Here is a 56,915-nt window from a genome sequence, read left to right as displayed (position 1 = left end):
ACCTCTACCCGGTTCTTCCATCGCGCCGTGGAACGGCGCCTTGCCGCCGGCGTGCGACACGAGCGCGGCTGCCAGCGGGTGCCGGCTGGAAAGCGCGAGCCGTCCGGCGCGTTCGAGCGTCTCGCCGGACACCGCCCGCGGCGCGACGACTGACCGCTCGGGGCAGGTCAGCGTTCCGGTCTTGTCGAAGACGACCACGTCGGCGTCCGCAAACCGCTCGATCGCATCGCCCGCGTTGAGCAGCACGCCGGCGCGGAACAGCAGGCCCGAAGCGACCACCTGGACGGCGGGAATTGCAAGCCCCAGGGCGCAGGGGCAGGTGATGATCAGCACCGCGATCGCCGCCGTCAGGGCGGCGTGCCAGTCGGCACCGGCCGCAAGCCAGCCGATAAAAGTAAGGGCAGCTGCGGTGTGAACGAGCGGCGCGTAGAAGCGGGCGGTCCGGTCGGCCAGCGCCAGCCGGCTCGAGCGGGCGGTCTGGGCGACCTCCAGCAGCGTATTGACCTCGTCGAGCAGCGTCCCCTTCGCCGCCGCGGTGACCTGGACCGTCAGCGCCCCGGTCATGTTGAGCGTGCCGGCATAGACGCGGTCGCCCGGTCCGACCCGCTCGTAGGCGGTCTCCCCGGTCACCAGGCTCTGGTCGATCTCGGTGGAGCCGGTCTCGATGATCCCGTCGACCGACAGGCGCTCGCCGGCCGCGACGAGCACCCGGTCGCCGGGATCGATTGCGGACACCGGCACGGACCGTATCGCACCATCCGGCAGCAGCTTCGCCGCCGTCTCGCCTTTCAGCGCGGCGAGGTTCTCCGCCTGCGCCCGCGTGCGGCGGCGCATGTTCATGTCGAGGTACCGGCCGACCAGCAGGAAGAACAGCAGCATGACCGCCGCGTCGAAATAGGCGTGGCGGCCGCCGGTGAAGGTCTCCGCCAGCGACATGCCCATCGCCAAGAGCACGCCGAGCGTGATCGGCACGTCCATGTTGACGCTGCGGTTGCGCAGCGCCTGGAAGGCGGAGGAGAAGAACGGCCTGCCCGCATAGGCGACGGCGGGGATCGCGATCAGCGCCGAGATCCAGTGGAACAGGTCGCGGGTCTCCGGCGTAATGTCGGTGACGTTTCCCGACCACACCGACACCGACAGCAGCATGATGTTCATCGCCGCGAAGCCGGCGACGGCCATGCCCTTCAACAGCCGTCTGGAGTCCGCCGCCTCGGCGCCCGCGGCCGCACCGGGATCGAAGGGATGCGCCCGGTAGCCGAGTTCCGAGATCCTGTCGACGAGATCGCCGGGGGCGAGGCTTCCGGCGTGCCACTCGACCGCGAGCCGCCGGTCGGTGAAGTTCAGCCGGGCCCGTGTCACGCCGGGTACACCGCTGAGGCCCCTTTCGATCTTCGCCATGCAGCCGGCGCAACGGACCCCTTCGACCGCGAGGTCCATGTGCTCGATGCCGTCGCCGACGACGGTGACGAAGCTGCCGAGATCACGGTCGAGGAAGCCCATGTCGACTACCTCAGGGTGATCCTGCTTTCGGAATGATAGACCCGGTCGCCGCTCCGGTCGGCGTCGATGATCAGCATCCACCGCCCCGGAGCGATCCTTTCTGCAATGCCGCGATACCGCCCGACCTCGCCTTCGATCAGCGTCACGACCACGTCCGCCGTCTCGTCTGCCGGACTGGCCAGCCGCGCCGCCATCGACAGGCCGCTGACGGGGGCGCCGGCGGCGTCGCGGACCCGGACGTTGATGGTTGCGCCCGGACCGGACCGGACCAGATCGGCGCCGACCGTCCAATGCCTGGCGGCCTGCGCCCTGGCCGCGTCGATCTCGCCCTGATACTGGCCACCGGCCTTGTAGGAGGAGCCGACGACTGTGCCGGTGTGGCTCGACACCGCGAGCCAGATCAGTACCGCGTTCGCCGCGAAGATCAGGCCGAAGAAGCCGACCAGACCCAACAGGACGGTCCTGCCGGTGATACGGAAGCCGGTGTCGTTGTGCATGGGTGTTGCCGTGGGCATGCCGGAACCTGTCGCTCAGGGGGCTCTGAAGAAGTCGCTTGCCGTGTCCGTCTCGCCGGTCGCGGGATCGAGGATCGTGAACGTGATCGGCGTGGAGTCGTCGATATCGGCACCGGGCGGCGACTGCACCACGACGCGAACCTCGCGTGTCGTGTCGGGCCGCACGTTTACGACCGGAGCGCCGTTCCGGTACTCCCCGATCCCGATCGCCTCCACACTGGCGCCGGGAACGCCGCTGATCGACAGCACGTAGTCGGTCGGCTCGAGCCGCTTGTTGAGGATGCGCACCGTATAGCCGTTGCGGTAGCCGCCGTCGGTGAGCGGGACGAACAGCGGATTGCGGTCGTGGATGACGTTGACGCCGCTGTGGCCCCGCGTCACCAGGCTCCATGCCATGACGCCGGTGACGGCCAGGATGATGACGGCGTAGACGACCGTGCGCGGCCGGACGAAGCGATAGACCGGCGCGAGGCCTTCCTCGCGACGGTGGATGTTGATGTCGGTGTCGTAGCCGATCAGGCCGCGCGGCCGGCCGATCTTGTCCATCACCGTATCGCAGGCATCGATGCACAGGCCGCACTGGATGCATTCGAGCTGCAGGCCGTCGCGAATGTCAATGCCGGTGGGACAGACGGCGACGCACTGGAAGCAGTCGATGCAGTCGCCCGCGGGCAGGCTGGCTGCCTTGGCGCGCTCGGCATGCTTCACGGACATCCGCGGTTCGCCGCGGTCGTAGCGATAGGTGACGTTGAGCGCCCACTCGTCGGTGAGCGCGGCCTGGATGCGCGGCCAGGGACACATGTAGACGCACACCTGCTCGCGGGCGAAGCCGGCCAGCAGGTAGGTCGTGAAGGTGAGGATGCCGATCCACATGTAGACCATCGGCGAAGCCTGGAAGGTGGCCAGATCCTTCACCAGGGTCGGCGCATCGGCGAAGTAGAGAACCCAGGCGCCGCCGGTCCACCAGGCGATCAGCAGCCATAGGGTGTGCTTGGAAATCTTCTCCATGACGAGCGTCGGGGTCCAGCCGCGCCGGTCGGCCTGCATGCGCTCGCGACGGTCGCCCTCGATCAGCCGCTCGACTGCATAGAACAGATCGGTCCAGACCGTCTGCGGACACAGGTAGCCGCACCATAGCCGGCCCGCGACCGCGTTCATCAGGAACAGGATCATCGCCGCCAGGATCAGCAGGCCGGTGACGTAGTAGACTTCCTGCGGCCAGATCTCGATGAAGAAGAAATAGAAGCGGCGCGTCGGGAAATCGATCAGGACGGCCTGGTCCGGCGCGTACGCACCGCGGTCCCAGCGGATGAACGGGGTGAAGTAGTAGACCCCCAGCGTGGCGATCATCAGCGTCCACTTGATGGTCCGGAACCGGCCCTCGACCTTCTGCGGGTAGACCTTCTTGCGGGCTGCGTAGAGCGGCGCGGGGGCACCGCCACTCGTCGTATCGGCACGCATGTTCGCTTCTCCGATGCCGCTGTCGTGCGGCTGGCTCGCGACCCGCCCGCCTCCTCCCCCGGACGCGGGCGACCGCCGGTTTGCAGTCTTCGGATTCGGCCGCCTCAGCCGCCGCCGAGGCTGTGCACGTAGACCGCCAGCGACTTGATCGTTACCGGGTCGAGCCGGTCGACCCAGGGTGGCATGACGCCGCCGCCGCCGACCCGTATCCGGTGGACGACGGTGTCCAGGTCGCTGCCGTACAGCCAGATCCCGTCGGTCAGGTTCGGCGCCCCGACCTCCTGCATGCCCTTGCCGTCGTCGCCGTGGCAGACCGCGCAGTTGTCCAGGTAGACCGCCTCTCCCCCGGCAAGATCGGCGCCGGCCTCGGTGTCGAGGCCCGAGAGCGAGCGGACGTAGTTCGCGGCGGAGCGGATCTGGCCGCTGTCGAGCAGTTCGTCGCGGCCGAAGGCCGGCATGTCGCCGAACCTGGTCTCCTCGTGGGCGGAGCGGATGCCGTAGAGGATGGTCTGGTGAATGGCATCCGGATCGCCGCCCCACAGCCAGGAGTCGTCGACGAGATTGGGATAGCCGACCGCCCCGCCGCCGCCGGCGCCGTGGCACGGCGCGCAGTTGTCGCCGAAGGCGGCCCGACCGTTCGCCATTGCGAAGTCCAGCAGGCCGGGATCGGCCTGGATGTCCTGCAGCGAGGCATCCGCAAGGGCCGCGCCGGTCCGGGCGCGCATGTCCTTGAGTGCGGCGACCTGCTCCATGACGATGGCACGCTGGGACTGGCCGCGGATGCCGCGCGCGTAGTCGTTCACGAGCGGCCAGGAGGGCATCAGGATCCAGTAGAACACGGCCCAGACGATGGTGGCGTAGAACGTCCACAGCCACCACCGCGGCAGAGGCGTATTCAGCTCCTTCAGACCGTCCCACTCATGACCGGTGGTTTCGGTACCGGAAACCCGGTCGATTTCCTTGTCGGCCATGCTTTCAGTCCTCACGGAGGGGTATTTTCGACGCTTCCTCGAAGCGCTTCCTGTTGCTCGGCCAGAGCGCGTAGACGAGGACGACGAGGAAAAGGATGACGAAGTAGAGGAGACCCCAGGTCTGGGCGAACTGGGCGAGCCGTTCGTACATCACATCACCTCAGGTTCACGTCGGCCTGGTCGTCGTACATGGAGAAGTCGACCAGCGTTCCGAGCATCTGCAGGTAGGCGATGACCGCGTCCATTTCGGTCAGTTCGCGCGGGTTGCCGTCGAACGCGCTGACCTGCGCGCCGGGATACCGTTCCTCCAGTCCGGCGACGCCGTCGCTGTCGGGGTCGGACTGTGCCCTGAGGTCGGCGAGCGCGTTGTCGATCATGTCGTCGGAATAGGGCACGCCGACGAGGCGGTTGGTCTGCAGATCCGCCTTGATGTCGGTCGGCTCGAGGCGGGTGTCGGCCAGCCACGGGTAGCCCGGCATGACCGAGGCCGGCGAGACCGAGCGCGGATCGACCAGATGGTCGTGGTGCCACTGGTCGGAGTACTTGCCGCCGACGCGGGCGAGATCGGGCCCGGTCCGCTTGGAGCCCCACTGGAAGGGGTGGTCGTACATGGATTCCGCGGCCAGCGAGTAGTGGCCGTAGCGCTCCACCTCGTCGCGCAGGGTGCGGATCATCTGGCTGTGGCAGAGATAGCAGCCCTCGCGCACGTAAATGTTGCGTCCGGCCAGCTCCAGCGGCGTGTACGGCCGCATCCCCTCGACCTTCTCCACCGTCGATTTCAGGTAGAAGTTGGGGACGAGTTCGACGAGACCGCCGATCGCCACCACGATCAGCACGCCGACGGTGAGGACGATCGAGTTCTTCTCGAAGATCTCGTGTCTGTTCATCAATGACATTCTCGGATCTCGCTCACTCTGCCGGCTGGACGGCGGTGGGATGGCCGACGGGCTCGATTCCCCGCGCGCCGTAGCGAACCGTCATCCAGAGGTTGTAGGCCATGATCACCGCGCCGAGGACGAACAGCAGGCCGCCGAGCGCGCGGATGACGTAGAAGGGATGCATCGCCTCGACGGTCTCGATGAACGAGTATTCGAGGAAGCCGAGGCTGGTGTAGGCGCGCCACATCAGGCCCTGCATGATGCCCGACACCCACATCGCCGTGATGTAGAGGACGATGCCGATGGTGGCGATCCAGAAGTGCCAGTTGACGAGCTTCAGCGAGTACAGCTCGCGGCGGTTCCACAGCCACGGCACCAGGCAGTAGACGGCGCCGAAGGAGACGAAGCCGACCCAGCCAAGCGCGCCTGAGTGCACGTGCCCGATGGTCCAGTCGGTGTAGTGGCTGAGCGAGTTGACCGCGCGGACCGACATCAGCGGCCCCTCGAAGGTGGACATGCCGTAGAAGGCGACCGAGACGACCAGCATCCGCAGGACGGGATCGGTCCTCAGCTTGTCCCAGGCCCCAGACAGCGTCATGAGCCCGTTGATCATGCCGCCCCAGCTCGGCATCCACAGCATGATCGAGAATGTCATGCCCAGCGTCTGCGCCCACTGCGGCGCTGCCGTGTAGTGGAGGTGGTGGGGTCCCGCCCAGATGTAGAGGAAGATCAGCGACCAGAAGTGCACGATCGACAGCCGGTAGGAATAGACCGGCCGGTCGGCGCGCTTCGGCACGAAGTAGTACATGATGGCCAGGAAGCCGGCGGTCAGGAAGAAGCCGACGGCGTTGTGGCCGTACCACCACTGCGTCATCGCGTCCTGCACGCCCGACCAGACGATGTAGGACTTCGGCTCGACGAAGGAGACGGGCACCGTGGCGTTGTTGATCACGTGCAGCATCGCGATCGTGACGATGAAGGCCAGATAGAACCAGTTCGCAACGTAGATGTGCGGCTCCTTGCGCTTCCACAGCGTTCCGAGGAAGACAAGCAGGTAGATCACCCAGACCAGCGTCAGCCACAGGTCGGCGTACCACTCCGGCTCGGCGTATTCCTTCGACTGGGTGACCCCGAACAGGTAGCCGGTACCCGCGATCACGATGAAGAAGTTGTAGCCCCAGACGACGAACCAGGGCCAAAGACCCCCGGCCATGCGGGCGCGCGTGGTGCGCTGGACCACGTACATCGACGAGGCGAGCAGGACGTTGCCGCCGAATGCGAAGATCACCGCGGAGGTGTGCAGCGGCCGCAGCCGGCCGAAGGTGGTCCACGGCAGGTCGAGATTGAGCGCCGGCCAGGCGAGTTGCATGGCGATGTAGAGACCGACGGTAAACCCTGCCAGGCCCCAGAACACCGACAGGACCGTCGCCAGCTTCACCGGCCCCATCTGATAGTTCGGCCGGCCGTCGATCTCCTCGGGCGCATTGGCTTCGCGCTGAAAGTAGCCGTTGAAGACCGCAAAGGCTCCGATGCCCGCAGCGGCCAGTCCAAGCCAGGCATGAAACGCCATCGTGGAATCGTGCGTCTTGGCCGCGATCAGGACGCTCGCGATGGCGCAGACAAGGAGCAGGAAGAGGACGCCCCCTTCGTCCGCCGTCAGCGATTTTGCCGGAGTTGAGGCTGCCATCTCGGTTGGTCCCGGTTCCGTCTCAGGGTCACGTTCCGCACCCGCAATTCGAAACTCGCGGGCGCACCGGATACCAACGCCGCGGGAAGGTCAGCTGCATTGATATGTGTCAAGCGCCGCCGCTGACACGACCCGCTTCACGGCGGCACGGCCGGCGCGGCCGATGGACATCGCCGAGCGGGTCGGGGTAAACGGAACCGGGCGCCGCCATGCGGACCCTGTTCGCCGAACCGAAGGCAGGTGCCGATGCAGCGGATCGCCAAGACAAATCCGTCCAGTGATTCACCCGTCAGAAACGTCCTGAATTTTGTCGATGGCGCTTTCGTACCGGCCATGGGCGGCCGCGCCTTCGACAAGCGCTCGCCCGTCAACGGCGCTCTGATAGCAAGGGTGGCAGAGGCCGGCCGCGACGACGTCGACGCCGCCGTTGGCGCTGCCCGCGCCGCGCTGCGCGGACCGTGGGCGGATCTGGCGCTGCAGCAGCGCTGCGACCTGCTCTACGGCGTCGCCGACGAGATCAACCGGCGCTTCGACGATTTCCTGGAGGCCGAGGTTGCCGACACCGGAAAACCCGTCAGCCTGGCGCGTCAGATCGACATTCCGCGCGGCGCGGCGAACTTCAAGATATTCGCCGACGTGGTGAAGAACGTTCCCGGCGAGGTCTTCGAAACGCCGACGCCGGACGGCGCCGGCGCCCTCAACTTTGCCGTCCGCGCGCCGGTCGGGGTCGTTGCGGCCATCTGCCCCTGGAACCTGCCGCTGCTGCTGATGACTTGGAAGGTCGGCCCTGCTCTCGCCTGCGGCAACACCGTCGTGGTGAAGCCCTCCGAAGAGACCCCGCAGACCGCGACCCTGCTCGGCGAGGTGATGAATGCGGTGGGCGTGCCCGGCGGCGTCTACAACGTCGTCCACGGCTTCGGACCCGGTTCCGCCGGCGAGTACCTGACCACCCACCCCGGCGTCGACGCCATCACGTTCACCGGGGAGACCCGAACCGGGGCGGCCATCATGAAGGCCGCCGCGGACGGAGCCCGGCCGGTTTCGCTGGAGATGGGCGGCAAGAATCCCGCGCTGGTCTTCGCCGACTGCGATTTCGACGCGGCGATCGAGGGCACGATGCGCTCCTGCTTCGCCAATTGCGGCCAGGTCTGCCTCGGCACCGAGCGGGTCTACGTGGAGCGGCCGATCTTCGAGCGGTTCGTCGCGGCCCTGAAAGAGAAGGCCGAGGCGATGAGGCTGGGGTCACCCGCCGATCCCGGCACGGGGATGGGGCCGCTGATCAGCCAGGAGCACCGAGACAAGGTGCTGTCCTACTACCGCAAGGCCGTCGAGGAAGGCGCCACCGTCGTTACCGGCGGCGGCATTCCCGAGATGCCCGAAGACCTTGCCGGCGGATCCTGGATCCAGCCAACGATCTGGACGGGTCTCTCCGACGAGGCGGCGGTGACGACCGAGGAGATCTTCGGTCCCTGCTGTCACATAGCCCCCTTCGACAGCGAGGCCGAAGCGATAGACCGCGCCAATGCTACCAAATACGGTCTCGCCGCCAGCGTCTGGACGACGAACCTGGCCCGCGCCCACCGGGTCTCTGCCCGGCTCGAGACCGGCATCGTCTGGGTCAATTCATGGTTCCTGCGCGACCTGCGCACCCCGTTCGGCGGCGCCAAGCAGTCCGGCATCGGCCGCGAAGGCGGCGTCTACTCGCTGGAGTTCTATACAGAACTCAAGAACGTCTGCATCAAGCTCTGACGGGGACGGTCCCTGGCCGACCCGGCCGCCTGACCGGACACGGAAAAGATCATCAGAAAAGATCAGGGGTAAGGGAATGCTATCCGACGCCGACCGCATGAAGGCCGCCGACCAGCTCGAGGAGTCCGGCCGCACCCGCAAGCAGGGCACCCAGCTCTCCACCGCCTGGCCGGACATCACCGTCGAGGACGCCTACGCGATCCAGGCCGAGGTCGCCCGGCGGCGGATGGCGGCCGGCGCCACGCTGATCGGCCACAAGATCGGCCTCACTTCGAAGGCGATGCAGCGCTCCACGATGATCGACGAGCCGGACTACGGGCACCTGTTCGACGACATGATGATCGCCGACGGTGCGAAAGTGCCTCACGCCGACTATTGCGTGCCGCGGGTCGAGGTGGAACTCGCCTTCGTGCTGGCGAAGCCGCTGAAGGGACCGGGCATCGGCCTGCTCGACGTGCTTCGCGCGACGGAATACGTCGTGCCGTCGATCGAGATCATCGACGCGCGCATTCAGGACCCGCGCAAGATATACGACACGATTTCCGACAACGGCGCTGCGGCGGGCATCGTCATCGGCGGGCGCCCGGTCGGCCCCATGGACGTCGACCTGCGCTGGGTCGGCGGGATCCTGTATCGCAACTCCGAGATCGAGGAGACCGGGATCGCTGCCGGCGTGCTAGGTCACCCGGCGCTCGGGATCGCCTGGCTCGCCAACAAGGTCGGCCCGTTCGGCGTGACCCTCGAGCCAGGCCACATCATGCTGTCCGGCTCGTTCATCCGGCCGGTCTGGGCGGAGAAGGGCGATACGCTGCATGCCGATTTCGGCGAACTCGGGGACGTCTCCATCCAGTTCGTCTGAGCCGAAGGCAATCGTCGCGAACGCCGCCTTGACCACTTCCAAACAACACCACCAGCACAGGAAGCGCACCCCATGGACATCACCCGGAACGCCTTCAAGCACGCGATCGCGGCGGGCACGCGTCAGATCGGCCTGTGGAGCAGTCTGGCCAGCAACATTGCCGCCGAAGTCATCGCCGATTCCGGGTTCGACTGGATCCTGTTCGATACGGAACACGCGCCCAACGAGATCCCCGGGCTGATATCCCAGATGCAGGCTGCCGCCATCGGAACCGCGACCCCGGTCGTGCGGCCGGCCTGGAACGACGCCGTCCTTATCAAGCGAATCCTCGACGCAGGCGCGCAGTCGATTCTGGTACCGTTCGTCCAGACGGCTGACGAGGCGAGACAGGCGGTATCGGCTGCGAAATATCCGCCTGCAGGAATCCGCGGGGCGGCGGGGACGTCACGCGCCAGCCGCTACGGGCGGGTGTCCGGCTACCTCAATACGGCAAACGACCAGATCTGCGTGCTGGTACAGATCGAGACCGAGGAGGCGCTCGGCCGCATCGACGAGATCGCCGCCGTGGACGGGGTCGACGGCGTGTTCATAGGACCCAACGACCTGTCCGCCTCGATGGGCTATCTGGGCCAGATGCGTCATGCAGACGTGCAGGCGGCCATCAAGAGGGCGATCGACGCGCTGAAGGCGGCCGGCAAGCCCGGCGGCATCCTCACCAGCAACCAGGAAGACGCCCGCCAGTACGTGGAGTGGGGCTTCACCTTCGTGGCCGTTGGATCCGACCTCGGCCTGCTGGCGAAGTCGGCGGATGCGCTCGCCTCGCGGTTCAGGGACCTCTGAGCGGGTCCTGCGTCTCGTCCTGCTTGCCCGGGCGGCGGCGCAAGATGAGCGGCGCGAGCAGCACCAGCACCAGGAATCGCACCGTGTGGTGGGCGCCGACATAGGCGGCGTCCAGACCTAGCAGGAAGGCCATCACCACCATTACCTCGAGCGCTCCCGGCGCGAAGGCCAGTATGGTCTGGCCGAACGGAAAGCCGAGCCAGGCGGTGGCGACGATCGCCGTCAGTACCGAGACGACGAACCCGATCGCGAATGTCATCGCCGCGTCGAACAGGCCGGCCCGGAAATTGTGCCAGCCGAGACCGGCGAACCGCGCGCCGATGCCGGCGCCGAGCACGACGAACGACACCATCAGCACCTCGGAGGGCAGCGTCGCCGAAACGACGTCGGTGCCGTGCAGGGCGGCGCTGGCGATGAGCGCACCCATCAGCCCGGCGGCGGGGAACCGCGCCAGCCGCATCAGCAGCACCCCGATGAAGCCGAGACCGATCAGCAGAACCAGGTCGTAGAGCCCCGGCAGCTCGCTTTGGGGCATCGCCATCGTCAGGTCGAGGCCGGATGTCATGCTGATCAGCGGCGGCAGCAGCGCAACGAGGATGGCCACGCGCACCGCCTGCACCAGGGCGATACGCGGAACGTCGGCGTCGGTCGCGTCGGCAAGCGCCATGATCAGCGACAGCGCTCCGGGTATGCTGGCCAGCATGGCGTCGTCCCGGCTCCAACCGCGGAAATAGACCAGCGGGACCGCGCAACTCACCGACAGGATCGGCAGGGCGACGATCAGGATGACGATCGACGCGGGCCAGCTGCCGATCCCTGCGATCGTCTCCGGCGTCACCGCGGACCCGATGTTGAGGCCGAGCACGAAGAAGACGATCTCGCGCACCCAGCGCGGCACGATCGTCGGCGCACCCATCAGCGCGGCGGCCGCCACCACGATCATCGAGCCGGAAATCCACGGAACCGGCAGCCCGAGCATGGCAAATGCAAGGCCGCCTGCTGCGGCCAGCGCCATCGTCATACCCAAGCCGGGAAGTTCGCGCAGCACGTCCTTGCGCGCGGGCAACCGAATCAAACCGTAGCTCCGAATCGAGATGAAAATCGGCAGGCCGTCGGGGACAGCCCAGTCTAGCGCAGTTCCGCACCGAATGACCAAAATCAAGGATCGGCCCGATCAGATAGGACTAATTTGCGGAATGGACCAGCGCCTGATCGGCCACGCGACGCGAAATGCGCCGCGATACACCTCATATCCAACGGCTCCGCACTTCACCGACCCCGTGGGGAGCGGGACCTACGCGGGCTGGCTCGAGGCGCTCGAGCCGGATGCCCGACTGTCGCTCTATCTCCATGTCCCCTTCTGCAGGGCCATGTGCGCCTACTGCGGCTGCCACACCAGGGCCGTCCGCCGGCGGGAACCGATCGCCGGCTATGCTCGCACCCTGCGGGAGGAAATCCGGCTCGCGGCAGATCACCTGGACGCGACGCGGCCCGGCCGCGACCGCCCGCTCGTCCACCTGCACTGGGGCGGGGGCACGCCAAGCCTGCTCGACCCGGCCGATTTCGCCGAGATCGTCGCCCTCGTCGAATCGCGCTTCGACCTGCGGCCGGACGCCGAGCATGCCATCGAGCTCGATCCGCGCACGGTGACACCGGAGCTCGTCGCGACCCTCGCCGCCGCCGGAGTGAACCGGGCCAGCCTCGGCGTTCAGGACCTGAACAGGCAGGTCCAGGAGGCGATCGGACGCGTCCAGGACGAATCGATCGTCCGGCGCGTGGTCTCCAGCCTGCGCGGGGCCGGCATAGGCGCCATCAACATGGACCTGATGTACGGGCTTCCCCGCCAGGGAACCCGCGAGATCGAACGGACCGCGGACGAGGCCGCGGCGATGCGGCCGCAGCGGATCGCGCTGTTCGGGTATGCCCATGTGCCCTGGCTGAAGACCCACCAGAGGCTGATCGACGCTGCCGGGCTGCCGGGTGCGATGGCGCGCATCGAGCAGTCCGAGGCCGCGGCCGGGCGGCTGCTGCTCCATGGGTATGTCCCCGTCGGGATCGACCATTTCGCCCTGCCCGAAGATCCGCTTGCGGTCGCCGCGATGACCGGCACCCTGCGGCGCAACTTCCAGGGCTACACGACAGATCCCGCCGACGCGCTCATCGGTTTCGGGGCCTCCTCGATCGGCAGGCTGCCGCAGGGCTACGTCCAGAACGCACCGGATGTCGGCGGCTGGCGCCGCGCGATCGAGGCCGGCGAGCTGCCCGCCGTCCGGGGCAAGATGGTGGATGCGCACGACATCGCGCGCGCGGAGATAATCGAGCGGCTGATGTGCGACTTCCGGGTGGATCCCGATGCGGTCTTCGCGAAGCACCACCTTGCGGCGGACGGTCTGGATTCGTCCTACGATGCCCTCGAACCACTGATCGCCGACGGCATTGCGGTCCGCGAGGGCCCTTTGGTATCAGTGCCATCCTCCAGGCGCCCGTTCGCCCGCCTCGTCGCTGCGGCCTTCGACACCTACCTGCGGCGCGGCGCGGCCCGCCATTCGGCTGCGGTCTGAACCTTGGATACCTCGATTACGGCGGTACCCAAAAAGAAAGCGCCGTCTCCGGGGAAACGGCGCAGTTGGCAAGAGGACGTTGACCCGCGCAATTCAGGGCGCGGAGAATTCCGTCAGCAGGCGGTCGCGAGATCCTCGATCGCGTTGAACCTGGTGATCCGGACCCGGTCCTGCTTCTCGAGCACGATCAGGCCGCGGCGCTTGAGCTCGGAGAAGGATCGCGAAACCGTCTCGATCGTCAGGCCCAGGTAGTCGGCGATCTCCTGGCGCGTCATCGGCAGGCTGATGACCGGCTGGTCCGTGTCGGGGGCCAGCCGCAGCAGGAAGCTCGCCACCCGTTCCATGGCCGACTTGCGGCCGAGCAGAACCGCGTGCTCGTGCATGGCCTCGAACTGGATCAGCATCCGGCGGGCGAGGATGCGCTGAAACGAGCACGACCGCTCCGCACTGCGCCTGTCGATGAACCGGACACGCACGTCCGTCAGCGTCTCGGCGGAGCAATCGCGCTCCTCGCCCCGGGCGAACCCGAAGACGTCGCCCTGGCCGAGCAGTTCCACAACCTGGCGTCGTCCGTCGGGCAGGAGCTTGTAGAGCATCACGCACCCCTCGACGACCTGGCAGATGGCGTCGGCGCTGTCGCCCTCGAAATAGATGGTCTGGTGCTGGCGATAGCGCGCCACCGTGGTGCAGCGCTCCAGATCGGCGGGAACCTCCGGCAATAGCGCACCCGCCGCATTGCAGCCCGGAAAGGGGAAAGCGCTCTTGAGCAGGGACCTGTCGACTGCTGTGTTCATCGCTCTATCCTCCGGCCGGCTCGTTGCGCCGATGAGGAACGCTAGCGGATCGCTGCGAGCGCGAATATTCGGAGGGCTACGTAAGTGATTACACGTAAGCCGCCCGGCAACCGGTACCTTCAGATGAGGTCCCGAAGGGCATCGGCCTCGACCGGCTTGCGGATCAGATGCCGCACCCCCAATCCGGAGATCTGCTGCTCGAGCCGGGTCTGCGCCTGCCCGGTGATGATGATGATCCTCGCGGTGGACCCGCCGTTGTGCAGTTCGCGAACGAGGTCGGCGCCGCTCATGCCGGGCAGCAAGAGATCGACGACCACCGTGTCGGCGGACAGAGGCATCCCGGTCGCCAGGAAGGATTCCGCATCCGGGTAGGCGGCAGCCTCGTGGCCGAATTCGCGCAGCATGACGACAAGCGCGTCTGCCACTGCCGGGTCGTCCTCGATGACGTGGAAGACCACCGCCGTTCTCCATTGACGAAGACAGGACTTTCGTCGGAGGCGGGCCGAGGCGCCTTGATTGGCGTCAAATGGCGGACGCCGGGGAAACAGCCCTGTCACCTAACCGCCAAGCACGATGCGCATCAGGTCGGCGGTATTGCGCGCGCCGAGCTTCTCCATGATGCGCGCGCGGTGCACCTCGATGGTGCGCGGGCTGATGCCGAGACGGCGACCCGCCTCCTTGTTGGTGGCACCAAGGGCGATCTCCCTCAGGACGTCCCGTTCTCGCGGCGTCAAAGCCTCCGAGAATTCCGGCAGCGACGGCTCCGCGGACGGCCGCCTGCGTTCGGCCGAGATCGCCTGCTCGACCCGTCGCACGACCGTATCGGCGTCGAATGGCTTCTCGATGAAATCGAAGGCGCCGTCCTTGATCGCCCGCACGGCCATCGGAATGTCGCCCTGGCCGCTGATGATGAAGACCGGAGCCGAAAAGTTCGCCGCGCCGAGTTCCTTGAGGACGTCGAGTCCCGATTTTCCGGGCATGTGCACGTCGAGAAGAACGCAGTCTGGCGCCGAATTGCCGGCGGATGACAGGAAATCCGTGGCGTTCGAATAGACGCACACAGTGTAGCCCTCAAGGGTGAACACGACGGAGAGCGCGTCGCGCACGGCAGGATCGTCATCGACGATATGGATGGATTTCAGCGCTGTTGTCATGGATGCGCGCTCAATCCTTCACCGACTTTCCCGGGGGACCGAGAGCCGGCAGTTCGAGCGTGAACCGCGCGCCTTTCCCGGAGCCGCCGGGATCCGCATACAGGTCCCCTCCGTGACTTTGGGCGATCGATCTCGAAATCGCCAGACCCAAACCGACCCCGCCCTTGGCGCCGGTCGCGAAGGCTCGAAACAGCTCCGGGAAGATCTGCGGATCGATTCCGGGACCCGAATCCTCCACCGACAGCGCCACGTTTCCTTTGCGCAACGCGATCTCCACGACGATGATCTTGGGATCGGAGCCACCCACCGCATCGATCGCATTGCGAAGCAGGTTGACGACGATTTGCTGGATCTGCACCGGATCGACATCGACCGACGGGAGACCCTCGGCGATCCGGCGCTCGATGGTCACCTCCCGCGCCTTGCTGCCGATCGCCGTGAACTCGATCGCCTCCTCGACGAGCATGGCGAGGTCGGCAGGCTGATGCTCGACCTCCCTCTTCTCCACGAACCGGCGCATGCGATGGATGATCTTGCCTGCGCGGTCGGCCTCGGCCAGGGCCTTGTCCAGGATATCCGATACCCCCTTCGGCAGGGCCTCCGTTTCGGTGAGCCTGGTAGCAGCGCGCGATACCGCCTGCAGGTAGAGCATCAGCGCGGTCAACGGCTGGTTCAGTTCGTGCGCGAGGGTCGCCCCCATCTCGTCGACGGCATTTATGCGGGCAATGCGCACGAGCTGCGACTGCAGCTCCGCCAGCCGCTCGGCGGCCTCGAACTCGGGCCGCAGGTCGCGCAGTATGCCGATGAACTGGCGGCCGTCCTGTGTCTCCGCTTCACCGACTGCCAGCTGGACCGGAAAGACCTCGCCATCCTTGTGCTGGGCCCGGACTTCACGGCCGATGCCGATGATCTTCGGAACGTGCGTCTCCAGGTAGTTGCGAAGGTAGGTGTCGTGCTCGCGCGCATAGTCCGGCGGCATGATGAGCTTGACGTTCCGGCCGGCGGCCTCCGCCGCCGTCCATCCGAACAGCTGCTCGCAGGCCCGGTTGTAGACCAGGATGCGGCCGGTCTCGTCGATCACGATGATGCCGAACACCGCCGTGTTGAGGACGCTGGCAAGTCGTGCGTCGGATACGGTCGGTGGGAGCTCGTCTGACGATTCCATGCCTGCAGTCTACAGCGCTGGGGCCTGCCATCCAGTCGCGCCTGTCTCGGCAGCTTCCGCCACACGCCCCGGGTCTGGTGCCTCACCCGGGCCCAATAGCACAGCTCATGGAGACGACGAAGCGCGGCGACGTCGCACTCTAGGACTGCTTCTTTGCGAGCAGATCGCGGATTTCCTCGAGGAGCACCTCCTGGCGCGGCGGCGCGGCCACGCCCTCCTCCTTCTTCTCCTCGAACTGGGCCTTCAGGCGATTGATCACCTTGATGACCATGAACAGGGCCCAGGCGACGATGAGGAAGCTGATCAGTGAATTGATGAACAGCCCCCAGTTGATCGTCACGGCGCCCGCCTCCTGTGCGGCGGCCGGACTCGGGTAGGGCCCCTCGCCCTTCAGCACCGTCATGATGCTCGAGAAGTCCACCCCGCCGAGGGCCAGGCCGACCGGCGGCATGATGATGTCGTTGACCAGCGAGTTGACGATGGTGCCGAAGGCCCCTCCGATGACGATGCCCACAGCCATGTCGACGACGTTGCCCTTGACTGCGAACTCCCGGAATTCTCCCAAGATTGACATGCTTCCATCCCTTGCAATGCCGCTCCGCCCGGAGGCGCCGTCCCAGGGCCGAATCGGCGGCGGTGTCGTCCCGGCGCGCTTCGATTGTAGGCCCTTCGCCGCGCACGTGTTCAAGGGTGAACCGTAGAGCGGCGGCCAGACCCGCTCACGAGAACAGCAGGTCGCGCGCGGTATGGTCGAGCGTGCCAAGCGCTGCCAGCGCACGCTTCAGGTCATCTGAACGCCGGCGCGACAGGCGGCTCGCCTCGATCGTGTTGGATGGCGGCAGGCCGTGCTCGATATCGATCAGCTGCTGTTCCAGCACCAGGTCAACCAGCATGCCGTGCACCTCGACAAGCCTCTCCAGGTCGTTGTCGGCGCCGAGTCCAAGCGCCCGTACGCCTTCCAACCTGGCCACGGTGGAGCGTTCGAGGACGCGATGGCGGATCGACAGGACGCGGGCATTGGCTACGATCGGAAATATGCCGCCCTTCTTCAGGTCGACGCGGCCGCTTTCGGTCTTGAAGCCGCCGAAGAACGTCAACGGAGCCGAGAAGCCCGCGGCCGATTCCGCCATCAGCTTGGCGAAGCCGACACTGGCGCGTCCCTGCTCGTAGGCGAAGGTCCAGATGTCCCGGGCCATTGCCGCATTGCCGTGCACGGCGCGCAGATCGAAGAAGATGTCGACGTTGAGAAGATCCTGCGGACGCGATCGGCGGACCCACTCCGCAACGCGGCTGCGCCAAGTCGACAGTGAGGCGCGCCACTCTGCGTTGACGGCCATTACCCCGCCCCTGCAATAGGGGATCCCGGCCTCATGGAGGATGTCGGAAACGTGCCGCCCGAAGGTCGCGAACCAGGCGTCGACGACGTCGGCCGCACCTTCCTTAGGGTCGGCATGGATCACCGCGTTGTCCTGGTCTGCGGCGAGCATGCTCTCCCCGCGCCCCCCCGATCCCAGCACCAGCAGGGCATAGTCGACCGGCGCCGCGCCAAGCCCGTCCGCGATCATCCGCGTTTCGGCGAGTTGGCCCGCCCGCCGCGTCATGGCGCACAGTTCGCGGCTGATGACGCCGGCGATGTCGCGTCCGTCGATCCCCTCGCCGGCGAGGCCGCGAGCGATCGCCGGCAGTTTCGCCCAGGCGATCGCCAGTTCCCGGGCGCCTGCGGCCGTGTCGATCTCGTCGCCGAGCGACACCGCATCGCCGGCGCGCAGACGCAGCAGGTCGCGCTGGCTCAGCGCTCCGACGACCCTTCCCGTGTCGTCTGCCACGCCGAGGTGGCGGACGCCGAGGCGCGCCATTCGGCCGATCGCCCGGTAGATGTAGGCGTCCTCCAGTACGCACTCCAGCGGCACCGTGGCGTAGGCGGATACCGGATGATCGAGCACGGCCTCGCCGCCTGCCGCGACGGCGCGCAGGACGTCACGTTCGGTCAGTATCCCGCATGTACTGGCGCGGAGATCGCCGGCATCGCCGACGTAGACCGAACTGACCCGCCTGTCGACGAGGACCGACAGCGCCTCGCGCAGCGCGAGGTCGGGTGCCACCACGATTGCCGGCGCGCTCATCACATCGCCGATGCGGTGGCGATAGGGATAGGCATCGAGTCGCGACAGCGCCTTCTCCGAAAGTACCGCCGCCTCGCGGTACACGGGTTCCACCCAGCCGGCTCGATGGTACTCGTCGAGTACATCCGTGAGGCGCGAGCAGGCTGCCTCCGCCTCCGCGACGGTACGGATGCCGCATTCGCGCAGGCGCGGAACCAGGGCGGCCAGGATATCGGCGGTCGCTATCGCATCGCCGAGGGCGGTGTGGCGTTGGCGGATCGAGATGCCGAGCCAGGCCGCCAGCGAGTCGAGCGAAAAGTCGGGCAGATTCGGTGCCACCAGTCGGGCGAGCAGCCGCGTGTCGAGGGCTCGCGGCTGGTTCCACGGCAGGCTCGCGCGTTCGCACTCCCGCTTCATGACCGCCAGGTCGTAGCCGATGTTGTGGCCGACCACGATACGGCCGGCGATGAACTCCTTCAGGTCCGGCGCCAGGTCGGCAAAGGACGGCTTCCCCGCCACATCGGCGTCGCGAATGCCGTGGATCGCGCTCGTCTTCTCCGGGATCGCGATCCCCGGGTCGACCAGTGCGTCATAGATGTCGTCACCATTGCGCATTCCCGCGCGCAGGCCGACCGCCCCGATCTGTACGATCCGTGCGTCCCGCGGGTCGAGCCCGGTGGTCTCCGTATCCAGCACGACGGCATCGATAGACAGAAGGGGTACGGCGCTGGAAAGGGCGGAGCGGCTGCCTGGCATGTGCGACGTCCGCTGCCTCGCGCCTACTCTGCCCCCACTGCGGGTAGGCGAACGGTATTGGGCGGCGCGAGAACATCGTCGAGCAGGGAATCGACCTTCAGCCGTCCGGCGAACTCCTCGTAGAGGCGGCACAGGTTCGCCCGGAGATGATTGCGGACCACGACGAAGTCCTCCCCGCGCAGACTCTTGTGGATCGGCATCAGGTCGAACATCTGTCGTGCCGTGCCGAGCGGAATGTCCTTCACGGCCTTGCGCGGCGCGAGCTGGATCTCGGAGAGGCGATCGCGCAGCCAGTCGGACTTCACCACCCAGAAATCGGCCGGCTCGCCGGCGGGAACCGGATAGCGGTGGACGACCGCAAGGGCGATGTCGATCATCCTGTCCAGCAGTTCGGCTTCGCGGCCGGACGCGGCGGGACGCAGCACGCCTTCCGCCATTTCGGTGAGGTCCGCCAGGGCGATCGGATAGCCGTTCCAGCGAGCGACGTCGACGGCTGCCTGAAACTCCTTCTCGAGGAACAGCTTGTCCCAGAACACGCCGGCCCGTGCCCGGGAATACTCGAAGACGCATTTCTGGACGAGAAAGGCAGCACGGCTGTCGAGAAAGTCCTCGAGCGCCCCGACATCGGCGATCGGCGGCGGCCGGCGGAACATGTCGAGAAGCCCCATGACGTACTCCCACGCAACCGGGATCTTCTACCCGCCGTGTCCGGCAGAACAGTTTTCGGTGTGGCCCGGTTTTCGGTGTAGAATGACTCAAGTGCGGTAAGGGCGCCAGCAGAATGCGGCCGTCGCGACGGCGGGAAGCGTCGCGGCACGACTAGACGAGCTCGGAGGAACCGCGTGCAGGGCTGGGTCGTCGTCGCCACGGCCGTCGTCTACATTGCCTTCCTGTTCGCCGTGGCAAGCTACGGCGACCGACTTGCACTGCGCGGCCGCTGGCGGGGTGCCCGGCCGTTCATCTACTCAATGTCGCTGTGCGTCTACTGCACGTCCTGGACGTTCTTCGGATCGGTCGGCCTGTCGGCCCGCACCGGCCTCGACTTCCTGCCGGTCTATCTCGGCGCCGGCATCATGATCGGGCTCGGCTATCCGATCGTGCTGCGGATCGTCCGCCTCGCCAAGGACCAGAACATAACGTCGATCGCCGACTTCATCGCCTCGCGCTACGGCAAGAGCCAGGCGGTCGCCGCGGTCGTCACACTGATCGCGGTGATCGGCGCGCTTCCCTACATCGCCCTGCAGCTCAAGGCGATCTCGGCCTCCGTCGGGACGATGGTCGGCTATCTGCAGCAGAACGGCGCGCTCGCCACGGCACCGGTCTTCGCCGACACCGCTTTGCTTGTGGCGCTGGCACTCGCGCTGTTTGCGATCCTGTTCGGCACGCGCCACATCGACGCGACCGAGCACCAGGACGGCATGATGCTGGCGATCGCCACGGAGTCCATCGTCAAGCTGTTTGCCTTCCTCGTGGTTGGCGCGTTCGTGACCTACGTCATGTTCGACGGCCCGACCGCCCTGTGGTCGCGGGCGGAGTCGGTCGACACGATCCTGGAGCGCTTCGGCCGCGAAATGCATGGCGGCACCTGGATGACGATCACCGGCCTCAGCCTGTTCGCCATCATCCTGCTGCCCCGTCAGTTCCACGTCACGGTCGTGGAGAACCATAGCGAAAGCGAGATCAGGCGCGCGGCCTGGCTGTTCCCGCTCTATCTGGTGCTGATCAACCTGTTCGTCGTGCCCATCGCCATCGCAGGGCTGCTGACCTTCGGCGACGGCGGGGTCGACGCGGACATGTTCGTTCTCGCCCTGCCGATGGCGGCGGGATCGAACGTCGTCACGATGATCGCCTTCATCGGCGGGCTTTCCGCTGCGACCGCCATGGTGATCGTCTCGTCGGTGGCCCTGTCGATCATGGTCTGCAACGACATCGTCGTGCCGCTGCTGCTGCGTCACCGCGGCGCCGAGATGGAGCGCCGCGACATCGGCCGGCGGCTGCTGATGGTCCGGCGCGTCGCCATCCTGACGATCCTCCTGCTCGCCTACGCGTACTACAGGACCGCCGGAAACACCGCGGCGCTGGCATCGATCGGGCTGCTTTCGTTTGCCGCGATCGCACAACTCGCCCCGGCCTTCTTCGGCGGAATGATCTGGCGCCGCGCCACGGCCCGCGGGGCGATCGCGGGGATACTCGCCGGCTTTGCCGTGTGGGTCTACACGCTGTTGCTGCCGACCTTCGCCGAGTCCGGAATGCTCGGATCGGGTTTCGTCGAGAACGGACCGTTCGGACTGGGCTTCCTGAGGCCGCAGCGGCTGTTCCACCTCGAGTTCACCGCACTGACCCATGGCGTGTTCTGGAGCATCGCCGTCAACGTCGCGACATATGCGATCGTATCGCTGTTGCGTCGGCCGGAGCCGATCGAACGTCTGCAGGCGGACGTGTTCGTCCAGGCCGACCTCGCGCCGATCGCGCCGGCGCGCCGGCTCTGGCGGAGCTCCGTCTCGCTCGGCGAGCTGATGGACACCGTGGCGCGATACCTGGGAGAAGAACGCGCCCGCCGCTCCTTCAGGAACTTCGCGGAGGAGCGCGGTCTGGTCCTCGACCGGAACGGCGAGATCGACATGCATGTGCTGCGGTTTGCCGAGCACCTGCTGGCGAGTGCCGTCGGCGCGCCGTCCTCCCGGCTGGTGCTGGCGCTGCTGCTGCGCCGCCGCGACGTCAGTTCCAAGCAGGCGCTGAAACTGCTCGACGATGCGTCGGAGGCGATCGTCTACAATCGCGACCTGCTGCAGACGGCAATCGACCACGTCAGTCAGGGAATCGTCGTCCTCGATGCGGATCTCCGCCTGACCACCTGGAACCGGCGCTTTAGGGAACTGCTCGATCTGCCGCCGGAGCTCGGTCGTATCGGCGTGCCGATCTCCGAGGTGCTGCGGTTCTGCGCCAGACGCGGCGACTTCGGTCCCGGCACGGAGAGCGATCTCGTCGAGGAGAGGCTGCGGCGGATGGCGGCGCGCACCCAGACGTTCCAGGAGCACCTGCGCCCCAGCGGCACGATCCTGGAAATGCGTACCGACGAGATGCCGGACGGCGGCCTCGTGATGACGCTGACCGACATCACCGACAGGATGCGGACGGCGGAGGAGCTTGCGCGTGCCAACGAGACCCTGGAGAGGCGTGTGCGCGAGCGGACCGAAGAGCTGGTCCGCCTGAATACCGAGCTGGAGCGCGCCAGGCAGACCGCCGAGGAGGCCAATTTCGGCAAGACCCGCTTCCTCGCGGCCGCCAGCCACGACATCCTGCAGCCCTTGAATGCGGCCCGCCTCTACGCGGCAAGCCTGTCGGAGCGGCGGCTCAAGACGGAAGACCGGCAGCTCGCCGCCAATGTCGATGCCTCCCTGGATGCAGTTGAGGAGATCCTCGGCACCATCCTCGACATATCCCGGCTCGACACCGGCGCCCTGAAGCCCGAGATCGCCACCTTCCCCGTCGCCGATCTTCTCGCCCAGATCAGGGTCGAGTTCGAGCCGATCGCGCGGGACCACGGGCTGGAACTGAAGATCCTGCCATGCTCGCTCGCGGTCAGATCGGACCGCAGCCTGCTGCGGCGGCTGCTGAGGAACCTCGTCTCCAATGCGATCAAGTACACCGACAGCGGCCGCGTGGTCGTCGGCTGCCGTCGTCGTACCGGCCGCATCCGGATCGAGGTCCACGACACCGGCCCCGGAATTCCCGCAACGGAGCAGAAGCTCATATTCGAGGAGTTCCAGCGCCTCGAGGACGGCGTCCGGCGGGCGCGCGGGCTCGGCCTGGGGCTGTCCATCGTCGAGCGCATCGGCCGCGTTCTCGACCTGCCGGTCGACCTGGCGTCCACACCTGGGCGCGGTTCTGTTTTCGCCGTGGAGGTCCCCGTCACCGTCGAAGTCCCCCAGCGACGCGGCGCCGGCCGCGGCCCCCGCCGGCCCGGTGCCCGCATCGAAGGCATGACCGTCCTGTGTATCGACAACGACAGGAAGATCGTCGACGGGATGGCGGCCCTGCTCACCGGGTGGAACTGCCGGGCGCTCTGCGCGACGTCGACCAGACAGGCGATACGGACGCTGACGGAGCATGCCGCTGTACCCGATGTGGTGCTGGTCGACTATCACCTCGACGAGGGGAACGGCATCGACGCGGTCGTCGAACTGCGCTGGAAATTCGGCAGCACGTTGCCGGCTGTCCTGATCACCGCCGACCGGTCGCCGCAGGTACGCGACGAGGCCCGCGCCCGGGAGATTGCGGTTCTCTACAAGCCCCTCAAGGCAGCGGCGCTGCGGGCGCTGCTGGCGCAGCACGCCGTGAAGCGCGAAGCCGCCGAGTAGCGATCAGTCGGCCGGCCACTGCACGGAGTCCATGCGGCTTGCGGCGATGACGGCCTGGGTCCGGCTTTCGACGTTCAGTTTCTGCAGCACGGCCGACACGTGCGCCTTGACGGTCGCCTCCGAGACGCCGAGTTCGTAGGCGATCTGCTTGTTGAGCAGGCCCTCGCTGAGCATCATGAGCACCCGCACCTGCTGCGGGGTGAGCGTGGTGAGTCGTGCCGAAAGGTCGGCGTCGCCTTCGTCCATGACGTCGAGATCGAGACCCGGCGGTGCCCAGACTCCGCCACCCAGAACCTCCCTCACCGCCAGTCTGATCGAATCGACGTTGATCGACTTCGGAATGAACCCCGATGCACCGAACTCGAGGCAGCGGCGCACCACTGACGGATCCTCGTGCGCCGACACCACAACGACGGGCACGCCGGGATGCTGCGCGCGCAGGAACAGAAGCCCGGAGTAGCCGCGCACGCCCGGCATTGCCAGGTCGAGCAGCACCAGGTCGATTTCGTGGTCCGCCTCGATGCGCGCCGTCATTTCCTCGATCGATCCGGCCTCGACGATCGCCATCGCGTCGAACGCCCCCGTAAGCGCGTGCTTCAGGGCGTCGCGGAACAACGGATGATCATCCGCAATAAGGATCTTGTAACGGTTCGCGGCGTCCAAATCGTTTCCCCCTCCTGCCGTTCCCGGACGACCGGAATACGATTGAGCCGGAATGCTACCCTTAATGTTTCGCGGCGTCGCGCCCGGCGCAAGTCGCGCCGTGTTCGCCCGCGCTGTCCGGCACTGCGGCGAATCGGTCGACCCGGGCGCGAACACTGTGGACTCTGCTTGGGCAATGGGCGACTTGCGTTGTGGACAACCTCAAGTCCAAGTAATTCCACGGATTTTTACCCGTAGCCGAAAGTCGAATGGGGAGTCGACTTCGGCAATGTTAATATTGGCTCGACGCGGCGGCCGGATCGACGGCCCAAGCGGGGGGTACGGAAGGCGACCCTCGCCGTTTCCGTATCACGACAAAGGGGAGGCCTGTGCGGCCGGTTCGTCCGGTTGCAATCGGCCCGGGACGTAGAGGAAACGTGACCCATGGCAAACGGCACTGATGAAGCCTGGTGGTCGAAGACCAAGGGACTGATGGTCACCTGCCTGATCATCTGGGCGATCTTCGGCTTCGTGATCCACTTCTTCGTGAATGCACTCGACAGGATTGTCATACTCGGATTTCCCCTCGGCTACTACATGGCCGCGCAGGGCTCGCTGATCGTGTTCGTCGTGCTCGTCTTCTGGTTTTCCGGACGACAGGACTCGATCGATCGCGAGTTCGGCGTTGCCGAAGACGACTACTGAGGGGGGCGGACGATGGCGACCCAAACGAGTGGCGGATCGGATTTCGTCAACAATCTCGGCAAGATATACGGGATCTATACGGGCGGCTTCGCCGCATTCGTCATCCTGCTTGCCATTCTCGAACAGGTCGGTGTGCCCGACCGGGTGATCGGCTACCTGTTCGTGTTCTTCACGCTGGCTGTCTATGCCGGCATCGGCGTCCTGTCGCGAACCATGCAGGTCAGCGAATACTACGTCGCGGGCCGGCGCGTGCCGGCGTTCTACAACGGCATGGCGACGGCGGCCGACTGGATGTCGGGCGCATCGTTCGTCGGCATGGCCGGAACGCTATATGCGCTTGGCTATGACGGCCTTGCCTTCGTGCTTGGCTGGACCGGCGGCTACGTGCTGGTGGCGGTGCTTGTTGCGCCCTATCTGCGCAAGTTCGGCGCCTACACCGTGCCCGACTTCCTGGCGGCCCGCTTCGGAGGGCATTTCGCCCGGTTCCTCGGCATCCTCGTCCTGTTCGCCTGCTCGTTCACCTACGTGACGGCACAGATCTATGCGACCGGCATCATCGCCTCGCGGTTCCTGGGCATCAGCTTCGAGGTTGCGGTCTTCGTCGGCCTGCTCGGCATCCTGCTCTGCTCGATGCTCGGCGGCATGCGGGCGGTGACCTGGACCCAGGTGGCCCAGTACATCGTGCTGATCGTCGCCTACCTGATCCCGGTGATCATCCTGTCGGCGCAGCGCTACGGCGTCCCCATCCCCCAGATCATGTACGGCCAAGCCCTGCAGGAGATCGCCGGGCTCGAAAGGCAACTGGTGGCGGATGGGCTGGCCAACGCCGAGACCCTGAAGCCCTATCTGCAACCGTTCACCAACTACAATCCGCTGAACTACTTCGGGCTGATCCTCTGTCTGATGATCGGCACGGCATCGTTGCCGCACATCCTGATGCGGTACTTCACGACGCCCAGCGTGCGCGACGCGCGCAAGTCGGTGGGATGGTCGCTGCTGTTCATCTTCCTCCTGTACTTCACGGCGCCGGCCTATGCCGCCTTCGCCAAGCTGGAGGTCTACCAGAACGTCATCGGCACATCGATCGACGCGCTTCCGAACTGGATCTACACCTACGGAAATCTGGGTCTGGTGAAGATCTGCGGCGCCGACGCCACGACCATGGACGCCATCCGCGCGGCCTGTGCCTCCGCGGGCAATCCCGACGGCATCCTCGGCCTGAGCGAGCTGGCGATCAACAACGACGTGATCGTCATCTCCATGCCGGAGATTGCCGGCCTGCCTTACGTGATTGCAGGCCTCGTCGCGGCCGGCGGACTTGCCGCGGCGCTGTCCACCGCCGACGGGCTGCTGCTTGCCATCGCCAACGCGCTCAGCCACGACATCTACTACAAGATGGTCGATCCGCACGCCTCGACGGCGCGGCGGCTGACCATCGCCCGCATCCTGCTGGTTCTTGTGGCGGTCGGTGCGGCGTGGCTGGCATCGACCAGGCCTGCGGACATCCTCTCCATGGTGGCGTGGGCGTTCTCGCTGGCGGCGGCCGGGAACTTCCCCGCCCTCGTCCTCGGGGTCTGGTGGAAGCGCTGCACGACCGCGGGTGCGATCACCGGCATCATCGCCGGCTTCGGCATCACCCTGTTCTACCTCGTCATGACCCGCTACGGCGGCATGAGCGAGTGGTTCGGGGTGAGGAACATCTCGGCTGCCCTGTTCGGCCTGCCGATCGGCGTGGCCGTGATGGTGGTGGTCAGCCTGTTCACGCCGGAACCCTCGAAGGAGGTCCAGGACCTCGTCGAGGAAATGCGCAAGCCGCGCGGCAGCACGATGATGGAGGGCGGCGACGTCGTCGCCAAGCCCGTCTGAGGCCGCGCTCTGACTGACGGAGGGCGGAGCGCAAGTCTCCGCCCTTCCCTTTCGCCTGCCATTCTCTCACGCAGGCAGGGTGCCTCTGGGCCGATATCTGCTAGATTCCCCGAATCTGTTCACGGAAACTCGAGATGGCCCAAGGCGTCCCGCTCTTCATCCTGCTGCCCAACTATCTGCTGGCGGCGCTGATGTACACGCTGCTCGGACGCTTCATCCTGACGTTTGTGTTCGCCCCAGAGTCCCGCAACTACATCTTTCGCGCCTTCGTGCGGCTGACCGATCCGGTACTGGCGCTGGTGCGTCTCGTCACGCCCGCTGCCGTGCCGCACCTGGTGCTTCTGGTCTTCGCCGCAATCTGGATGCTGGTGCTCCGCATCCTCTTCATCGTCGCGACCGTCGATGCGGTCAGGACGGCGTGAGGCTCGCAGCATGTCGCACCAGGGCTATCTGATCGGCATTCTCGGCTTTGCGTTGCTGAACGGCATGTTCTCGCCGATCCTGCTGCCGCAGACCACGGCGGCGGTTCTGCTGCTTTCGCCGGGCCTGCTGATCTCCAGTCCCCATATCGTCGCGTTCCTGGCCTATATCATTGGTTCGACCTTCACGATCATGCTGGCCGGAATTCCCGCGGCCCTCTACGAGCGGGTGACCGGGGCCCGGGAGTCCGGCCCGGTCTCCCTGTGGATCTGGCTCGCCTGTACCGCGCTGCTTTCCCTGCCCGCCGTCATTTCCTTCCTCAGTGTGGGCGGCTTCTGAGGCCCGCCCGATCCTGTTCCGCGCGAAAATCGAGTCGTCGCCTTGCAACCAATCGGCGCGGCGCCGGTTCATCACGTGAACGTGCGCAACCGCCGCTTGCGCCTGTGCAACCCTTCAGCGGAAACTGTCCCTCGCAGCGGCCGGGACGCTGTATTGCCGGGCCTTACAGCCATGGAAGACCTCCGTCGCATGGCGTTCCTGTCGATCGGGCGGGGATGCGGGTTCGCGGGCCTCGCGATCCTCTGCGTGATGATCGGCCTCACCTTCGATCCGCTGATCGCCGTCAGGTCGGGCGCCGTACTGATGACGCTTTCGACGATGGTTCTGTTGTTGAAGGCCCGCCAGGCGCTGACCCAGGACGTCCGCCGCACCGAGATGTGGATTCTGCTGGAGGAAGGGCGGCGTCCGGCCCCGGAGCACGCCCAGTGGGCCGGCGCCACGGTCCTGCGCGATGCCTACCTGTGGTTTGCCCAGTACGCCGCGGGTCTGTCCGTCCTGTTGTGGACGGCGGCACTGGCGATCTCGCTTTCCCAGCGCTTGTAGCGCCGGTCAGCCGTCCACTTCGCCCACGAAATGCAGGGCGATCTCGCGGCGGTGCGGCCGGTCGCGATGTTCGATCAGGTAGATCCCCTGCCATGTGCCGAGCCGCATCCGCCCCGCCGACACCGGAATCCCGAGCGACACCGAGGTGAGCATGGTCCGGATATGAGCGGGCATGTCGTCCGGCCCCTCCGATCCGTGCCGGTATGGATGGTGGCGCGGCGCCATCGCGTCGAGGCTGTCGGCGAGGTCGCGCTGCACGTCGGGGTCGGCATTCTCCTGTATCGTCAGCGACGCCGAGGTGTGGCGTACGAACACGGTCACCAGCCCGTCGACGGCCCCGATCGCAGCGAGCCACCCGGCGACATCTCCGGTGATGTCGTGGAACCCCTGCCCGCGCGTCTCGAATGTCAGGCTGTCCTGTCGGTGATCGAGCACGCCGTTTCCTCCTCTGCGTCGGCCGCACGGCCGGCGAGCCATCGGCCGGTCTGGACGCGGCCGCCGATCTGCGGTGAGATGCGGCCCCGCAGCCCATTCCGGCAATCACGTTTCCATCCACCGGACAGACCAATGGCCAAGACCGTCTTCCCGCCCGCGGACGTCTTTCGCGAAGACGCGATATCCGCTGAGACCGCCGCGATCAACGCCGATGTCGTCAGGACGCTCGACGCGGCGCCGGACCAGTGGTCCTTTCCGCCGGCCGAGCGCCGGGAGCGTCGCCGGGCCGGGCTGGGCCCGTTTCCGCTCGCGCCGCGGTCGGACCGCGCCGAGACGATCGAGATCGAGGGCGCCTACGGCCCGATCCCGCTGCGCATTATCGCGCCCGACAGCCCGGCGGGGGTCTACTTGCACATCCATGGCGGCGGCTGGACGATCGGTGCCGCCGACGAACAGGATCCCCGGCTGGAACGGATCGCAGCCAACTGCAACCTGGCGGTCGTCAGCGTCGAGTACCGGCTGGCGCCGGAGTATCCCTACCCGCACGCGCCGGACGAATGCGAGGCGGCCGCGCTGTGGCTGGTCAGGACCGCCGGTGAGCGTTTCGGCAGCGAGCGTTTCGCCATCGGCGGCGAATCGGCGGGCGCCCACCTGGCGCTGGTGACGATGCTGCGGCTGCGGGACCGCCACAACCTGCGGCCGTTCTCGGCCGCCAATCTCGTCGCGGGATGTTTCGACCTGCGGCTGACGCCGAGCGCCGCCAACTGGGGCGACGAGCGGCTGGTGCTCAACACCCGCGACATGCAGAAGTTCATAGAGTGCTTCCTGCAGAACGGCGAGCCGCTGGAGGATCCCGACATCTCGCCGATCTTCGCCGATCTCGCCGGACTGCCGCCGGCACTGATCACGGTGGGCACGCGCGATCCGCTGCTCGACGATTCGCTTTTCCTCGCGGCCCGCTGGGCTGCCGCCGGCAACGACACCGAACTTGCCGTCTATCCCGGCGGCGCACATGTCTTCATGGCCTATTCCGGCGCCCTTGCCGAGGAGAGCCTGGCACGGATGGACGGGTTCCTGTCGGAAACGGGCGGGTCGTGAGCGGCATGGAGACGCTGAAGGGATACGTCAACGCCTGGGACTGCGACGAGAACGACCATCTCAACGTCCAGTTCTACTATCGCTTCTTCGAGGATGCCTGTTGTCATTTCCAGGCGCTCGCCGGCGTCTCCAGGGACGACTTCCGCCGCCCGCTGGTGCGCCACGTCCGCTACCACGGCGAGCTGCGCAAGAACGAGGCCGTTCAGGTCGACAGCGTGCGGGCCGGCGAGGCGCAGATCGTCCATGTCCTGAGCGAGCCGGTCAGCGGCCGGCTGTCGGCCACCTGTCTTGAAACCTTTGCCGGGCCGCTTCCCGACGCACTCCCATCCGGCTCCGGCGCCATCCCGGAAAACGCACTGCCGCGCAGCCTCGACTCCGCGCCGGCCGCCGCCACGGCGGCAACCGCGTCCGACCGGCTCGTGCTGCGTACCCGGATCCGCGCCCAGCACTGCGATCCCTCGGGTGCGGTCTTCGACTCGGCGATCGTCGGCTTCAACTCCGACTCGGCTGCGTTCTTCTGGGAGGCTGTCGGGATCACCGAACCCTGGCTGCGAGAGCGCAACCGGGGGCGCGTCGCGGTTGAGATGAAACTGACGCGGCTCGGCGACGCAGCGTTCGGTGACCTGATCCACGTGATCAGCCGCCCGATCGCGGTCGCCCGGTCCACCGTGACCTTCGAGAACCGCTTCGTGCGCAGCGAGACCGGCGAAACGGTGGCAGTCGTCCAGGTGACCGGCCTGACGATGGACCTCACCGCCCGGCGCGCTCAGCCGCTGCCAGAGGACCTGAGAGCTGACCTCGAGGCCCGGATCGCGCGGTCGCGATGATCGCCTCCATCACGTCTTGTCGGGGTCGTATTCCTCGCGCAGGTCGCGCATCATGTCGAGGAAGCGGTGCATCATGGACTCGAAGGACTTCATGACCTGGTCCATTTCCTCGTCGGAGGGAAAGTCGAACGCCGACTGATCGTCGCCGGCTTTCGGGTCGCCGGCTTTCGGGTCGCCTGCCTCGGGCCCGGCCTGCGGCGTTTCCTCCAGGCGCGCCTCGAGCATGTCGATGCGGTCCTTGAGCCGCCCGATCTCGATCGCAAGCTTGGAATTGTCGCTGGACAGCCGCTCGATCTCTTCCTCGAGCGCAACCCGGTCGTCGGCGACGACCTCGCATACCCAGGCCGCATCGCGCTTGCGGCAGAAGGACGTCATCCCGGTTTCCCGGTCGACCCGCATCAGCCCGCCGTCGACGCGGCGAAGGATGTACTGGCCACCCTCCGTGTCAGGCACCGTTTCCTGCGCGAGCGCCGGAGCGGTCGCGACACATACCGTGAGCACCATCAGAATCCGGCGCATTGATCGGCTCCGTTTCACCGCCCCCGTGAGGTTAACCTAGTGGCGCGATGGCGGCGCGACAAACCCGCGCCCCCTCGCGCCGCGGGACCCTCAGTCCGTATAAGGGTCCCGGCCGCTCGCAAGCGCGTCGGCAAGCAGGTCGATGCGATCCTGTCCCCAGAACGGTTCTCCGTTCAGGATATAGGTGGGCGCGCCGAAGACGGATCTTTCGACCGCCTCTCTGGCGTTCGCCTCGTAGACGGTACCGATCTCGTCGCTCTTTGCTGCGTCGAGGATCGCCTGTGCGTCATGACCGGCATCTGCCAGCAGCGCCGTCACGACGGACTCATCGGCAATTTCGCGATCTTCAGCCCAGACCGCCCGATAGGCGCCGGCCAGAAAGCCGGCCGGATCCTTCCCTGCCGCGGCGATGGCGAGCACCGAGCAATCGGCAAGCGTCGGGTCGGTTGGAAAGTGGGCGGGCTGGATGTTGATCGGCAATCCCCGCTTCTCCCTCCAGCGCTTCAGCTCGAATATCCGGTACTTCTGCCGGGCCGGCGCCCGCTTGGCGAGCGGCAGGCCCCCCGTTTCGGGAAACACCTTTCCGAGATTGACCGGCTTGTAGACGATTTCCGCGCCATGTTTCCCGGCAATCGACACGAACGCGTCGTGGCCGAGATAGGACCACGGCGAAACGGACGTGAAGAAGTATTCGATCCTGGGCGTCATGCTCTCCCCTCGCGTTGCCGCCTTCCGCCGAAGGCGCGTCTGCCTGCCGCGGCGATCATAGTAGCGCAGCCGCGCGATTGGCACACCGATTCGGACAAGGGAAACACGGTTTCGTCAACGCGAGGCGAGGGCCGGCACACCCCTGCCCAAGCGTCGCGTCCGTCGCCGCTAGCGCGGCGTACCCCCCTCTCCATCTCTCCCCCGCAAGGGGGGAGAGGGTCCCTTTTGGCCACCGCTTGTCGTCAGCGGACATGTTGGCACTTGCTGCGCGACCAGGCGTCTCCGTGTCTTCGTGGGAGGCGCCTTGCGCCCCTCTCCCCCCTTGCGGGGGAGAGATGGAGAGGGGGGTACCCGCAATCGGGCGGCTCGATGCCGCCCGATTGCGGAAACCGGCTGCTACCGGTACCGCCTGCCCGTCACGCGGCCTTGTTGCGCGCGGCGCCGCCCGGCGGGAAGCGGCCGTAGAAGGTCTCGCCGTTCGCCGCCACCTCCCTGAGCAGCTTGTTCGGCCGGAAGCGCGGGCCGTGCCTGCGGGCGAGCCTGTTGCAGAGTTCCACGAAGGCCGCGACGCCCATGTTGTCGATGTAGCTCAGCGTGCCGCCGGAAAACGGCGCGTAGCCGAAGCCGAGGATCGAGCCGACATCCGCCTCGCGCACATCGGTCAGCACCCCCTCGGCGAAGCAGCGCGCCGTCTCCAGCGCCTGGATCACCAGCAGCCGGTGCTTGATCTCCTCGACGTCGACTGAGTCCGGGTCGAGATGCTCCGGCTGGAGCTCGGCAAGATCCGGCCACAGGTGCTTCTTGCCCTTGTCGGGATAGTCGTAGAAGCCCTTGCCGTTCTTGCGGCCGAGGCGGCCGCGCTTGACGACCATCTCTTCCAGCAGTTCCTCCTGGCGCGGGTCGACGCCCTTTTCGCCGAGATCCTGCTTTGTCGCCTGCAGGATCTTCCAGGCCAGATCGACGGCAACCTCGTCGTTGAGCGACAGCGGACCGACCGGCATCCCGGCCATGCGGCCGACATTCTCGATCATCGCGGCGGGCACGCCCTCCATCAGCATCAGGTGCCCCTCGCGGATGTATGTCCCGACCACGCGCGAGGTGTAGAAGCCGCGCGAATCGTTGACCACGATCGGCGTCTTGCGGATCGCCCGGCAGTAGTCGAGCGCCAGCGCGAGCGCCTCGTCGCCGGTCTTCCTGCCCATGATGATTTCGACGAGCATCATCTTGTCGACGGGCGAGAAGAAATGGATGCCGATGAAGTTCGCCGGCCGGGCGCTCGCCTTTGCGAGATCGCTGATCGGCAGCGTCGAGGTGTTGGTGCCGAACACCGCCGTCTTGCCGATCACGGCCTCGGTCTTCTGGGTGACGTCGGCCTTGATCGACTTGTCCTCGAACACCGCCTCGATGACGAGGTCGCAGCCCTCCAGGTCTGCGTAGTCGGCGGAGGTCTGAATGCGCGACAGCAGCGCCTCCTTCGCCTCCGGCGTCGAGCGGCCGCGGCTGACGGCCTTCGACACCAGCGTGTCGGAATAGGCCTTGCCGCGCTCGGCAGACTCCACGTCCCTGTCGATCAGCACCACCTCGATGCCGGCGCGCGCCGTGACGTAGGCGATGCCGGCGCCCATGAAGCCGGCGCCGAGGATGCCGACCTTCCTGATCTTCGACGGCGGCACGTCGGCGGGGCGGCGGGCGCCCTTGTTGAGCTCCTGCATCGAGACGAACAGCGAGCGGATCATCGAGGCCGCTTCCTTCGTCTGCAGGACATGGGCGAAGTAGCGGGACTCGACGGTGAGCGCCTGGTCCAGCGGCAGCATCAGGCCTTCGTAGACGCAGGACATGATGGCGCGGGCGGCGGGGTAGTTGTCGTATGTCTCGCGCCGGTAGATGGCGTTGGCGGGCGGGAAGGTCTGGAAGCCTGCGGGCGAATAGACCTGGCCGCCGGGCAGCCTGAAGCCGTCCTTGTCCCAGGGCTGCACGCCCTTGCCACCGTCGCGGATCCAGGCCCTTGCGGTCTCGATCAGCCGGTCGGCGGACACCACCTCGTCGATCAGCTTCATGGCCTTCGCCTGGCCGACCTTCAGTTCGCTTCCCTTCAGCAGGAACTGCAGCGCATCGGCGGTCGGAACCATGCGCGGCACGCGCTGGGTGCCGCCGGCGCCGGGGAAGATGCCGACCTTGACCTCCGGCAGCGCCAGCCTGGTCTTGTCGTTCTCCGAGGCGACCCGGTGATGGCAGGCCAGCGCCAGCTCGAATGCCCCGCCCATCGCGGTGCCGTTGATGGCGGCGACCCAGGGCTTGCCCGAAGTCTCAAGCCGGCGCCAGAGCTGCGACATGCGGCGGCTTTCGTCGAACATCCGCTGCATCGCGGCGGTCTCGTCCGACGCGCGCATCTCGTGGAAGGCGCCGAGCAGGCCCTGAAGCATCGCCAGGTCGGCGCCGCCCGAGAACGTTTCCTTGCCGGAGGTGACGACGGCCCCCTTGATGGAGTCGTCCGACGCGACGGTCTCGATGATCCGCCCGATCTCGTCCATGACCGAAGCTTCGAACACGTTCATCGACCTGTCTGGCATGTCCCAGGTAACGAGCGCTATGCCGTCGGCGTCGACATCGACAGTGAAGTTCTTGTAGGTCATGGCGTTTCCCCGTGGAATGGGTTCAGGCGTATGGCTCGCCGGACTTGCTGCTGAAGTGGAAGCCGGCCTCGTCCTTCACACCGGCCAGATCCACGTCGGGATAGTGCGCGATTTCCGATGCCGCCCGCGTGCCGACCTCGAGGATCAGGGCATCGCGATCCGAGCGGTTGACCAGGTGATGGCCGTTGGCGACTCCCGCCTTGAAGGCGGCCGCGTCGCCGGGCTTCAGCACGGTTTCGCCGTCGTCCTCGACCAGCACCAGCTCGCCCTCGAGCACATAGACGAACTCGTCCTCGTTCTCGTGCCAGTGGCGCTCGGAGGAGGCCGATCCCGGTGCGATCCGCGTGAGGTTGACGCCGAACTGGCTCAGCGCGACGGCGTCACCGAGCGCCGTCTTGAAGCGGCCGGCGACGGTCCGGCGGAACGGCTCGGGATAGGCGGTGGTGTTGCGCTCGGGCAGCGAGGCGATGTCGATCCTGGGCATGAGGCTCTCACACCCGCTCAATGATGGTCGCGGTCCCCATGCCGGCGCCTATGCACAGCGTGACCAGCGCGGTCTGCTTGCCGGTGCGCTCCAGTTCGTCGATGACCGTGCCCATGATCATCGCGCCGGTTGCGCCGAGCGGATGGCCCATGGCGATGGCGCCGCCATTGACGTTCACCTTGGAGCCGTCGACGTCGAAATACTGCATGAAGCGCAGCACGACCGAGGCGAAGGCCTCGTTGATCTCGATGAGATCGATGTCGTCGAGCGTCATCTTCGCCTTCTTCAGGACCTTCTCTGTGACCGCCAGGGGGCCGGTCAGCATGATCGCCGGTTCCGAGCCGATATTGGCGAACGCCCTGATGCGGGCGCGGGGTTCGAGTCCGGCCTTCCTGCCGGCGGCCTTCGAGCCGAGCAGCACCGCGGCCGCCCCGTCGACGATGCCGGACGAGTTGCCGGCGTGGTGGACGTGGTTGATCTCCTCGATTTCGGGATAGCGCTGGATCGCCACCGCGTCAAAACCGCCGAGTTCGCCCATCTGGACGAAGGAGGGATTGAGCGCGGCCAGCGACTGCATGGTCGTGTCGGGGCGCATGTGCTCGTCACGGTCGAGGACCGTCAGGCCGTTGATGTCCTTCACCGGCACGACCGAGTTCCTGAAGTAGCCCTTCTCCCAGGCGTTCGCCGCCCGCTTCTGGCTTTCGACCGCGTAGGCGTCGACGTCGTCGCGCGAGAAGCCGTGCTTCGTGGCGATCAAGTCCGCCGAGATGCCTTGCGGCAGGAAGTAGGCGGGCACCGCCAGCGAGGGGTCCATCGGCCAGGCGCCGCCGGATGCGCCGATGCCCACTCGGCTCATCGACTCGACGCCGCCGCCGATCGTCATCTGGTGCTGCCCCGACATCACCTCGCCGGCTGCGAAGTTGACGGCATCGAGGCCGGATGCGCAGAACCGGTTGATCTGGATGCCCGGCACTTCCTGGTCGTAGCCGGCCTTGAGCACGGCGGCCCGGGCGATGTCCCCGCCGGCCTCGCCGACCGGATCGACGCAACCGAGCACGACGTCGTCCAGCCGGCCGGTGTCGAGCTCGTGACGGTCGCGGATCGCGCGCAGCGTCTGTGCGGCCAGCTCCAGCGCGGTCACCTCGTGCAGGCTCCCGTCCTTCTTGCCGCGGCCGCGCGGCGTGCGCACGTGGTCGTAGATGAAGCAGTCCGGCATCGAAGCCTCCCTAGTGTGTCAAGCGTCCGTGCGCCCGCATCCGATGAACTGGACCGGCGTATGGGCCGATCAATGTCGGTGCCATTGCGAGCGACGCGGGCCAGTCATGCATGTCACGCAGCTACAGGCTCCTCGCGATCAGCACCTTCATGATCTCGTTGGTGCCGGCGTAGATGCGCTGGACGCGCGCATCCTGGAACATCCGCGAAATGGGGTACTCCGCCATGTAGCCGTAGCCACCGAACAGCTGCAGGCACTGATCGACGATCTTGCACTGCAGGTCGGTCAGCCAGTACTTCGCCATCGAGGCGGTGACGGTATCGAGCCTGCCGGCGACGTGCTGCTCGATGCAGTGGTTCATGAACACCTTCGCCACGGTCGCCTCGGTCTTCGCCTCGGCGAGTTCGAACTGGGTGTTCTGGAAGTCGAGGATCGCCTTGCCGAACGCCTTGCGTTCCTTGACATAGCGGATCGTCTCTTCGAGCGCGCGCTCGATCATCGCCATCGCCTGGACGCCGACCAGCAGGCGCTCCTGCGGCAGGTCGGTCATCATCTGGACGAAACCCTGGCCTTCCTCGTGGCCGAGCAGGGCATCGGCGGGGACGCGCACCGCGTCGAAGAACAGTTCGGATGTGTCCTGCGCCTTCAGGCCGAGCTTCTTGAGGTTCCGGCCGCGCCGGAAGCCCTCCACCTCGTCGGTCTCGACCACGAACAGCGACGTGCCCCTGGCGCCGGCGCTCGGGTCGGTCTTGGTGGCGACGATGATCAGGTTGGCGTTCTGGCCGTTGGTGATGAAGGTCTTGGAGCCGGAGATCGAATAGTGGTTGCCGTCGCGCACCGCGGTGGTGCGGATGCCCTGCAGGTCCGAGCCGGCGCCGGGCTCGGTCATCGCGATCGCCCCGATCAGCTCGCCGGTGGCGAGCCTCGGCAGCCAGCGCTTCTTCTGGTCTTCCGACCCGTGGTGCAGGATGTAGGGGGCGACGATGGCGTTGTGCAGCGCGATCCCGAAGGAATCGAGGCCGGCCATGCCGAGCTGGTAGGTGATCACCGCCTCGTGCGCGAAGGTCCCGCCCGAGCCGCCGTATTCCTCGGGCATGGACGCGCCCAGCAGCCCCGCCTCGCCCGTCTTCTCCCATGCCCAGCGCGGCACGATGCCCTCGTCGAGCCACTCGTCGAGATGCGGCACGATCTCGTTGTCGAAGAAGCGGCGCGACTGTTCCTCGAGGAGGACGACGTCCTCGCTCATCCAGTCGGGGCGGGGGGTGTCGAGTGCAGTCATCTTTTGTTCGGCTCCCTCAGAACGATTCGGCGTCGAGCGCCATCAGCGAATCCGCGCCGGACGTTATCCGCGCCAGATGCGCCTGCGCCTCCGGCATGACGCGTTCCATGTAGTAGCGGCCTGTCTTGAGCTTTGTCTCGTGGAACGAGGCGTTCTCCGCGCCGCCGTCGAGCGCCGCAAGCGAGGCCCTGGCCATCTGCGCCCACATGTAGCCCAGCGCGACGAGGCCCATCAGATGCATGTAGTCCGTCGATCCGGCCCCGGCATTGTCCGGCTTGGCCATGGCGTTCTGCATGAACCACATGGTCGCCTGCTGCAGCGCATCGAGACCGGACTTGAGCGGGCCGACATAGGGCGCCATCGCCTCGTCGTCCTTGTGCTCCGAGACGAACTCGCCGACCTCCTTGAACCACGCCATGACGGCACGGCCGCCGTTGGCCGCGAGCTTGCGGCCGACGAGGTCGAGCGCCTGGATCCCGTTGGCGCCCTCGTAGATCATCGCGATCCGTGCATCGCGGACGAACTGTTCCATGCCCCATTCGGCGATGTAGCCGTGCCCGCCGTAGACCTGCTGGGCGGCGACCGTGTTCTGGAAGCCGGTATCGGTCAGAACGCCCTTGATGACCGGCGTCATCAGGCCCATCAGGTCCTCTGCCGCCTGCCGCTCGGCCTGGTCCGAGCCGCGGTGCGAGACGTCGCCCTTGATCGCCGTCCACAGGACGAGCGCGCGGGCCGCCTCGTTGAACGCCTTCATGTTCATCAGCATCCGGCGCACGTCGGGATGGACGATGATCGGGTCGGCCGGCTTGTCGGGAGCCTTGGGCCCGGTGAGAGAACGCCCCTGCAGCCGGTCCCTGGCGTAGGTGACGGCGTTCTGGTAGGCGACTTCCGACTGCGACAGGCCCTGGATGCCGACGCCGAGCCGGGCCTCGTTCATCATCGTGAACATCGCCCGGAGCCCCTTGTCGGCCTCGCCGACCAGCCACCCCTGGGCGCCGTCGTAGTTCATGACGCAGGTGGCATTGCCGTGGATGCCCATCTTTTCTTCCAGCGCACCGCAGCCCAGCGCATTGCGCTCGCCCAGGCCGCCGTCCGGAGTGGGCAGCACCTTCGGCACCACGAACAGCGAAATTCCCTTGGTGCCCTCCGGCGCGCCCTCGATCCGGGCCAGCACCAGGTGGATGATGTTGTCGGAGAGGTCGTGTTCGCCGGCCGAGATGAAGATCTTGGTGCCGGTGATCGCGTAGGACCCGTCGCCGTTCGGCACGGCCCTGGTCTTCAGCAGGCCGAGGTCCGTGCCGCAGTGCGGCTCGGTCAGGTTCATCGTGCCGAGCCATTCGCCGGAGACGAGTTTGGGCAGGTAGAGCGCCTTCTGCTCGTCGCTGCCGTGGATGGTCAGCGCGGCGATCGCGCCCTGGGTCAGGCCGGGATACATGCCGAAGGCGATGTTGGCGGAGGCGACGAACTCGTTCATCGCCGCCGACAGAGTGTGCGGCAGGCCCTGGCCGCCATATTTGGGATCGGCCGAAAGCCCGACCCAGCCGCCGTCGGCGAACTGCCGGTAGGCGTCCTTGAAGCCGGGCGGCGTGGTGACGCTTCCGTCGTCGTGGCGGGTGCAGCCCTCGGTGTCGCCGACGCGGTTCAGCGGCTGCAGCACCTCCTCGCAGAGGCGTCCGCCCTCCTCGAGAATCGCCTTGACCACGTCCGGTGTCGCATCGGCGAAGCCGGGAATGTTGTTGTAGCGCTCGATGCCCAGGACATCGTTGAGCAGGAAAAGCACGTCCTCGACGGGCGCCTTGTAGGTCGGCATGGCCTCACTCCCGAATAGGTTCTCGCCGCATTACGCGCCGCGGCGTTCGCGCTCCTTCAGCATTCCCGACACCACCTCGCGCGCCCGCTTCAGGTCGGCGAGTGCCTGGTCGATGTCGTCTCGCTGGGCCGTCAGAAAGCCAATCTGCTGGTCGAACTTGCCCAGCGCGACGCGCAGCTGGGTGACCTGTCCGTCCTTCAGGTCGTACAGGTCGAGCATCTCGGAGATCTCGGCGAGCGAGAAACCGACCTTCTTGCCGAGTAGGATCAGCTTCAGCCGGGCGCGGTCGCGGCGCGAATACAGGCGCTTCGTGCCGATGCGGCGCGGATTGAGAAGGCCCTTGTCTTCGTAGAAGCGGATGGTGCGCAGCGTGACGTCGAATTCGCGCGACAGATCGCCGATCGTGAACGCCGACTGCCGTGGCGAACCGGCGCCCGAATCGCCGCCGTCATCTACGGTGGAATGACCCCCGTCACCGGACTTCGATCGCCGTGGGGCGATGCCCTCTGCTGTCATCGAAACGACTCCTGTTCGTCCCGATCTAGTTAGATGACGCTTACGTAAACGTCAAGCCAGCCGGCCCGCTCGGGCCTGCATCCACGGCGATGCACCTGCGACGCCCCCCTCAAGCCCCGAAGGCGACGACGCCGACATGCCTTTAACCCCCTGTTTACCGTAATGCGAAAAATATCGTTCGGGGCACGGTGCCCGGACGGTGCTTCGGCCGGACGGTTTGCAACGCCTGACCCCGAACCTGCACCCGCCCCTCCCGGGCGACTGACGGAGCGGACCGGTATAGTAGCATGGCAACTCGCGGCACCCGAACACCTGCAGCCGACCAGGATCTTGCGGCGGATGCCCGAGAGGCCGCCCGACGCGCCGGGACGTCGCTGAGCGAATGGCTGGACGCAGTCCTCGAGCGCCGGGCCGACATAACCCCCTCGCCCGAATATTCCGCCTCGCGGGCTCGGCCGGCGCTGGCCGACGATCACCGCGCCCGGACTGGGCCGCCGGCCCGCGACCAGCGTCTGGAGGCGCCCCACGACGATCGCTTCCCGGGTGCGCAGGATCGCGGCGCCACGGCCGAATCCATCGAGCGACGCCTCGGTCGGCTGGTAGGGTCGCTTGGCTCGAATACTCCGGTACGGCGTGAAGACGCGCCCGAGGCGATGCGCGATATCGCCAGCCGCCTGGCGGAACTTCGCGAACCGGTTGCCGATGCGGTTGCCGATCGGCGATCGACCCGCGACACCGTCCGCCAGCTCGAGGAACGACTTCAGGCAATTGCGCGCCGCATGGATGCAAGCCGGATGGAGTCCGGCACCGGGCGCCCCGACCTTGCCGTCGACCGCCAGGGTATCGGCCTGAGGCCGGGTTCGGGCGACGCCGACCGAAGTGCGCCCGGACCCTCGTTTGCTTCGGCCCGGCCGTCGCAGGCGGCCTTCGCAGCGGACGAGGGCCTGACGCGCGCTCGCCGCTCGCCCGCGCCGATGAGCGGACTGAAGGAAGCCATCGCCGAGGTCGCCGCGCGACAGAGGACGCTGGAAGGCGAGTTCGAGCGCGCCGTAGGTACCTATGCCGACCGGATCGATCATCGCGTGGACGCCATGACGGAGCGGCTGGAACAGCGCCTGGACGAGACCTTTCCCCGGTCTGCTCCGCGCGACCTCGCCGACGAGATCCGCCGCGCCAGTGCGCCCGTCGAATCGGCTGCCCCTACCCCCACCATCGGCGACCTGCTGGCGGTCGTCGGCGAACTGGCCAGCCGTATCGAAGCGATCCCGGGCCGTCTCGGCGACGATTTCGCCGAAAGGCTGGAAGACACCGTTCGCCGGCTCGATACGGCGACGCGATCGGAGATCGATTCGATCCGCGCGGAACTGCGCGAGATGGCGCAGGATATCGATCGCAACATGCGGGCTGACCTGGATGCGATGCGCCAGGAGATCGCCCGGCTGGCCGATCACGTCGCCGGCGCCCCGTCCCTGTCGATCGAGGTCGAGGCGAAGATCGAGGACATCGCCGCCCGCCTCGATACGGCCGCGCGCAGCGAGTTCGGCGCGCTGCGTGACGAGATCCGCCTCCTGGCCGAACAGCTGGAGCGCTCCGAGCGCGACGAATTCGACGCGCTTCGCGGCGACCTGCGCGAACTCGGCGAGCGCCTGTCGCAGGAGTTCGCCGAAACGGTGACGCGTGGCCTGGACGATCTCGATCTGGTCGACATCGAGGCGATCCGCACCGAGATGCGCTGGCTGGCGGGCCAGCTCGAAAGCGCCCGCCGCGACGACTTTGAATCGCTTCGCCAGGAAATGCATCTGCTGGGCGAACGGATGTCCGATGCGCCCTCCACGAGAATCGGCGAGCTCGAAAGTCGCCTGGTGATCCTGACCGAGCAGCTCGCCGCGGCGGCCCGGGACGGCGACGCCGAAACCCTGGCCCAGCTCGACCGCAAGATCTCGGAACTGGCCGAGAACGTCGACGCATCGTCGCGGAGCATGGCCGGCATCGGCGGTCTTGAGAAGACCGTCGGCGACCTATTCGAACGGATCGAGGAGAGCCGTCTCGATGCGCTCGAAGCCGCCCGCGAAGCGGCAAGGGAAGCCGTGGAACGAGCGGCCGCGTCGCTGTCCTCCGGCGGCGCCTCCGACATCCACGCCGTGCACGAAACGCTGAAGACGATCGTCGATCGACTGGAAGACCTCGAGCACGAGGTGGACGATGCCGCGGACCACGACAGGCGCGACGGCGCGCGCGGCACGGGTGCGCAGGATGGCGCGGCGGTGGAGCCCGCAGAGCCGCTGCACGGGACCGATGATGATCTGCCGACCGAAGCGGCGGCGGACAGCGCCGCCCCCGACATCGATCCCGACGATCTCGTCGGACGGATCGATGCCGTCGCTAAGACGTTCAGCACGGCCGATTCCGCGGTTTCGGTTGAGGACGACGTACCGCTCCTGCCCGGCACCCGCCATCCAAGGCCCGCGCGGGACAGCGCCGCATCGTATCGTTCCGAACCGCAGCTTCACGCAAAGCCCGCCGGACCCGAGGACACGCCAGCCCCTTCGGCAATCCTCGACGCTCCGGCAGGCGATCAATCCGATTTCGTCGCTGCTGCCCGCCGCGCTGCCCGCGCCGCACGCGCGGCGGCCGTCGAGCGCACCGACGGCAGGCGCAGCGGCGAGAGGAAACCCGGTTCGCGATTGAAGGTGCTGCGCGGCGAGGTCGAGTATCGGCGGGCGCTGCCGATCGCGGCCGCGCTGGTGCTCTTCATCTTCGGCGCGTTCCAGATTGCCACGTACGTGAAAACCGATCCGGACATTGCCGCCGGGGGCAGTGGCCAGACGGAGAGGATGGTCGCCGACGACGCCAAGGCGGCAGGCGGTCGCGTCGCCGGCGCCGCCGGACATGTCGATACGCAAACCACCGGATCGACACAGGGCAGAGGCACCGCTTCGAAACCGGTCCGTACCGTCGAGAAATCCGGTCCGGACCATGGCGAGGCGACCGGCTCGATCACCCAGTCGGCTCCGGCGGAATCGGCTTCGGTTCCTGCCGGGCAGACCGCTCCGGACGCCGACGTCGCTACTGCGCCCTCCGAGCCGTCGTCCGGACCCGCCGACGACGCCCCGATTCCCGCCAATCTGCTGCCGGACCCGTTGCGGGCGGCGGCCGAGGCCGACGATCCGGCGGCGCAGTTCGAGATCGCGGTGCGTTACATGGACGGCCGCGGACTGCCGCAGAGCGACGCAATGGCGGCCGACTGGTATCGCAAGGCCGCCTCGCAAGGCCTGGCGCCGGCGCAGTACAGGCTCGGCAGCCTCTACGAGAAGGGCCAGGGCGTCGACCGCGATATCTCCATGGCACGGATGTGGTATCAGCGCGCCGCCGAGCAGGGCAACCGCAACGCCATGCACAATCTCGCCGTCCTGTACGCCGACGGCATCGACGGCGCGCCCGACTACGAGAAGGCGGCGACCTGGTTCCGCAAGGCGGCCGAATACGGCCTGGCCGACAGCCAGTTCAACCTCGCCGTCCTGTATGCGCGCGGACTTGGGGTCGAAGCCGATCTCGCCGCGTCGTACCGCTGGTTCGCGATCGCCGCCATCCAGGGCGACTCGGAGGCGCTTCAGAAGCGCGACGAGGTCGGCCGCAGTCTCGACGAGGCGACGCTGGCAAAGGCGCGGGCCGCCGCCGAGGCCTGGCAGGCCCGGCCACCCGAGGCCGGCGCCAATTCGGTTCCCGAACCGCAGGGCGGCTGGGGCGATCCCGCGCCGAAGCAGCAAACCCTCATCACCCGGGAGATGATCGTCGCCGCCCAATCGCTGCTGAACGATCTGGGCTACGCCGCCGGACCGCCCGACGGCCAGATCGGGCCGCGCACCCGCGATGCCGTCCGCGCCTTCCAGCGCAGCGTCGGCCTGCCCGACACGGGCGACATCTCGCCGGATCTGATCGACCAGCTCGGCGGCGCCGCGGGATAGGCCTCCGCCCCGGCAGGCACCCCGCCTGCAGGCGACAATCGTCGCCTGACCGTGTATGCTGGACCGATGTGCAGGTCGCGACGTCGACGTGACCGGCGCCGGCAACGACGCACCGCGTCACGAAAGCCTCGCGACCGTCCACGGGATGGATACGGAGGCATGACCATGACAATCCGCAATCCTGTCGAATGGGCCGCCGGCCAGGTCCGGACCGGCGCCAGGAGCGTCGCGGGCGGCGTCGACCTCGCCCACCTGATCGGAGATCCGCGCGCACAGGTTCTCGCCGTTCGAAAGATCGGTTTCGCGGATCTGAAGGAGGCGGTGGCGGAAGGCATCGACGATTTTCTTGCGATGCCGACACATATGATGTTCCTCGCCATGATCTATCCGCTGGCCGGTATATTCTTCGCCCGCCTGATGTTCGGCTACGACATGCTGCCGCTGCTGTATCCGTTCGCCGCGGGCTTCCCGCTGGTCGGTCCCTTCCTGGCCATCGGTCTTTACGAGATGAGCCGCCGCCGCGAACGCGGCGAGGACGTCACCTGGCGCGACGCGTTCGGAGTCCTGCAGTCCCCGTCGCTCGCCGCCATCGGTGCGCTCGGATTGCTGCTGATGATCCTGTTCCTGACCTGGCTCGTCATCGCGCTGTGGCTCTATCAGTCGCTGTTCGGAACGACTCCGCCGGAAACGGCAGGCGCGTTCGTCAAGGACGTTCTGACCACTCCCGAAGGCTGGACCCTCATACTCGCCGGCAACGGCATCGGCTTCGTCTTCGCGGTGATCGTGCTGTCGGTCAGCGTCGTGTCGTTCCCGCTGCTGCTCGACCGCGACGTCGGCGCTGCGATCGCGGTGAAGACCTCGGTCGGCGCGGTACTGCGCAACCCGCTGACGATGGCCGTGTGGGGCGTCTTCGTTGCCGGGACGCTGCTGATCGGCTCGTTGCCGCTGTTCGTCGGTCTGGCGATCGTGGTGCCGGTGCTCGCACACTCCACCTGGCATCTCTACCGCAGGATCGTCGCCTGACAGGCCTCGTGGCCGCTCCGGTATTCAGCGGATCCGGCACGAGGCCTCTCCGCAATTCCCGCGGTGAATTGCAGCATCGCCCGGGTGTCCCGAACCTGGTGCGATCCCGCGCCAAACGGCCCGCCTCGTCAGGGACTGTTAGGACCTGCGTGCGAAAATCGCGGAATGTTGACGCTGCGTGCTCCGGCAGATTGACAAGGCCGGCGCGGTGGCCGTTAACAGGCCACGCCCCGTTCGCCCCCGGGCAGTGGCACCGCATTCGTTTTCCGGTCCGCCGGACGCACAGGCCGAGTGATGGAGATCTACCTGCCCATCGCCGAGATCGCCGTGAACATGCTCATGTTGCTGGGCATGGGGGCGGCGGTCGGCTTTCTGTCGGGAATGTTCGGCGTCGGCGGCGGCTTCCTGCTCACCCCGCTCCTCATCTTCTCCGGCATTCCCCCGGCCGTGGCAGTGGCGACGCAGACCGGACAGATCGTCGCCTCCTCGGTGTCCGGCGCCCTCGCGCACTGGCGGCGCAAGTCGATCGACGTCACCCTTGGAGTGATCCTGATTGCCGGCGGCCTGATCGGTGCGGCGCTCGGCATCGTGCTGTTCCGGGTGCTGCAGGGGATCGGCCAGCTCGACCTGATCATCTCGCTCCTGTACGTCTTCTTCCTCGGCGGCGTCGGCAGCCTGATGCTGCTGGAAAGCGGCCGCGCCCTGTTCCGCCGCCGCATGGGCCGGCCGGTGGCGAGCCGGCGGCCGGGCCAGCACACCTGGCTGCACCGCCTGCCCGTCAAGATGCGCTTCAAGCGATCGAAGCTCTACATCAGCGTCCTGCCGGTTGCCGGCCTCGGCGCGCTGACCGGCCTGCTCGTCGCCATCATGGGCGTCGGCGGCGGCTTCATCATGGTGCCGGCGATGATCTATCTGCTGCGCGTCCCGACCAACGTCGTCATCGGCACGTCCCTGTTCCAGATCATCTTCGTCACCGCCTTCGCCGCGGTGCTCCATGCGGTTTCCACACAGTCGATCGATTCCGTGCTGGCGCTGATCCTGATGATCGGCGGCGTGATGGGCGCCCAGTTCGGCGTGCAGGCGGGGGTGAAGCTGCGCGGCGAGCAGCTTCGTCTGCTGCTGGCGCTGCTGGTGCTGGCGGTGTGCGGCCGCGTTCTCTACGGACTGGTCGCGACGCCTGAGGACTTCTATGTTCTGACCACCATGTCGGGGCACGCGGAATGATGCGCGCCGTCGCAGCCTTGGTGTTCTGCCTGGCGTCCTTTACGGCGCTCCCGGCGGCGCGGGCGGAATCCGTCATCGCCGCCCTGTCCGAAAAGGTCGTGGAGATCCGGTCCAACTTCGTGGGGACGGAAATCGTCCTGTTCGGATCGGTCGAGCGGGACGGCGAGACGGTCGGCCGGGCGCACGGCTACGACGTCGTCGTCGTCATCGAGGGGCCCCGCCGCGACATCGTCGTCTGGCGCAAGGAGCGTGTCGCAGGCATCTGGGTCAACGGCGCCGGCATCGAGTACCGCAACGCCCCCTCCTACTACGCCGTCCTGTCGAACCGGCCGCTGGAGGAGATCGCCGGCCCGGTGGTGCTCAGGCGCAAGGGGATCGGTCGCGACTATCTCCCGCTGGAGGCGGCGAGCGAGGAGTCCGAAGAGACGGTGGCTGTGTTCCGCGATGCGCTGCTGCGCCGCAAGGAGGCCCAGTCGCTCTACTTTTCCCACCACGACGCCGTCGACATGCTGACGCCGAGCCTGTTCATGGCGCATATCCCGTTGCCCGCCAACATCCGTACCGGCGGATACCGGGCGCAGGTGCACGTCTTCGGCGACGGTGCGCTGCTGGCCACCTCCAGGGTCGGCTTCTGGGTCATCAAGACGGGCTTCGAGGCGGCGGTATATGATCTCGCCCACCGCCAGCCGCTGGTCTACGGTCTGGCGACCGTCGCAATGGCCTTCGGTGTCGGCTGGCTCGGCAGCGTGATGTTCAGGCGCAACTGATGCCCGGCGCGACCACCTCCCAGGGAGATGTCCTATGACCGTGATGTCCGATCGCCCGGTCGACAGCGAGCGTGCGCCACTTGCCGCGACCGTCATCGGCTGGGCCGGCGTGATTCCCTTCGTCGTCGGCGCCGTCGGGCCGATGGTGATCGGCGACCTCGGCACGGCCGCCTTCATCGCCTTCGCCACCAGCGTGTACGGCGCCCTGGTGCTGTCGTTCCTCGGCGGCATCCGCTGGGGCATGGCGATGAGCCCGCTCTACGGCTCCGCCCGCACGCACGGCTTCGTCCTGAGCATCGTGCCGCCGATTGCCGCATGGGCGGCGCTGATCCTGTCCGGCTTCGAAGGTCAGGCGGTGCTGATCGCGGCCTTCGTCCTGCAGGCCTGGCTCGACGTGAAGGCCGTCGGGGAAGGCCGCGCACCGCTGTGGTTCGCACCGCTCAGGGTGCGTCTGACCGCCGCCGCGATCGTGGCGCTGCTGGTCACGGCGGTGGTCGAGATGGCGGTGATATCGGTGTGACCGCGCCTCGTCCGGGGGGCGACCTGGCTCGCTTCAGGTCGAACGGGCCGGCTGCAGTCTTGGCGCGCCGGCGGCTTTGTGGGGCGCCGTTTCCGGCATCAGGAGCGCGAACAGGGTGGCCCCGAGGACTGCGACGCCGGCAAGGAAGATGAAGGCTGCCGAATAGCCGCCGACCTGCGCGATCCAGCCGGCAACCAGGTTGCTGAGCGACGCGCCGACGCCGATCAGCGTCGCGATCGCTCCCTGGGCCGCGTTGAAGCGGCCGGTGCCGCGGGTGACATCGGCAAGAATCAGCAGGAACAGTATTCCGAATATGCCGTTCGCCACGCCGTCCAGCCCCTGCACCGCCACGAGGAAGTAGGCGTTGTCGGACAGCGTATAGAGCAGGCCGCGGATCGGCAGGATCGCAAAGGCAAACAGGAACAGCGGCTTGCGGCCCCAGCTATCGGCCTTGGCGCCACACAGGATCGCCATCGGGATCATCAGGAGCTGAGCGGCGACCACACAGGCCGCGGTGAAGGCAATCCCTTCGTTCGTGCCACTGCCGATGGACAGCTTCTGGCCGACCAGCGGCAACATGGCGGCGTTTGCGAAATGGAACATCACGACAGTGAGCGCGAAGACGATCAGGCGCCGGTCGGCGAGCAGGGTGATGATGCCTGCGGCCTGGTCGTCGCCGTCGGGTTCCTTCGTCAGGCCGCCCCGCGCCGTGTCGTGATCGATGGTCCTGCCATCGATCAGGGCGATGCTGACGACCATGCAGGCTGACATCGCGACGATCAGCCAGAACACGCCTTCGGTGACCCACCACAAGGCCAGCGCCGCGCCGGCAGCCGCGCCAAAGACGTTGCCGGCATGGTTCCAGGCCTGGTTGGCGCTGGTCTGTTCGGTGAACCGCTCGGGACCGACGATGCCGAGCGTGATGGCGGCGATGCCGGGGCCGAGATAAGCGGCAGCCAGGCCGACGAGGATCTGTGCGCTGTAGACGATCCAGACAGGATCTTCGGTGACGATGACAAGCGCCGTTCCTGCGCCGACGGCGACGGCGCAGACGGCGAGGATCAGTTTCTTCCATCTGGTCGCGTCGATGATCGCGCCGGCCGGGGTCTGGACGATGACCGTGGTGATCGATCCCACCGCGAGCGCCAGGCCGATCGCCCCGGGAGACCAGTGATAGGCGGACAGCAGGTAGATCGCCAGGTACGGGCCGATGCCAGCCACTACGTCGCCGGCGAAGAAATTGGTGCCCAGGAGCGGTTTGTTCAGCGCCATGGTTTGTTCGCCCCCGCTGCCCCGGCAGCGCTCCTCCCCCTGCAGGAATGTGGTGGATGATAGAAACCCGCTACCTTAGGGTAAACCCTCGCAGCAATCGATTCGAGACAGCCGATGGGGAGTATTTTTTGTAGTTTCTCAATATTATGTTTTAGTGAATTCAATTTACATGTCGCTCCTCGGCGCGGAATTCACGATTGATTTTCTCCGTAAGCTTAGCCGTCTCTTGCGCGATATTTTTCCTCATAGCCATTCGGCAATGGCTGCCGGAGACGGTTCGGATTTGGCACATTATGACTGCAGGTGCGGCAGTTCTACTTGTGGCCGGGGAAATTTCACCTTTGTCAGCCGCATCAGCCGTCGACTGGAACGTCATTGCGTATCTGTTCGGCGTTTTCTCGATCGGCTCGGCGCTCTACGATGCCGGAATCTCGCATGCCATCGGCAATCGCATCACCAATACCGACCGGCCGGAACTCTCCTTCCTGATCTTCATATTGGCGACGGCCGTGTGCGCGGCGGTTCTGACCAATGATGCCGCGGCTGTCATCGGAACCCCGATCGCCCTCATGCTCGCCCGCGCCCTGAAGTGGTCGCCCACCGTCCTGCTCGTGACATTGTGTGCCACGGTGACCGTCGGCAGCATGGTCAGTCCGGTCGGCAATCCACAGAACATCCTGATCGCCACATCGGGCGACATCGGCAATCCGATCGGCACATTCGTCTGGTGGCTCGCCGTCCCGACACTGGCCTCGCTGGCATTCGTCTATGCCTGGATGAGCCGGCTGGTGAACCGGTCGGCGCCGGCTGCCGGATCGATACCAAACGAGCTACCGCCGCCCTCTTCGGATCCGCGCACCTGGCCCACCTATCTCGCCACGGTCCTGCTTGTCGTCCTGATCGGCGCGGACAGCGCGCTGCAGGCGAGTGGCTCGGCACACATCGTGCCGTTCGGCGCCGCCAGCCTCGTCGCCTGCGCCCCCGTCTTCCTGTTCTCGAACCGGCGGTTCCGGATCTTCCGGGAGGTAGACTGGGCAACGCTTGTCTTCTTCGTGTCCATGTTCGTCGTCACCGGTTCGCTGCTGGCGTCGGGGTCCCTGCAGGCCCTGCTCGGATCGCTGCAGGAGCGGCTCGACGAGCCGACGATCACCGCGGTCCTCAGCTTCTGGGCGAGCCAGCTGTTCTCCAACGTGCCGGTCGTCGACATCTATCTGAAGCTGCTGCAGGGCGGCGAGGCGGCGAACCTGATGATGCTGGCCGGCATCTCGACGCTGGCCGGCAACCTGTTCATCATCAGCGCGGCGAGCAATGTCATCGTCGTGCAGCAGGCCGAGAAATTCGGCCAGGTGCCGTTCAATTTCTGGCAGTTCACGCTGCTGGTCCTGCCGGTCACCGCGGTCTCGGTGGCGCTCACCTACGGCTGGATCGTGTGGCTGGCGGCGATGCGTTAGCCGCTGCCCGGCGCCTCAGTCCGGCAGCAGCTTGCGGCCGGGAATCGGATAGACCGCACGTCCGATCATCCAGGCTGCCAGCGCCTCGTGCGCGAACAGTCCCGCATATGCATCGTCGAGAACGTTCAGGCCGCCGGTGAAGGCTCCGAAGGCCGGCATCACCAGACGCCTTCCGTCGCCTGCGAAGCAGCGCCGCCGCACGCCGCGGCCCCTGAGACGAACCTTTGCGGCGGGATGCAGATGGCCGGCGATCTCCCCGTCGGGCGAACGCGGATCGGGTTCGTGGCGCAGCACCAGGCCGCCGACCGCCAGTTCGTCGTACCAGTCGCCCGCGACGTTGTCGGGCCGGGCCGGATCGTGGTTGCCGGCGATCCACAGCCAGTCGCAGCGCCGCTGCATCTCGCCGAGGGCCCGCCGGTAGGGCTCCGGCAGGCGGCCGCCTGCCCGCACGTCATGGAAGCTGTCGCCGAGGCAGACCACCGTTCGCGGCGCCAGGCGCCCGACCACCGCCGCCAGCCGGGCGAGCGTCGCCGCCGTATCGTAGGGCGGCAGCAGCGCGCCGCGCCCGGCGATGGAGGAGCCCTTCTCCAGATGCAGGTCGGCGACGATCAGCATCGATTCCTCCGGCCACCAGATCGCGCCGGACGTGTCGGGCTGCAGCACGGCGCCGGCGATCCGGATGGCCGCCATGTGCCGGTCCGCCGAGGGATCACGCGTCACCGCCACCGAATTCACCTGCCTTCGCCTCCGGCTCGCCCAGAATCACCGCACCAGAATCATCTCACCTGCTTATGCCAGATTCGGCGGCGCCTGTTCACGTTTCGTACAAACGGCGCCGGCGCCGCTTTCGAGGGTCGAATCCCGACGCGAAGCTGGTTTATAGTCGCGCGCAACGGGAGGCGCGATTCATGAAGCTCTTGATGCCGCTCTGGCAACGTCTGATCATCACCATCGTCGTCATGGTGGCCGTCAGCTGGATAGCCGGATACATCTGGCAGGCCGTACTGGGCTTTGCATTGCCGAGCTATGTCGGCGGCCTCATCGGCGGCCTCGCCGCCCTGCCGGTCTGGGACTTCCTGAAGCGCATCCGGCCCTCGACCACGGCGTAAGCGCAGCGGCCTACTGCGCCGGCGTGACGGTCGGCCGCCGGCCCAGGCGCATGTAGGCGCCGGCCATACGGCCGACGTCGTCGCCGACACCGACGATCGCCGGCACCAGGAACAGCACGAAGAAGGTCGCGACCGCCAGGCCGAACACCAGCGTGACGGCCATCGGGATCAGGAACTGCGCCTGCAGGCTCGTCTCGAACATCAGCGGCGCCAGTCCGCCGATCGTGGTCAGCGACGTCAGCAACACCGCCCGCAGTCGGTCGCAGGAGGCGCTCACCGCCGCGTCGGCGACGGTCTCGCCCATGTCCAGGCGCTCGTCCAGCCGGCTGACCAGGATGATGGAGTCGTTGACCAGGATGCCGGACAGGCCGAGCAGCCCCATCAGCGACAGGATGGTCAGCGGCACGCCCATGACCATGTGGCCGATGACGGCGCCCGTCAGGCCGAAGGGGATGATCGCCATCACCGCAAGCGGCCGGCCATAGCTGGCGAAGACCCATGCCAGGATCAGGTAGATCGCACCCAGCGCCACGACCGCGCCGAGCTGCAGGTCGGCGAACGATTTCTCCCGCTCCTCCTCGCGGCCGGAGAACGCATAGTCGATGCCGTACTTCGAGGTCACCGCCCGTAGCGGTCCCTCGTCCAGCGCGGCCACCAGTTCGACGTTGGTCGTGACGTCCTGGTCGACGTCGGCGGTGACCGAAACCGAGGTCTGGCCGTCGATCCGCTGGATGATCGCATAGCCCTGCTTCTCCGTCAGGTCGACCACCTCGGACAATGGCACGAACTCGCCCGACGGCGCCCGCAGCGACAGGTTGCCGAGCGCCGCCAGGCCCGGCACCGCCTGGACCCTGCGCACGCGGATCGTCACTTCCTCGTCGCCGGCGGGCACGCGCCGCGCAATCGCGCCCTCGAACGCGTTGCGCACCTGCTCGCCGACCGATTCCGCGGTGAAGCCGAGGGCCGCGCCGCGCGGCGTCAGTTCCATGATGATCTCCGGCTTGCCGTATGGCAGGTCGTCGTCGACCGCCGAGACCCCCGGGTAGGCGGAAACGACATCGCGGATCTCCAGGGCGGCCCGCTTCAGCACGTCGGTCTGTGCCCCGGTCAGCCGGATGTCGATGTCGCGTCCCGGCGGTCCGCCGCGCCGTCCGCTGATCGTCACCGTCTCCAGGCCTGGAATACGTGGCACCGCCTCGCGCCAGGCGGCTATCACTTCGTTGGTCCGCACCGAGCGGACTTCGGAGGCCGTCAGTTCCGCGTCGATCTCGGCGAAGTTCATGCCGCGCGAAAAGCCGGACCGGCCGACCGACGCGTAGGTCGCGACGACCAGCTTCTCGTCGGGCGGTGCGGCCCGTCGTTCGGCCTCCGCCAGTGCGGCCTCGACCCTGGCGACGCCGGCGACCACCTCTTCCTCGGGCGTGCCGGCGGCGAAGGTGAGGCTGGCGGTGATGTTCTCGGGCTCCGCGGTCGGGAAGAACTGGAAGCCGACCCGCCCGCCGGCGATCAGGCCAAAGACGACGATCAGGCTCGCCAGCGACAGCGCCAGCGTGGTGTAGCGCCAGCGGAACGCCAGTCCGACCGCGGCCCGGAAAGGCCCGTCGCGGAACGCTGCGAAGGTCCTGTCGAAGCCGCGCCGGAAGCGCCCCGGCTCGGCGCGCATCGACGTCAGGCTGTGCCGCAGGTGCCCCGGCAGGATCAGCACGCATTCCAGCAGACTCGCCGTCAGCACCGCGATCACCACCAGCGGCAGCGCGCCCATGATCTGTCCGATCACATCCCGGACCATGGTCAGCGGGAAGAACGCGACCTGGGTCGTCAGCACCGCGGCGATCACCGGCCACATCATCTGGCCGGCGCCGCGCTCGGCCGCGCGTACCGGATCGTCGCCCATCGCGTAGCGGGTGGCGGTGTGCTCGCCGACCACGATGGCGTCGTCGACGACGATGCCGAGGCACATGATCAGCGCGAACAGCGAGATCATGTTGATCGACTGGCCGGTCACCCACATGAAGCCGAGGGTCGCCATCATCGCGACCGGGATACCTGCCGCGACCCAGAACGCGATGCGCGCGTTGAGAAACAGGAACAGCACCACCACGACGATGACGAGGCCGGAGACACCGTTCTTGACCAGCAGGTTGATGCGGTCGACGAGGCTGTCGGCCCTCACGTCGTAAACCTTGAGGTCGAGGGTGGGCGGCAGCGTCGGCCGGATCTCCTCGAGGTACTCTCGAACGATCGCGGCCGTCTCCAGCGTATCGGCAGTGGTCGACCGCTCGACCTGAAGCTCGATGGCCCGGTTGCCGCCGCTGTAGCCGATCGTCTGGTCCTTCTCGAAGGAATCATGGACGTCGGCGATCTCGCGCAGCAGCACCTTCTCGCCGGTGTCCCGCGAAACGGTCTCGATGGCGCCGATCTCCTCGGCGGTCGTCCCCTCGCCGAGCGACCGGAGCTGCTTTTCGACCGCGCCTTCGAGCGTGCCGGACGGCAGGTCGCGGGTTTCCGCGGCGATCCGCGCGGCGATGTCGGAGAGCGTCACGCCGAGACGCCGCAGTTCCCGCTCCTCCACGTCCACCCAGACCTCCGGCTTGCGGAAGCCGACGAGATCGACCTTGTCGATCCCGGCGTTCAGCAGGCCGTCGCGGATCTCCTTGGCGTAGGCCTTCAGCGCGTCCTCGGTGAACGGGCCCGAGATGGCGATGTTGGCGACCCCTTCGTACCAGACGGAACGGCGGACCACCGGCGTCTCGGATCCCTCCGGCAGGGTGGTCACGCCGGCGATCGCGGATTCGACCTCGGCGAGGGCGATCTGCATGTCAGTTCCGGCGGCGTATTCCAGGGTGATGCTCGCCGCGCCTTCGCGGGCGTAGGAGATGATCCTGTCCAGGTCGTCGAGATAGCGAAGTTCCGGCTCGACGGCGTGCAGGATGCTCTGCTCGATGTCCTCCGCGCTGGCGCCGGACCAGGCGATGGTGACGCTGATGCGCGGAATTTCCGTGGAGGGAAACAGCTGCGTGTTGAGCTTCAGGATGCCCATCACGCCGAACAGCACCAGCATCGCCATCAGAAGGTTCGATGCGTTGCGATGCCGGACGAAGAACCGGATCGGGCCGGCGGCCTCGCGCTCAGCCATCGCTGGCTGCCGCTTCGTCGGCGCTTCGGCTGGCGGTCGGCTCGCCGGACGGCGGCGGCGCCGGCTCATCGGCCTGCTCGTTCACTTTCAGACCGTCGCCTGCCTCGGTGATGCGGGTGGTGACGATGCGCTCGCCGCCCGTCAGGTCGCCGCGCACGAGGACTTCGGAGCCGTCGTATCCGACGATCTCCACCTGCCGGCCCGACAGCCGCCCGTCCTCGATCACGTACAGTCGGTCGGTCCCGTAGATCGCGGTGGCGGGAACGCGCACGACGGCCTGGTAGGACTTGTCGTCGAGCAGGATTTCGACGAAGGCACCCGGGCGCAGCAGGCCCTGGTCTTCGCTCGGTTCGATCCGCGCGTAGACGTCGACGCCGCCGCGGGCGGCCGCGATCTCCGGAGCGACGCGGACGATGCTCGCCTTGAACGACCGCGGCGTCCCGCCGACGTTCCAGCGCACCTCGACGGGGCGGTCGAGCAGCCCCTCCTCGAGCAGCCGCCCGTACTGGGCGTCGGTCAGCGCGAAGCGAACGTCGAAGGCGTTGCGGTCGTAGAGCGTGGCGATGGCGTCGTTGACGTTGAGCAGCTTGCCGACCTGCGCCGCGACGGTCCCGACATAGGCGTCGAAGGGTGCCGTCAGCACCACGTCTTCGAGGCTGCGCTCGGCCTGCCGCACCTTCCATTCCAGCCGGTCGACCTGTGCCTTCAGCTGCGCGATCTGGGCGCGGTTTATCTCCAGCGTGGCCTCGCCGGCGTCCACCGCCTGCTGGCGCTGGATGACCGTCAGCCTGCGGGTGTCGAGGGCCTGGGCGGTCATCGAACCGGTTCCCGACAGGGTCTCGGCCCGCTCCTCGTCGCGCCGGGCGATCTCCAGCTGGTCGCGCGCGCTCTGCAGCACGGTGGTTTCCATCTGCAGCCGGGTCTCGGATTCGGCAAGCCTGGCCCGGGCCTCTGCGAGATTGGCCTTGGCCTCGACGACGGCGCCCTCGTAGTTAAAGGAGTCGATTTCCACCAGCGTGTCGCCGGCATGGACGGTTCCGCCTTCGCGCAGCTCCGATCCGACGGCCACGACCTCGCCCGCGACGAGCGCGCGCAGCGATACCTGGCGGCCGGCGACGAGCGTGCCGTAGGCGACGATCCGCGGGCGGAACGAGGCGGGCTCGGCGATCCGCGTCTCGACGGTCCAGGCCCGTTCCACCGCCGGGCGGCGGGGGACCTCCGGCTTGGAGGCGACGAGGGCGTTGTAGCCGAATGCGGCGGCGCCAAGTATCGCGACCGGGATCGCCGTCTTGACGAACAGCCCTGCGACGCGACCGAGCGTCCAGGTTCTTCTCGCGCCGAGTTGTCTGTCAGGCGGCTTCACGATCAATTCTCTCCGAACTGGCCGAAATTGGTCGCCGCCCCCGGAAACCAACGCCGTATCGTATCTACGATCATCGGGGCCCCTTCGGAAGGGGCGAAAGTGTCTCAGTTTGTCGCGGAGACCAAGGCTTTCGCCGCCGCGCCGACCGTGCCCGCCCCGATGTACGCGCGTACAGTAGCGTACGCTTCTGCCGCCACCCCTGCCGCGCACGATCATCTGCAGTGTCGCACGCAACCGCCGCGGGAACGAAATCACAATCGCGCGGCAGCCGTCCAGCCAGGCAACGCGGCGCTTTGACCGCGTCCGGTTTGCCGGTAAGTATCGCCTATCGGATCGTTGCACTCACCACAGGACAATGCCTTGCCGGGACAGACCTACGCCCCGAACGAGATGATCGCTCGTCTCGTCGGCTTCGACACGACAAGCCGCAACTCGAACCTGGAGCTGATCGGGTTCGTGAAGGACTATCTGGCAAGCCACGGCGTGGAATCGTCGCTGGTCCCCAACGAGACCGGCGACAAGGCGAGCCTGTTCGCCACCATCGGTCCGAAGGACGCCGGCGGCATCGCCCTGTCGGGGCATACCGACTGCGTGCCGGTCGACGGGCAGGGCTGGTCGAGCGATCCGTTCACGGTGACCGAGAAGGACCGGCGACTGTACGGACGCGGCACCTGCGACATGAAGGGCTTCGTCGCCATCGCGCTGGCGATGGTGCCGGAGTTCCTTTCGCGGCCCTTGTCGACGCCGATCCACCTCGCGCTGTCCTACGACGAGGAGGTCGGCTGCACCGGCGTCCGGCCGATGATCGGCGAGCTCGGTGCGGCGCTGCCGAAGCCGCGCGCCGTGATCGTCGGCGAGCCGACCGAGATGGCCGTCGTCGACGCCCACAAGACCATCACCGACTATCTGACCGAGGTGACCGGCCACGAGGTCCACTCCGCCCATATCGACAAGGGCGCAAACTCGATCCTGGCGGCGGCCGAGCTGCTCGGCGAGATCGCGCGCATGCGCGACGACATGATCGCCGCCGGCGATCCGAGCGGCCGCTTCGAGCCGGCCTACACCACTGTCCATGTCGGCCAGATCTGGGGCGGAACCGCCCACAACATCGTGCCGCTGAAGTGCCGCTTCGAATGGGAGGTCCGCTCGCTGCCCGGCGTCGATCCGGACGACCTGCTGAAGCGGCTCGAGGCCTTCGGCGAGACGCATGTCCTGCCGCAGCTCCGCCGGATCGCCCCGACCACCGGCATCAGCACCGTCCGCCAGGTCGACGTGATCGGGCTGGCGCCGGATCCGGGCTCGCTGGCGGAAACGCTGGCCATGCGCTGCGCCGGCAGCAACGAGACCCGCACCGTCGCCTATGCCACCGAAGGCGGTCTGTTCCAGGCCCGCGACATCCCCACCATCGTCTGCGGCCCCGGCTCGATTTCCCAGGCGCACCAGCCCGACGAGTACATCGAGATCTCGCAGGTCGAGGCCTGCGTCGCCTTCATGCGGCGCCTGGCCGACGCGGCGCGGGCCGGGATCTGAGAGCCCGCGCGCCTTCAGAAGACACGCAGTCGGTACTGAAAAGGACCCCGCTCCCGCCGTAGCTCTCCGGTCCCGGACAATCGCCGGGCGATTTCCGGGACGACGATGGAGAGTGGTCAGGGCGCTCCGCGAGTCACGGCTGTGAGGCCGGCGGCCCCGCCT

General features: G+C 67.1%; 49 protein-coding genes (1 of these 49 cut by a window edge). 20 read left to right on the top strand and 29 right to left on the bottom strand.

Going from position 1 to position 56,915, the window contains the following annotated elements; all coding sequences use genetic code 11:
• The 7 genes from V3328_RS05985 to ccoN all read right to left on the bottom strand — a co-directional run.
• Positions 1–1,500, bottom strand: the 5' portion of a protein-coding gene (locus V3328_RS05985) for a heavy metal translocating P-type ATPase (protein WP_340328702.1). It extends 714 nt beyond the left edge of the window; only the first 1,500 of its 2,214 coding nucleotides appear in the window; the start codon lies at positions 1,498–1,500; the stop codon falls past the left edge of the window.
• Positions 1,501–1,505: 5 nt separating this feature from the next.
• Entirely contained in the window at positions 1,506–1,997 is a 492-nt protein-coding gene (locus V3328_RS05980) for a FixH family protein (protein ID WP_340328701.1), read from the bottom strand.
• Positions 1,998–2,030: 33 nt separating this feature from the next.
• Positions 2,031–3,476, bottom strand: a complete 1,446-nt coding sequence (ccoG, locus tag V3328_RS05975; RefSeq protein ID WP_340328700.1) for a cytochrome c oxidase accessory protein CcoG — start codon at positions 3,474–3,476, stop codon at positions 2,031–2,033.
• A 104-nt stretch (positions 3,477–3,580) separates the two neighbouring features.
• Entirely contained in the window at positions 3,581–4,447 is an 867-nt protein-coding gene (gene ccoP, locus V3328_RS05970) for a cytochrome-c oxidase, cbb3-type subunit III (protein WP_340328699.1), read from the bottom strand.
• Between the two features lie 4 nt (positions 4,448–4,451).
• Positions 4,452–4,598: a cbb3-type cytochrome c oxidase subunit 3 gene (locus V3328_RS05965; RefSeq protein ID WP_340328698.1), complete on the bottom strand. Its 147-nt coding sequence runs from the start codon at positions 4,596–4,598 to the stop codon at positions 4,452–4,454.
• Positions 4,599–4,602: 4 nt separating this feature from the next.
• The gene (gene ccoO / locus V3328_RS05960) at positions 4,603–5,343 is read right to left on the bottom strand and encodes a cytochrome-c oxidase, cbb3-type subunit II (RefSeq protein WP_340328697.1); all 741 of its coding nucleotides are present in this window, start codon (positions 5,341–5,343) and stop codon (positions 4,603–4,605) included.
• Between the two features lie 13 nt (positions 5,344–5,356).
• Positions 5,357–7,012: a cytochrome-c oxidase, cbb3-type subunit I gene (gene ccoN, locus V3328_RS05955; RefSeq protein WP_340328696.1), complete on the bottom strand. Its 1,656-nt coding sequence runs from the start codon at positions 7,010–7,012 to the stop codon at positions 5,357–5,359.
• A 246-nt stretch (positions 7,013–7,258) separates the two neighbouring features.
• Here ccoN and V3328_RS05950 point away from each other — a divergent pair, with 246 nt between their 5' ends.
• The 3 genes from V3328_RS05950 (at position 7,259) to V3328_RS05940 (ending at position 10,460) form a co-directional block, all read left to right on the top strand.
• Entirely contained in the window at positions 7,259–8,761 is a 1,503-nt protein-coding gene (locus V3328_RS05950) for a 2-hydroxymuconic semialdehyde dehydrogenase (protein WP_340328695.1), read from the top strand.
• Between the two features lie 76 nt (positions 8,762–8,837).
• A complete protein-coding gene (hpaH, locus tag V3328_RS05945) occupies positions 8,838–9,620 on the top strand; it encodes a 2-oxo-hept-4-ene-1,7-dioate hydratase (protein WP_340328694.1) in 783 nt (260 codons plus the stop codon).
• Between the two features lie 72 nt (positions 9,621–9,692).
• Positions 9,693–10,460 carry an HpcH/HpaI aldolase family protein gene (locus V3328_RS05940; protein WP_340328693.1) on the top strand — a complete coding sequence of 256 codons (768 nt, stop codon included), beginning with the start codon at positions 9,693–9,695 and terminating at the stop codon, positions 10,458–10,460.
• On the opposite strand, the gene V3328_RS05935 is transcribed toward V3328_RS05940, so the two are convergent.
• Complete coding sequence (locus V3328_RS05935; RefSeq protein WP_340328692.1) at positions 10,447–11,535, bottom strand: AbrB family transcriptional regulator; 1,089 nt, start codon at positions 11,533–11,535, stop codon at positions 10,447–10,449. The genes V3328_RS05940 and V3328_RS05935 overlap by 14 nt on opposite strands.
• Positions 11,536–11,656: 121 nt before the next feature.
• Here V3328_RS05935 and hemN point away from each other — a divergent pair, with 121 nt between their 5' ends.
• Positions 11,657–13,021: an oxygen-independent coproporphyrinogen III oxidase gene (gene hemN / locus V3328_RS05930; RefSeq protein WP_340328691.1), complete on the top strand. Its 1,365-nt coding sequence runs from the start codon at positions 11,657–11,659 to the stop codon at positions 13,019–13,021.
• Positions 13,022–13,134: 113 nt separating this feature from the next.
• On the opposite strand, the gene V3328_RS05925 is transcribed toward hemN, so the two are convergent.
• The 7 genes from V3328_RS05925 to V3328_RS05895 form a co-directional block, all read right to left on the bottom strand.
• Positions 13,135–13,815 (bottom strand): helix-turn-helix domain-containing protein, encoded by a 681-nt coding sequence (locus tag V3328_RS05925; RefSeq protein WP_340328690.1) that lies wholly within the window; start codon positions 13,813–13,815, stop codon positions 13,135–13,137.
• A gap of 119 nt (positions 13,816–13,934) precedes the next feature.
• Positions 13,935–14,273: a response regulator gene (locus V3328_RS05920; RefSeq protein WP_340328689.1), complete on the bottom strand. Its 339-nt coding sequence runs from the start codon at positions 14,271–14,273 to the stop codon at positions 13,935–13,937.
• 99 nt (positions 14,274–14,372) lie between these two features.
• Positions 14,373–14,969, bottom strand: coding sequence for a response regulator transcription factor (locus V3328_RS05915; RefSeq protein ID WP_340328688.1), 597 nt, complete (start codon positions 14,967–14,969; stop codon positions 14,373–14,375).
• Between the two features lie 10 nt (positions 14,970–14,979).
• The gene (locus V3328_RS05910; protein ID WP_340328687.1) at positions 14,980–16,134 is read right to left on the bottom strand and encodes a PAS domain-containing sensor histidine kinase; all 1,155 of its coding nucleotides are present in this window, start codon (positions 16,132–16,134) and stop codon (positions 14,980–14,982) included.
• Between the two features lie 139 nt (positions 16,135–16,273).
• Positions 16,274–16,702, bottom strand: coding sequence for a large-conductance mechanosensitive channel protein MscL (gene mscL, locus V3328_RS05905; RefSeq protein WP_340328891.1), 429 nt, complete (start codon positions 16,700–16,702; stop codon positions 16,274–16,276).
• 151 nt (positions 16,703–16,853) lie between these two features.
• Complete coding sequence (locus V3328_RS05900) at positions 16,854–18,992, bottom strand: DUF294 nucleotidyltransferase-like domain-containing protein (protein WP_340328686.1); 2,139 nt, start codon at positions 18,990–18,992, stop codon at positions 16,854–16,856.
• 23 nt (positions 18,993–19,015) lie between these two features.
• The gene (locus V3328_RS05895; protein ID WP_340328685.1) at positions 19,016–19,660 is read right to left on the bottom strand and encodes a hypothetical protein; all 645 of its coding nucleotides are present in this window, start codon (positions 19,658–19,660) and stop codon (positions 19,016–19,018) included.
• Between the two features lie 174 nt (positions 19,661–19,834).
• On the opposite strand from V3328_RS05895, the gene V3328_RS05890 reads away from it, so the two are divergent.
• A complete protein-coding gene (locus V3328_RS05890; protein ID WP_340328684.1) occupies positions 19,835–23,353 on the top strand; it encodes a PAS domain-containing hybrid sensor histidine kinase/response regulator in 3,519 nt (1,172 codons plus the stop codon).
• 3 nt (positions 23,354–23,356) lie between these two features.
• On the opposite strand, the gene V3328_RS05885 is transcribed toward V3328_RS05890, so the two are convergent.
• Positions 23,357–24,016 carry a response regulator transcription factor gene (locus V3328_RS05885; RefSeq protein ID WP_340328683.1) on the bottom strand — a complete coding sequence of 220 codons (660 nt, stop codon included), beginning with the start codon at positions 24,014–24,016 and terminating at the stop codon, positions 23,357–23,359.
• Between the two features lie 423 nt (positions 24,017–24,439).
• Here V3328_RS05885 and V3328_RS05880 point away from each other — a divergent pair, with 423 nt between their 5' ends.
• The 5 genes from V3328_RS05880 to V3328_RS05860 all read left to right on the top strand — a co-directional run bounded on the left by V3328_RS05880 (position 24,440) and on the right by V3328_RS05860 (position 27,868).
• Positions 24,440–24,700 carry a DUF4212 domain-containing protein gene (locus V3328_RS05880; RefSeq protein ID WP_340328682.1) on the top strand — a complete coding sequence of 87 codons (261 nt, stop codon included), beginning with the start codon at positions 24,440–24,442 and terminating at the stop codon, positions 24,698–24,700.
• Positions 24,701–24,712: 12 nt separating this feature from the next.
• Positions 24,713–26,566 (top strand): sodium:solute symporter family protein, encoded by a 1,854-nt coding sequence (locus V3328_RS05875; protein WP_340328681.1) that lies wholly within the window; start codon positions 24,713–24,715, stop codon positions 26,564–26,566.
• A gap of 134 nt (positions 26,567–26,700) precedes the next feature.
• Complete coding sequence (locus V3328_RS05870) at positions 26,701–26,988, top strand: hypothetical protein (RefSeq protein ID WP_340328680.1); 288 nt, start codon at positions 26,701–26,703, stop codon at positions 26,986–26,988.
• Positions 26,989–26,998: 10 nt separating this feature from the next.
• Positions 26,999–27,325 carry a hypothetical protein gene (locus tag V3328_RS05865; RefSeq protein WP_340328679.1) on the top strand — a complete coding sequence of 109 codons (327 nt, stop codon included), beginning with the start codon at positions 26,999–27,001 and terminating at the stop codon, positions 27,323–27,325.
• A gap of 171 nt (positions 27,326–27,496) precedes the next feature.
• Positions 27,497–27,868 (top strand): hypothetical protein, encoded by a 372-nt coding sequence (locus tag V3328_RS05860; protein ID WP_340328678.1) that lies wholly within the window; start codon positions 27,497–27,499, stop codon positions 27,866–27,868.
• A 6-nt stretch (positions 27,869–27,874) separates the two neighbouring features.
• Here V3328_RS05860 and V3328_RS05855 read toward each other — a convergent pair whose 3' ends face one another.
• Positions 27,875–28,345: a secondary thiamine-phosphate synthase enzyme YjbQ gene (locus V3328_RS05855; protein ID WP_378758938.1), complete on the bottom strand. Its 471-nt coding sequence runs from the start codon at positions 28,343–28,345 to the stop codon at positions 27,875–27,877.
• A 90-nt stretch (positions 28,346–28,435) separates the two neighbouring features.
• On the opposite strand from V3328_RS05855, the gene V3328_RS05850 reads away from it, so the two are divergent.
• A complete protein-coding gene (locus V3328_RS05850) occupies positions 28,436–29,401 on the top strand; it encodes an alpha/beta hydrolase (RefSeq protein ID WP_340328676.1) in 966 nt (321 codons plus the stop codon).
• Between the two features lie 5 nt (positions 29,402–29,406).
• The gene (locus V3328_RS05845; RefSeq protein ID WP_340328890.1) at positions 29,407–30,228 is read left to right on the top strand and encodes an acyl-CoA thioesterase; all 822 of its coding nucleotides are present in this window, start codon (positions 29,407–29,409) and stop codon (positions 30,226–30,228) included.
• Between the two features lie 9 nt (positions 30,229–30,237).
• Here V3328_RS05845 and V3328_RS05840 read toward each other — a convergent pair whose 3' ends face one another.
• The 8 genes from V3328_RS05840 to V3328_RS05805 form a co-directional block, all read right to left on the bottom strand.
• Positions 30,238–30,747: a hypothetical protein gene (locus V3328_RS05840; protein WP_340328675.1), complete on the bottom strand. Its 510-nt coding sequence runs from the start codon at positions 30,745–30,747 to the stop codon at positions 30,238–30,240.
• A 90-nt stretch (positions 30,748–30,837) separates the two neighbouring features.
• The gene (locus V3328_RS05835; RefSeq protein ID WP_340328674.1) at positions 30,838–31,455 is read right to left on the bottom strand and encodes a 2-hydroxychromene-2-carboxylate isomerase; all 618 of its coding nucleotides are present in this window, start codon (positions 31,453–31,455) and stop codon (positions 30,838–30,840) included.
• Between the two features lie 416 nt (positions 31,456–31,871).
• Positions 31,872–34,088, bottom strand: a complete 2,217-nt coding sequence (locus V3328_RS05830) for a 3-hydroxyacyl-CoA dehydrogenase NAD-binding domain-containing protein (RefSeq protein WP_340328673.1) — start codon at positions 34,086–34,088, stop codon at positions 31,872–31,874.
• Between the two features lie 22 nt (positions 34,089–34,110).
• On the bottom strand, positions 34,111–34,572 hold the full coding sequence (locus V3328_RS05825; protein WP_340328672.1) for a cupin domain-containing protein: 462 nt from the start codon (positions 34,570–34,572) through the stop codon (positions 34,111–34,113).
• Between the two features lie 7 nt (positions 34,573–34,579).
• The gene (locus V3328_RS05820; protein ID WP_340328671.1) at positions 34,580–35,788 is read right to left on the bottom strand and encodes an acetyl-CoA C-acetyltransferase; all 1,209 of its coding nucleotides are present in this window, start codon (positions 35,786–35,788) and stop codon (positions 34,580–34,582) included.
• Positions 35,789–35,909: 121 nt separating this feature from the next.
• Positions 35,910–37,067, bottom strand: a complete 1,158-nt coding sequence (locus tag V3328_RS05815; RefSeq protein ID WP_340328670.1) for an acyl-CoA dehydrogenase family protein — start codon at positions 37,065–37,067, stop codon at positions 35,910–35,912.
• 16 nt (positions 37,068–37,083) lie between these two features.
• Positions 37,084–38,877 (bottom strand): acyl-CoA dehydrogenase C-terminal domain-containing protein, encoded by a 1,794-nt coding sequence (locus V3328_RS05810; protein ID WP_340328669.1) that lies wholly within the window; start codon positions 38,875–38,877, stop codon positions 37,084–37,086.
• A gap of 30 nt (positions 38,878–38,907) precedes the next feature.
• Entirely contained in the window at positions 38,908–39,393 is a 486-nt protein-coding gene (locus V3328_RS05805) for a MerR family transcriptional regulator (RefSeq protein ID WP_340328668.1), read from the bottom strand.
• Between the two features lie 287 nt (positions 39,394–39,680).
• Between V3328_RS05805 and V3328_RS05800 the strand changes: the two genes are divergently transcribed.
• From V3328_RS05800 to V3328_RS05780, 5 genes are all read left to right on the top strand, one after another.
• Positions 39,681–43,358, top strand: a complete 3,678-nt coding sequence (locus tag V3328_RS05800) for a peptidoglycan-binding protein (RefSeq protein ID WP_340328667.1) — start codon at positions 39,681–39,683, stop codon at positions 43,356–43,358.
• 159 nt (positions 43,359–43,517) lie between these two features.
• On the top strand, positions 43,518–44,381 hold the full coding sequence (locus tag V3328_RS05795) for a DUF2189 domain-containing protein (protein ID WP_340328666.1): 864 nt from the start codon (positions 43,518–43,520) through the stop codon (positions 44,379–44,381).
• A gap of 294 nt (positions 44,382–44,675) precedes the next feature.
• On the top strand, positions 44,676–45,605 hold the full coding sequence (locus V3328_RS05790) for a sulfite exporter TauE/SafE family protein (protein WP_340328889.1): 930 nt from the start codon (positions 44,676–44,678) through the stop codon (positions 45,603–45,605).
• Positions 45,602–46,372: a TIGR02186 family protein gene (locus tag V3328_RS05785; protein ID WP_340328665.1), complete on the top strand. Its 771-nt coding sequence runs from the start codon at positions 45,602–45,604 to the stop codon at positions 46,370–46,372. Before V3328_RS05790 ends, V3328_RS05785 begins: the two co-directional genes overlap by 4 nt.
• Before the next feature lie 34 nt (positions 46,373–46,406).
• The gene (locus V3328_RS05780; RefSeq protein WP_340328664.1) at positions 46,407–46,892 is read left to right on the top strand and encodes a DUF3429 domain-containing protein; all 486 of its coding nucleotides are present in this window, start codon (positions 46,407–46,409) and stop codon (positions 46,890–46,892) included.
• Positions 46,893–46,925: 33 nt separating this feature from the next.
• Here V3328_RS05780 and V3328_RS05775 read toward each other — a convergent pair whose 3' ends face one another.
• Entirely contained in the window at positions 46,926–48,164 is a 1,239-nt protein-coding gene (locus V3328_RS05775) for an MFS transporter (protein WP_340328663.1), read from the bottom strand.
• Positions 48,165–48,361: 197 nt separating this feature from the next.
• Here V3328_RS05775 and V3328_RS05770 point away from each other — a divergent pair, with 197 nt between their 5' ends.
• A complete protein-coding gene (locus V3328_RS05770) occupies positions 48,362–49,615 on the top strand; it encodes an ArsB/NhaD family transporter (protein ID WP_340328662.1) in 1,254 nt (417 codons plus the stop codon).
• Between the two features lie 15 nt (positions 49,616–49,630).
• Here V3328_RS05770 and pdeM read toward each other — a convergent pair whose 3' ends face one another.
• Positions 49,631–50,305 (bottom strand): ligase-associated DNA damage response endonuclease PdeM, encoded by a 675-nt coding sequence (gene pdeM, locus V3328_RS05765; RefSeq protein ID WP_340328888.1) that lies wholly within the window; start codon positions 50,303–50,305, stop codon positions 49,631–49,633.
• A 218-nt stretch (positions 50,306–50,523) separates the two neighbouring features.
• Between pdeM and V3328_RS05760 the strand changes: the two genes are divergently transcribed.
• Positions 50,524–50,724, top strand: a complete 201-nt coding sequence (locus V3328_RS05760; protein ID WP_340328661.1) for a hypothetical protein — start codon at positions 50,524–50,526, stop codon at positions 50,722–50,724.
• A gap of 10 nt (positions 50,725–50,734) precedes the next feature.
• On the opposite strand, the gene V3328_RS05755 is transcribed toward V3328_RS05760, so the two are convergent.
• Both V3328_RS05755 and V3328_RS05750 read right to left on the bottom strand, forming a co-directional pair.
• Positions 50,735–53,860: an efflux RND transporter permease subunit gene (locus V3328_RS05755; RefSeq protein ID WP_340328659.1), complete on the bottom strand. Its 3,126-nt coding sequence runs from the start codon at positions 53,858–53,860 to the stop codon at positions 50,735–50,737.
• Entirely contained in the window at positions 53,853–55,223 is a 1,371-nt protein-coding gene (locus V3328_RS05750; protein ID WP_340328658.1) for an efflux RND transporter periplasmic adaptor subunit, read from the bottom strand. The genes V3328_RS05755 and V3328_RS05750 overlap by 8 nt, the downstream gene beginning before the upstream one ends.
• Before the next feature lie 390 nt (positions 55,224–55,613).
• Between V3328_RS05750 and argE the strand changes: the two genes are divergently transcribed.
• A complete protein-coding gene (argE, locus tag V3328_RS05745; protein ID WP_340328887.1) occupies positions 55,614–56,753 on the top strand; it encodes an acetylornithine deacetylase in 1,140 nt (379 codons plus the stop codon).
• Positions 56,754–56,915: the final 162 nt, after the last annotated feature.

Origin of the sequence: Microbaculum marinum, from assembly GCF_037855135.1 — a bacterium.
Lineage (GTDB): Bacteria > Pseudomonadota > Alphaproteobacteria > Rhizobiales > Tepidamorphaceae > Microbaculum > Microbaculum marinum.
This window is presented reverse-complemented; position numbering and strand designations above follow the sequence as displayed.

Excerpts from the sequence above, each read along its gene's own strand:
- V3328_RS05980 (WP_340328701.1), bottom strand. The coding sequence starts at position 1,997 with ATGCACAACGACACCGGCTTCCGTATCACCGGCAGGACCGTCCTGTTG.
- ccoG (WP_340328700.1), bottom strand. The coding sequence starts at position 3,476 with ATGCGTGCCGATACGACGAGTGGCGGTGCCCCCGCGCCGCTCTACGCA.
- ccoP (WP_340328699.1), bottom strand. The coding sequence starts at position 4,447 with ATGGCCGACAAGGAAATCGACCGGGTTTCCGGTACCGAAACCACCGGT.
- V3328_RS05965 (WP_340328698.1), bottom strand. The coding sequence starts at position 4,598 with ATGTACGAACGGCTCGCCCAGTTCGCCCAGACCTGGGGTCTCCTCTAC.
- ccoO (WP_340328697.1), bottom strand. The coding sequence starts at position 5,343 with ATGTCATTGATGAACAGACACGAGATCTTCGAGAAGAACTCGATCGTC.
- ccoN (WP_340328696.1), bottom strand. The coding sequence starts at position 7,012 with ATGGCAGCCTCAACTCCGGCAAAATCGCTGACGGCGGACGAAGGGGGC.
- V3328_RS05950 (WP_340328695.1), top strand. The coding sequence starts at position 7,259 with ATGCAGCGGATCGCCAAGACAAATCCGTCCAGTGATTCACCCGTCAGA.
- hpaH (WP_340328694.1), top strand. The coding sequence starts at position 8,838 with ATGCTATCCGACGCCGACCGCATGAAGGCCGCCGACCAGCTCGAGGAG.
- V3328_RS05940 (WP_340328693.1), top strand. The coding sequence starts at position 9,693 with ATGGACATCACCCGGAACGCCTTCAAGCACGCGATCGCGGCGGGCACG.
- hemN (WP_340328691.1), top strand. The coding sequence starts at position 11,657 with ATGGACCAGCGCCTGATCGGCCACGCGACGCGAAATGCGCCGCGATAC.
- V3328_RS05925 (WP_340328690.1), bottom strand. The coding sequence starts at position 13,815 with ATGAACACAGCAGTCGACAGGTCCCTGCTCAAGAGCGCTTTCCCCTTT.
- V3328_RS05915 (WP_340328688.1), bottom strand. The coding sequence starts at position 14,969 with ATGACAACAGCGCTGAAATCCATCCATATCGTCGATGACGATCCTGCC.
- V3328_RS05910 (WP_340328687.1), bottom strand. The coding sequence starts at position 16,134 with ATGGAATCGTCAGACGAGCTCCCACCGACCGTATCCGACGCACGACTT.
- V3328_RS05900 (WP_340328686.1), bottom strand. The coding sequence starts at position 18,992 with ATGCCAGGCAGCCGCTCCGCCCTTTCCAGCGCCGTACCCCTTCTGTCT.
- V3328_RS05895 (WP_340328685.1), bottom strand. The coding sequence starts at position 19,660 with ATGGGGCTTCTCGACATGTTCCGCCGGCCGCCGCCGATCGCCGATGTC.
- V3328_RS05880 (WP_340328682.1), top strand. The coding sequence starts at position 24,440 with ATGGCAAACGGCACTGATGAAGCCTGGTGGTCGAAGACCAAGGGACTG.
- V3328_RS05875 (WP_340328681.1), top strand. The coding sequence starts at position 24,713 with ATGGCGACCCAAACGAGTGGCGGATCGGATTTCGTCAACAATCTCGGC.
- V3328_RS05870 (WP_340328680.1), top strand. The coding sequence starts at position 26,701 with ATGGCCCAAGGCGTCCCGCTCTTCATCCTGCTGCCCAACTATCTGCTG.
- V3328_RS05865 (WP_340328679.1), top strand. The coding sequence starts at position 26,999 with ATGTCGCACCAGGGCTATCTGATCGGCATTCTCGGCTTTGCGTTGCTG.
- V3328_RS05860 (WP_340328678.1), top strand. The coding sequence starts at position 27,497 with ATGGAAGACCTCCGTCGCATGGCGTTCCTGTCGATCGGGCGGGGATGC.
- V3328_RS05855 (WP_378758938.1), bottom strand. The coding sequence starts at position 28,345 with ATGGCTCGCCGGCCGTGCGGCCGACGCAGAGGAGGAAACGGCGTGCTC.
- V3328_RS05850 (WP_340328676.1), top strand. The coding sequence starts at position 28,436 with ATGGCCAAGACCGTCTTCCCGCCCGCGGACGTCTTTCGCGAAGACGCG.
- V3328_RS05845 (WP_340328890.1), top strand. The coding sequence starts at position 29,407 with ATGGAGACGCTGAAGGGATACGTCAACGCCTGGGACTGCGACGAGAAC.
- V3328_RS05840 (WP_340328675.1), bottom strand. The coding sequence starts at position 30,747 with ATGCGCCGGATTCTGATGGTGCTCACGGTATGTGTCGCGACCGCTCCG.
- V3328_RS05835 (WP_340328674.1), bottom strand. The coding sequence starts at position 31,455 with ATGACGCCCAGGATCGAATACTTCTTCACGTCCGTTTCGCCGTGGTCC.
- V3328_RS05830 (WP_340328673.1), bottom strand. The coding sequence starts at position 34,088 with ATGACCTACAAGAACTTCACTGTCGATGTCGACGCCGACGGCATAGCG.
- V3328_RS05825 (WP_340328672.1), bottom strand. The coding sequence starts at position 34,572 with ATGCCCAGGATCGACATCGCCTCGCTGCCCGAGCGCAACACCACCGCC.
- V3328_RS05820 (WP_340328671.1), bottom strand. The coding sequence starts at position 35,788 with ATGCCGGACTGCTTCATCTACGACCACGTGCGCACGCCGCGCGGCCGC.
- V3328_RS05815 (WP_340328670.1), bottom strand. The coding sequence starts at position 37,067 with ATGACTGCACTCGACACCCCCCGCCCCGACTGGATGAGCGAGGACGTC.
- V3328_RS05810 (WP_340328669.1), bottom strand. The coding sequence starts at position 38,877 with ATGCCGACCTACAAGGCGCCCGTCGAGGACGTGCTTTTCCTGCTCAAC.
- V3328_RS05805 (WP_340328668.1), bottom strand. The coding sequence starts at position 39,393 with ATGACAGCAGAGGGCATCGCCCCACGGCGATCGAAGTCCGGTGACGGG.
- V3328_RS05800 (WP_340328667.1), top strand. The coding sequence starts at position 39,681 with ATGGCAACTCGCGGCACCCGAACACCTGCAGCCGACCAGGATCTTGCG.
- V3328_RS05795 (WP_340328666.1), top strand. The coding sequence starts at position 43,518 with ATGACCATGACAATCCGCAATCCTGTCGAATGGGCCGCCGGCCAGGTC.
- V3328_RS05790 (WP_340328889.1), top strand. The coding sequence starts at position 44,676 with ATGGAGATCTACCTGCCCATCGCCGAGATCGCCGTGAACATGCTCATG.
- V3328_RS05785 (WP_340328665.1), top strand. The coding sequence starts at position 45,602 with ATGATGCGCGCCGTCGCAGCCTTGGTGTTCTGCCTGGCGTCCTTTACG.
- V3328_RS05780 (WP_340328664.1), top strand. The coding sequence starts at position 46,407 with ATGACCGTGATGTCCGATCGCCCGGTCGACAGCGAGCGTGCGCCACTT.
- V3328_RS05775 (WP_340328663.1), bottom strand. The coding sequence starts at position 48,164 with ATGGCGCTGAACAAACCGCTCCTGGGCACCAATTTCTTCGCCGGCGAC.
- pdeM (WP_340328888.1), bottom strand. The coding sequence starts at position 50,305 with ATGGCGGCCATCCGGATCGCCGGCGCCGTGCTGCAGCCCGACACGTCC.
- V3328_RS05760 (WP_340328661.1), top strand. The coding sequence starts at position 50,524 with ATGAAGCTCTTGATGCCGCTCTGGCAACGTCTGATCATCACCATCGTC.
- V3328_RS05755 (WP_340328659.1), bottom strand. The coding sequence starts at position 53,860 with ATGGCTGAGCGCGAGGCCGCCGGCCCGATCCGGTTCTTCGTCCGGCAT.
- argE (WP_340328887.1), top strand. The coding sequence starts at position 55,614 with ATGATCGCTCGTCTCGTCGGCTTCGACACGACAAGCCGCAACTCGAAC.